The 57,671-nt window shown below is 72.5% G+C and carries 48 protein-coding genes, 1 tRNA gene and 1 other RNA gene (2 of these 50 cut by a window edge); 37 read left to right on the top strand and 13 right to left on the bottom strand.

The window, feature by feature from the left end:
• Both AB0C59_RS22515 and AB0C59_RS22520 read right to left on the bottom strand, forming a co-directional pair.
• Positions 1 to 1,255: the 5' portion of an extracellular solute-binding protein gene (locus AB0C59_RS22515; protein WP_363007233.1), read on the bottom strand. Its footprint begins 155 nt before the window's first position; the window shows 1,255 of its 1,410 coding nt (coding positions 1-1,255); its start codon is at positions 1,253 to 1,255; its stop codon lies beyond the left edge, outside the window.
• 205 nt (positions 1,256 to 1,460) lie between these two features.
• Positions 1,461 to 2,009: a flavoprotein gene (locus tag AB0C59_RS22520; RefSeq protein ID WP_363007235.1), complete on the bottom strand. Its 549-nt coding sequence runs from the start codon at positions 2,007 to 2,009 to the stop codon at positions 1,461 to 1,463.
• 119 nt (positions 2,010 to 2,128) lie between these two features.
• Between AB0C59_RS22520 and AB0C59_RS22525 the strand changes: the two genes are divergently transcribed.
• From AB0C59_RS22525 to AB0C59_RS22535, 3 genes are all read left to right on the top strand, one after another.
• A complete protein-coding gene (locus AB0C59_RS22525) occupies positions 2,129 to 3,319 on the top strand; it encodes a helix-turn-helix transcriptional regulator (RefSeq protein ID WP_363007237.1) in 1,191 nt (396 codons plus the stop codon).
• 585 nt (positions 3,320 to 3,904) lie between these two features.
• Positions 3,905 to 4,171: a hypothetical protein gene (locus tag AB0C59_RS22530; protein ID WP_363007239.1), complete on the top strand. Its 267-nt coding sequence runs from the start codon at positions 3,905 to 3,907 to the stop codon at positions 4,169 to 4,171.
• Entirely contained in the window at positions 4,168 to 4,521 is a 354-nt protein-coding gene (locus AB0C59_RS22535) for a hypothetical protein (RefSeq protein WP_363007241.1), read from the top strand. The genes AB0C59_RS22530 and AB0C59_RS22535 overlap by 4 nt, the downstream gene beginning before the upstream one ends.
• 107 nt (positions 4,522 to 4,628) lie before the next feature.
• Here AB0C59_RS22535 and AB0C59_RS22540 read toward each other — a convergent pair whose 3' ends face one another.
• Complete coding sequence (locus AB0C59_RS22540; protein ID WP_363007243.1) at positions 4,629 to 8,198, bottom strand: FtsK/SpoIIIE domain-containing protein; 3,570 nt, start codon at positions 8,196 to 8,198, stop codon at positions 4,629 to 4,631.
• A gap of 546 nt (positions 8,199 to 8,744) precedes the next feature.
• Here AB0C59_RS22540 and AB0C59_RS22545 point away from each other — a divergent pair.
• The 4 genes from AB0C59_RS22545 (at position 8,745) to AB0C59_RS22560 (ending at position 13,920) form a co-directional block, all read left to right on the top strand.
• Positions 8,745 to 10,406 carry a protein kinase gene (locus AB0C59_RS22545; RefSeq protein WP_363007245.1) on the top strand — a complete coding sequence of 554 codons (1,662 nt, stop codon included), beginning with the start codon at positions 8,745 to 8,747 and terminating at the stop codon, positions 10,404 to 10,406.
• Positions 10,407 to 10,605: 199 nt separating this feature from the next.
• Positions 10,606 to 11,832, top strand: coding sequence for a serine/threonine-protein kinase (locus AB0C59_RS22550; RefSeq protein WP_363007247.1), 1,227 nt, complete (start codon positions 10,606 to 10,608; stop codon positions 11,830 to 11,832).
• Positions 11,833 to 11,902: 70 nt separating this feature from the next.
• Positions 11,903 to 13,009, top strand: coding sequence for a peptide chain release factor 2 (gene prfB / locus AB0C59_RS22555; protein ID WP_363007249.1), 1,107 nt, complete (start codon positions 11,903 to 11,905; stop codon positions 13,007 to 13,009).
• A gap of 296 nt (positions 13,010 to 13,305) precedes the next feature.
• Complete coding sequence (locus AB0C59_RS22560; protein WP_363007251.1) at positions 13,306 to 13,920, top strand: hypothetical protein; 615 nt, start codon at positions 13,306 to 13,308, stop codon at positions 13,918 to 13,920.
• 103 nt (positions 13,921 to 14,023) lie between these two features.
• On the opposite strand, the gene AB0C59_RS22565 is transcribed toward AB0C59_RS22560, so the two are convergent.
• A complete protein-coding gene (locus tag AB0C59_RS22565; protein WP_363007253.1) occupies positions 14,024 to 14,215 on the bottom strand; it encodes a hypothetical protein in 192 nt (63 codons plus the stop codon).
• Positions 14,216 to 14,558: 343 nt separating this feature from the next.
• Between AB0C59_RS22565 and ftsE the strand changes: the two genes are divergently transcribed.
• The 12 genes from ftsE (at position 14,559) to AB0C59_RS22625 (ending at position 27,358) form a co-directional block, all read left to right on the top strand.
• Positions 14,559 to 15,248, top strand: coding sequence for a cell division ATP-binding protein FtsE (ftsE, locus tag AB0C59_RS22570; RefSeq protein WP_363007255.1), 690 nt, complete (start codon positions 14,559 to 14,561; stop codon positions 15,246 to 15,248).
• Between the two features lie 27 nt (positions 15,249 to 15,275).
• Positions 15,276 to 16,196 (top strand): permease-like cell division protein FtsX, encoded by a 921-nt coding sequence (gene ftsX / locus AB0C59_RS22575; RefSeq protein WP_363007257.1) that lies wholly within the window; start codon positions 15,276 to 15,278, stop codon positions 16,194 to 16,196.
• Between the two features lie 68 nt (positions 16,197 to 16,264).
• On the top strand, positions 16,265 to 17,437 hold the full coding sequence (locus AB0C59_RS22580) for a S41 family peptidase (protein WP_363007259.1): 1,173 nt from the start codon (positions 16,265 to 16,267) through the stop codon (positions 17,435 to 17,437).
• A gap of 86 nt (positions 17,438 to 17,523) precedes the next feature.
• The gene (smpB, locus tag AB0C59_RS22585; protein ID WP_363007261.1) at positions 17,524 to 18,003 is read left to right on the top strand and encodes an SsrA-binding protein SmpB; all 480 of its coding nucleotides are present in this window, start codon (positions 17,524 to 17,526) and stop codon (positions 18,001 to 18,003) included.
• A 133-nt stretch (positions 18,004 to 18,136) separates the two neighbouring features.
• Positions 18,137 to 18,505, top strand: a transfer-messenger RNA (tmRNA) gene (gene ssrA / locus AB0C59_RS22590).
• 197 nt (positions 18,506 to 18,702) lie between these two features.
• A complete protein-coding gene (locus tag AB0C59_RS22595) occupies positions 18,703 to 19,878 on the top strand; it encodes a uroporphyrinogen-III synthase (RefSeq protein WP_363007263.1) in 1,176 nt (391 codons plus the stop codon).
• Between the two features lie 146 nt (positions 19,879 to 20,024).
• Complete coding sequence (locus tag AB0C59_RS22600) at positions 20,025 to 20,624, top strand: CGNR zinc finger domain-containing protein (protein ID WP_363007265.1); 600 nt, start codon at positions 20,025 to 20,027, stop codon at positions 20,622 to 20,624.
• A gap of 439 nt (positions 20,625 to 21,063) precedes the next feature.
• Entirely contained in the window at positions 21,064 to 21,597 is a 534-nt protein-coding gene (locus AB0C59_RS22605; RefSeq protein ID WP_363007267.1) for a sigma-70 family RNA polymerase sigma factor, read from the top strand.
• Positions 21,594 to 22,415 carry a zf-HC2 domain-containing protein gene (locus AB0C59_RS22610; RefSeq protein ID WP_363007269.1) on the top strand — a complete coding sequence of 274 codons (822 nt, stop codon included), beginning with the start codon at positions 21,594 to 21,596 and terminating at the stop codon, positions 22,413 to 22,415. Before AB0C59_RS22605 ends, AB0C59_RS22610 begins: the two co-directional genes overlap by 4 nt.
• Positions 22,416 to 22,577: 162 nt before the next feature.
• On the top strand, positions 22,578 to 24,887 hold the full coding sequence (locus AB0C59_RS22615) for a UvrD-helicase domain-containing protein (RefSeq protein WP_363007271.1): 2,310 nt from the start codon (positions 22,578 to 22,580) through the stop codon (positions 24,885 to 24,887).
• Positions 24,888 to 25,216: 329 nt separating this feature from the next.
• Positions 25,217 to 26,635 (top strand): NAD-dependent malic enzyme, encoded by a 1,419-nt coding sequence (locus AB0C59_RS22620; RefSeq protein ID WP_363007273.1) that lies wholly within the window; start codon positions 25,217 to 25,219, stop codon positions 26,633 to 26,635.
• Between the two features lie 441 nt (positions 26,636 to 27,076).
• Positions 27,077 to 27,358 (top strand): HU family DNA-binding protein, encoded by a 282-nt coding sequence (locus AB0C59_RS22625; RefSeq protein ID WP_007382399.1) that lies wholly within the window; start codon positions 27,077 to 27,079, stop codon positions 27,356 to 27,358.
• A 105-nt stretch (positions 27,359 to 27,463) separates the two neighbouring features.
• Here AB0C59_RS22625 and murA read toward each other — a convergent pair whose 3' ends face one another.
• A complete protein-coding gene (murA, locus tag AB0C59_RS22630) occupies positions 27,464 to 28,804 on the bottom strand; it encodes a UDP-N-acetylglucosamine 1-carboxyvinyltransferase (RefSeq protein ID WP_363007275.1) in 1,341 nt (446 codons plus the stop codon).
• Positions 28,805 to 29,060: 256 nt separating this feature from the next.
• On the opposite strand from murA, the gene AB0C59_RS22635 reads away from it, so the two are divergent.
• From AB0C59_RS22635 to AB0C59_RS22655, 5 genes are all read left to right on the top strand, one after another.
• On the top strand, positions 29,061 to 29,630 hold the full coding sequence (locus AB0C59_RS22635; RefSeq protein ID WP_363007277.1) for a YqgE/AlgH family protein: 570 nt from the start codon (positions 29,061 to 29,063) through the stop codon (positions 29,628 to 29,630).
• Between the two features lie 31 nt (positions 29,631 to 29,661).
• A complete protein-coding gene (locus AB0C59_RS22640; protein WP_363007279.1) occupies positions 29,662 to 29,952 on the top strand; it encodes a DUF3039 domain-containing protein in 291 nt (96 codons plus the stop codon).
• A 480-nt stretch (positions 29,953 to 30,432) separates the two neighbouring features.
• Entirely contained in the window at positions 30,433 to 31,326 is an 894-nt protein-coding gene (locus tag AB0C59_RS22645; RefSeq protein WP_363007281.1) for an FAD binding domain-containing protein, read from the top strand.
• Positions 31,327 to 31,430: 104 nt separating this feature from the next.
• Positions 31,431 to 33,011: a 2Fe-2S iron-sulfur cluster-binding protein gene (locus AB0C59_RS22650; protein WP_363007380.1), complete on the top strand. Its 1,581-nt coding sequence runs from the start codon at positions 31,431 to 31,433 to the stop codon at positions 33,009 to 33,011.
• Positions 33,008 to 35,314, top strand: a complete 2,307-nt coding sequence (locus AB0C59_RS22655; protein WP_363007283.1) for a molybdopterin cofactor-binding domain-containing protein — start codon at positions 33,008 to 33,010, stop codon at positions 35,312 to 35,314. Before AB0C59_RS22650 ends, AB0C59_RS22655 begins: the two co-directional genes overlap by 4 nt.
• Before the next feature lie 130 nt (positions 35,315 to 35,444).
• Here AB0C59_RS22655 and AB0C59_RS22660 read toward each other — a convergent pair.
• Positions 35,445 to 35,519 (bottom strand) — tRNA-Cys (locus tag AB0C59_RS22660).
• 221 nt (positions 35,520 to 35,740) lie between these two features.
• On the opposite strand from AB0C59_RS22660, the gene AB0C59_RS22665 reads away from it, so the two are divergent.
• The 4 genes from AB0C59_RS22665 (at position 35,741) to AB0C59_RS22680 (ending at position 40,929) form a co-directional block, all read left to right on the top strand.
• The gene (locus tag AB0C59_RS22665; RefSeq protein ID WP_363007285.1) at positions 35,741 to 37,237 is read left to right on the top strand and encodes an MFS transporter; all 1,497 of its coding nucleotides are present in this window, start codon (positions 35,741 to 35,743) and stop codon (positions 37,235 to 37,237) included.
• Between the two features lie 117 nt (positions 37,238 to 37,354).
• Entirely contained in the window at positions 37,355 to 39,157 is a 1,803-nt protein-coding gene (locus AB0C59_RS22670) for a DEAD/DEAH box helicase (protein ID WP_363007287.1), read from the top strand.
• Between the two features lie 273 nt (positions 39,158 to 39,430).
• Positions 39,431 to 40,072 carry a helix-turn-helix domain-containing protein gene (locus AB0C59_RS22675; RefSeq protein ID WP_363007289.1) on the top strand — a complete coding sequence of 214 codons (642 nt, stop codon included), beginning with the start codon at positions 39,431 to 39,433 and terminating at the stop codon, positions 40,070 to 40,072.
• 65 nt (positions 40,073 to 40,137) lie between these two features.
• Positions 40,138 to 40,929 (top strand): S16 family serine protease, encoded by a 792-nt coding sequence (locus AB0C59_RS22680; protein ID WP_363007291.1) that lies wholly within the window; start codon positions 40,138 to 40,140, stop codon positions 40,927 to 40,929.
• Positions 40,930 to 41,005: 76 nt separating this feature from the next.
• On the opposite strand, the gene AB0C59_RS22685 is transcribed toward AB0C59_RS22680, so the two are convergent.
• The 3 genes from AB0C59_RS22685 to AB0C59_RS22695 are packed head-to-tail and all read right to left on the bottom strand — an operon-like array spanning position 41,006 to position 43,128.
• Complete coding sequence (locus AB0C59_RS22685; protein ID WP_363007293.1) at positions 41,006 to 41,848, bottom strand: ABC transporter permease; 843 nt, start codon at positions 41,846 to 41,848, stop codon at positions 41,006 to 41,008.
• Positions 41,845 to 42,630, bottom strand: a complete 786-nt coding sequence (locus AB0C59_RS22690; protein ID WP_363007295.1) for an ABC transporter permease — start codon at positions 42,628 to 42,630, stop codon at positions 41,845 to 41,847. The genes AB0C59_RS22685 and AB0C59_RS22690 overlap by 4 nt, the downstream gene beginning before the upstream one ends.
• A gap of 18 nt (positions 42,631 to 42,648) precedes the next feature.
• Entirely contained in the window at positions 42,649 to 43,128 is a 480-nt protein-coding gene (locus AB0C59_RS22695; protein WP_363007297.1) for an Lrp/AsnC family transcriptional regulator, read from the bottom strand.
• Positions 43,129 to 43,254: 126 nt separating this feature from the next.
• Here AB0C59_RS22695 and hppD point away from each other — a divergent pair, with 126 nt between their 5' ends.
• Positions 43,255 to 44,400: a 4-hydroxyphenylpyruvate dioxygenase gene (gene hppD / locus AB0C59_RS22700; RefSeq protein ID WP_363007299.1), complete on the top strand. Its 1,146-nt coding sequence runs from the start codon at positions 43,255 to 43,257 to the stop codon at positions 44,398 to 44,400.
• 104 nt (positions 44,401 to 44,504) lie between these two features.
• Positions 44,505 to 45,911 carry an FAD-linked oxidase C-terminal domain-containing protein gene (locus AB0C59_RS22705; RefSeq protein ID WP_363007301.1) on the top strand — a complete coding sequence of 469 codons (1,407 nt, stop codon included), beginning with the start codon at positions 44,505 to 44,507 and terminating at the stop codon, positions 45,909 to 45,911.
• A gap of 32 nt (positions 45,912 to 45,943) precedes the next feature.
• Here the strand turns inward: AB0C59_RS22705 and AB0C59_RS22710 are convergent, their stop codons facing one another.
• Positions 45,944 to 46,387, bottom strand: coding sequence for an SsgA family sporulation/cell division regulator (locus AB0C59_RS22710; RefSeq protein WP_363007303.1), 444 nt, complete (start codon positions 46,385 to 46,387; stop codon positions 45,944 to 45,946).
• A 272-nt stretch (positions 46,388 to 46,659) separates the two neighbouring features.
• Here AB0C59_RS22710 and AB0C59_RS22715 point away from each other — a divergent pair, with 272 nt between their 5' ends.
• Both AB0C59_RS22715 and AB0C59_RS22720 read left to right on the top strand, forming a co-directional pair.
• Positions 46,660 to 48,192, top strand: coding sequence for an RDD family protein (locus tag AB0C59_RS22715; protein WP_363007305.1), 1,533 nt, complete (start codon positions 46,660 to 46,662; stop codon positions 48,190 to 48,192).
• A 54-nt stretch (positions 48,193 to 48,246) separates the two neighbouring features.
• Complete coding sequence (locus AB0C59_RS22720) at positions 48,247 to 49,101, top strand: RDD family protein (protein WP_363007307.1); 855 nt, start codon at positions 48,247 to 48,249, stop codon at positions 49,099 to 49,101.
• A 33-nt stretch (positions 49,102 to 49,134) separates the two neighbouring features.
• Here AB0C59_RS22720 and AB0C59_RS22725 read toward each other — a convergent pair whose 3' ends face one another.
• Positions 49,135 to 49,473, bottom strand: a complete 339-nt coding sequence (locus AB0C59_RS22725; RefSeq protein WP_363007309.1) for a hypothetical protein — start codon at positions 49,471 to 49,473, stop codon at positions 49,135 to 49,137.
• Positions 49,474 to 49,877: 404 nt separating this feature from the next.
• On the opposite strand from AB0C59_RS22725, the gene AB0C59_RS22730 reads away from it, so the two are divergent.
• Positions 49,878 to 52,208 (top strand): immune inhibitor A domain-containing protein, encoded by a 2,331-nt coding sequence (locus AB0C59_RS22730; RefSeq protein ID WP_363007311.1) that lies wholly within the window; start codon positions 49,878 to 49,880, stop codon positions 52,206 to 52,208.
• Positions 52,209 to 52,378: 170 nt separating this feature from the next.
• Positions 52,379 to 52,717: a hypothetical protein gene (locus AB0C59_RS22735; protein WP_363007313.1), complete on the top strand. Its 339-nt coding sequence runs from the start codon at positions 52,379 to 52,381 to the stop codon at positions 52,715 to 52,717.
• A gap of 20 nt (positions 52,718 to 52,737) precedes the next feature.
• Here AB0C59_RS22735 and AB0C59_RS22740 read toward each other — a convergent pair whose 3' ends face one another.
• Both AB0C59_RS22740 and AB0C59_RS22745 read right to left on the bottom strand, forming a co-directional pair.
• Positions 52,738 to 53,325: an isochorismatase family protein gene (locus AB0C59_RS22740; RefSeq protein WP_363007315.1), complete on the bottom strand. Its 588-nt coding sequence runs from the start codon at positions 53,323 to 53,325 to the stop codon at positions 52,738 to 52,740.
• A 283-nt stretch (positions 53,326 to 53,608) separates the two neighbouring features.
• Positions 53,609 to 54,937 (bottom strand): nicotinate phosphoribosyltransferase, encoded by a 1,329-nt coding sequence (locus AB0C59_RS22745; RefSeq protein WP_363007317.1) that lies wholly within the window; start codon positions 54,935 to 54,937, stop codon positions 53,609 to 53,611.
• A gap of 119 nt (positions 54,938 to 55,056) precedes the next feature.
• Between AB0C59_RS22745 and clpS the strand changes: the two genes are divergently transcribed.
• From clpS to AB0C59_RS22760, 3 genes are all read left to right on the top strand, one after another.
• A complete protein-coding gene (clpS, locus tag AB0C59_RS22750; protein ID WP_363007319.1) occupies positions 55,057 to 55,374 on the top strand; it encodes an ATP-dependent Clp protease adapter ClpS in 318 nt (105 codons plus the stop codon).
• Positions 55,375 to 55,385: 11 nt separating this feature from the next.
• On the top strand, positions 55,386 to 56,021 hold the full coding sequence (locus AB0C59_RS22755; RefSeq protein ID WP_363007321.1) for a DUF2017 domain-containing protein: 636 nt from the start codon (positions 55,386 to 55,388) through the stop codon (positions 56,019 to 56,021).
• 410 nt (positions 56,022 to 56,431) lie between these two features.
• Positions 56,432 to 57,671: the 5' portion of an amino acid permease gene (locus AB0C59_RS22760; RefSeq protein ID WP_363007323.1), read on the top strand. 209 nt of this gene lie beyond the right edge of the window; 1,240 of the gene's 1,449 nt are visible here — the first part of the coding sequence; the start codon lies at positions 56,432 to 56,434; its stop codon lies beyond the right edge, outside the window.

Genomic DNA, 57,671 nt, shown 5'->3' on the forward strand with positions numbered 1-57,671 from the left:
CGAAGCGGAAGTCGTCGCCCGCCGCGATCAGAGCCTTGGCCATCTTCTGCTGCACCGGGTTCGGGTACGCCGACAGCGGGACCGCCTTGTTCGGCGAGAGGTAGCCGCCGAGCCTGGCCTGGATGGCCGCCGCGTCCGGTGAGGCCAGGAAGGTGACCAGGGCCTGCGCCGCCTTGGAGTCCTTGAAGACGACCGCCGCGTCGCCGCCGGTCACCACGGGCGGGCGGCTGCCCACGGCCGGGAACGGGAACACCTTCGCGTCCGTGCCGACCTTCGCCTTGGTGTCACCGATGTTGACCTGCGCGAAGTCGCCCTCGAAGACCATGCCGGCCTTCGGCTGGTCGCCGCCGGTGAAGGTCTGGGTGACGGAGGCGGGGAACTCGGTCTGGAGCGCCCCGTCCGCGCCGCCCGCGACATAGTCCTTCCTGCCCCAGATCTGGGCGAGCGTGGTCAGCGCCTCCTTGACGGAAGGATCCGTCCACTTGATCGTGTGCCGGGCGAGCTGGTCGTACTTCTGCGGACCTGCCTGCGAGAGGTACACGTTCTCGAACCAGTCGGTGAGGGTCCAGCCGTCCGCGCCGCCGACCGAGAACGGGGTGACCCCGGAGTCGTAGACGGCCTGGGCCGCCGTCATCAGCTCCGGCCAGGTCCCCGGCTCCTTGGCCCCCGCGTTCTCGAGAACCTTCGCGTTGTACCAGATCAGGGACTTGTTGGCGGACTTGTAGTAGACGCCGTACGGTGTGCCGTCGACCTTGCCGATGTCCTGCCAACCGGTCGAGTAGTTCCTGGCCAGCTCGGCCTGGGCCTCCGAGCCCAGCGGCTTGGCCCACTTCTTGTCCACGGCCTGCTTGATGGCGCCCGGCTGGGGGAGCATCGCGACGTCCGGCGGCTGGCCGCCCGCGATCTTCGAACCGAGGAAGTTGACGATCGGGTCCTGGGCGGGCACGAAGGTGACCTTGGCACCGGTGCGCTTCTCGAACTCGGTGAGCACCTTCTTGAAGTTGGCCTGTTCGGTCCCGGTCCAGACGGCGGCGACCTCCAGGCTCTGGCCGTTCAGCTTGGGGAGCGTGAGGGTGCTGCCGCTCTCCTTGCCACCGCCGTCCGCGTCCTTGCCGCCGCTGCCGCCACCGCCGCAGCCGGCGAGCGCGAGCGCGCCCACGACGACGAGGGCGGCGACGGGCCGGCCGGATCCGCGAGTTGCTCGAGTGGGGGTGGGGGTTGTGGGGGTGGGGTGCCTTCGAAGGGTGCTGTGCATGACTGCCCCGTTCTTCGTTCCTTGGCATGGCCGAACGTGCGAGCGCTGTCCCGTGCGCTCTGGTCTACGCAAGGTCGTTCGGGGCGGCAAGACCGCGTGTGGCCTGAACGGGGTGATCGTGACCACGTCGTGATACAAGACGGGGCGGCCGCGTGAACGAGGGCGAGCGGGCGCCGAGAGCCCTTCGCGTGTGCGGGGCAGCCGATCAGGCGTCTCCCGCCTCCTCCACGGCGTCCAGGACAAGATGCCATGGGTACTCCTTCGGCTTGCCCTGGCCCGGCTGGTTCGGAACGAAGCCACCCTCGCCGTACAGCACACGTACGCCCATGGCGCGCAGTTCGGAGACACTGCGCTCGAACTGGTGGTGCCGCACATAGGCCGCGTTCACGCACGGCATCGTCACCAGGGGGATTCCCTTGCCGATGCCCTCGGCGACGACACCCACCACGAAGTCGTGCGTGAGACCGAGCGCCCACTCGTTGAACGTGTTGAACGTGGCGGGTGCCAGCGCGATCACGTCCGCCTTCGGCCACACGTCCGGCTCGCCCGGCATCTTGTACTCGCTGCGCACCGGGTGCCCGGTCAGCCGTCGAAGGTCCTCCAGCTGAGGGGTCAGCCAGCGCGCGGCGGTCGGGGTCAGCCCGAGGCACACGTCGAATCCACGGGCCTGCGCGTCCCGGACCACACTCGCGACATCGAAAACCGGTGGGGCCGCCGAGCCGAACAGGTACAGCACACGGTCAGTCGTCGTCATGGAGCCATCGGAACACATGCAACCGGCCCTGATCGCGGCGGTGTCAGGGAGGGGAAGGGGCGTCTTCGCGGGCCTCGCGCGAGTACTGTCGCACGTGGGTGCTCAGAACGGAGACCAGCATGCCCACACTGGACGACGACCATACGGGCGCGCGCATCAAGGAACAGCGCAGACTGGGCAGGCTCACGCAGCGCCAGATGGCTGATCGGCTCCCCTACTCGTACAGCTACCTGAATCAGGTGGAGTGCGGTGCGCGCCCGGCGACCGCGGCGTTCGTGGCTGCGTGCGCCAAGGCTCTGAGCATCGACGTGACCGTACTGACCGGGCAGCCCTATGTGACCGAGTTGCAGCGCGATCGACTCGCCGAACTGGTGCGGCCGATCCGCGAGTCCCTCGACCTGTACGACCTCGGCCCGAACCCGGACTTGACCGCCCGAGCGGCGCACCAGCTCATCGCGGGGGCGAACCAGGTGTGTGAAGAGGTCCGCGCCACCCATCTGCGCGACGCGGCACGCTGTCTGCCCAGCCTCATCACCGAACTCACTCACACCGCTTGGTCCACCCCCTCGACCGAACTGTGGCAGGCGCTCGCCTCGACCTACCGCACCGCACACGACATCAGCGTGAAGCTTGGCTATTACGACCTGTCCGCAGTGGCGCTCGACCGGATGGACTGGGCGGCGCAGCGTGCCTCGGATCCGTGCCTGGCAGCCGTACGCCAGTACATGAGGGCGCTCGTGTACTTCCGCGAGGGGGAGTACCGGATCGGAAAGCGGCTCGTGGATGCCGGGCAGAACGTAATCGGCCAGACCGATGACAGCCGCGAGGCTCTGGCCGTCACCGGGCAGCTCCACCTGGGTGCCTCGGTCATCTCGGCACGCGCTGAGGACGGGTCCGCCGTGGCGACACACATCGCCGAGGCCCGCCGTATCGCGAAGCGGATCGGTGACGCTTCGGACGTGCACTGGCTCAGCTTCGGCCCGGCCAACGTCGATCTGCATGAGATGTCCGCTTCCGTCGAGATGCGCCGGTACGACGACGCGCTGAAGCAAGCCCGCAAGATCGGCAAGCGGCTGCCGCCGAAGCTTGCGACATCGCGGCGCGCCCACTTCCTTGTCGATCAAGCCCGCACGGAGATGGAGGTCGGGCGCACCGAGGACGCGCTCAAGTCACTGGTCCAGGCGCGGCGGATGGCCCCCGAGCAGACCCGATATCACCCGACCGCCCGAGAGACGATCACCGGTCTCATCCATCTGTCACGGCGGACTCCGGACACCCTGAACCACATGGCTGCCTGGATCGGCCGGTAGATCACTCTCGCTACGCTCACAAGACTGTGAGCGTTGAGCTCTTCACCGAGCGTCACGCTGTTGTTGCGCCTGGTCGACGACAGCGTGGGGGCAAGGTGAAGTGGCAGACGTCCGATTCGTAGCAGGACGACGTCGGCAACGACCGCTTCCAGCCACGCGTAGTCATCGACAGGCGCGCCTCGGCCGTCGCGTCAACGACGCCGAGGTCGGCCAACGCTGACGAGGAGCGTCGACATCATGGAAGAGTCCGTGGAAGAGGGGGCGGGGGGACTGCCGCCCGTTGAGTCTCAGCCGGGTGTGCGCGTGCACTCTGCTTCTGACCGGAGGCTGGCCGTTGAGCACTGGCTCTCGGCGACTCATCCCGAGCCGGACCGGGCTCGGCTGGAGTGGCGGGAGCGGAGGGTGGCGCTTCTGCCGTTGGGGACGTTGTTCTCAGCCGTGCGGATTCCCGGACGCCTGGTCCAAGCGGTCTGCGGCTCCGACGAGTTCGAGGCGGCGGATGCCTGCCTGGCTGATGTCTTCCGGGGCGGTCCGGTGATCTGTGACCCTCGGGGACTTCGGTACTACGCCCTGGTGCCCGCGAGCATGTCCGTCACGTGGAGGCAGGCGGCCGACGAGTGGCGGGCTCGGCTGGACGCTGACGTGCTGGGCCGTGGCACCCACCTGGGTGTGCCGGCGCCGGGTGCCGACGAGTGCGCACCCGGCTCCCTTGCCACGTACTGGTCGGTTCCGATGGAGTCCCCGGGCGAGCTGTGCGCGCCGCTGACCGTGGCGCGGCTCGTCGCGGCCGGGAGGCATGCTGTCGCCGGAGTCGGTGAGGATGCGTTGTACGAGGAGTGGACGACCAAGTGACCACTCAGCCGAGTAGCGGTCCGACCGTCCATCCGCGCGAGGTGCTGCGTCTCCTTCGACTTCCCGGGATTGCCTCCGGCCTGTCCGCGGACCAGATCCGCGGCGCTGACTGCGTGTGGTGCGCCACCAAGCTCAGCGCGGAGAGCGCCGTCGACTTCGGGCTCTGCTCCGGTGCGCTCGCGGGCGTGGTGTCCGCCTGGTTTCCGCGGGCATGCGAGGAGTGCGTCTGCCGCGTTCTCCGCGACACGTACGACCGGCATCCGCAGTCATGCGCATCGTGCGCGAGCGACCCGAACCTGTGCGACGCCCGCCGGGCGCTGCGCCGTGCGATTCCGGAGGAACACCGTTGACCTCGACGGCTTCGGGGCTCCTTCGCGACGTGGAGGCCGAGCGGGTCTGATGTCGTGAGGCCGTCGGCGTCACGTGCCGCCGGGCTGTGGCCGGGGGGTTCGGCTGCTCACAGCAGGGAAGGGACCTCCGTCGCCGACACCGAGCGGGCCGCCCTCTCCAGGGCGCTGGCGAGCAGGGCCAGGTCGGTCGGGCCGTTGCCCAGTTCGCGGACGGGGCGTCTGGCCGGGGGGTCGCCCATGCGGTGCCACTCCAGGGGTATGACCGTGGGGCGCAGGGTGGCGGTGCGCGGGATGCGGCCCGTGATCCGGCCGCCCTGGAACGGTGTCGACCTGCCGTCCGGCCGCGTCAACCGCCCTCGTCCGGGGGCCGGTTCGTCCGCGCCCGGCGTCACCTCGTCGAGGGTGACGCGCAGGGTGGCGCTCCGGGCGGGCTCCCACTGGGCCGTACGCCCCTGGGGGCTCGCGGCGGCGACGAGATGCACCCCGAGCCGCTCGCCGTCCCGGGCCACCGCCTCCAGTGCCCGTATGACCGAGCCGGCCGCCGGGCGGCCCGGTGAGCCGAGCGCGGGCGCGAGCAGGGCGTCCAGGTCGTCGACCAGGACGACCAGGCGGGCCGGTGAGGGGCCCTCGTCCTGGGCCCGGGCCGACCGGGCCGCCCCGGGGCGCAGCCGCAGCGTCGTGCTCGGCGGGCTGTCCAGGTCGCCGGAGGACGTGCCGCCCGGCCGCTGCGGCACGCCCCGGCCGCCCGCCGCCCGCTGCGCGTGCCACTCGTCGAAGCCGATCCGTCCCAGCAGCTCGTCGCGCCGCTTCAGCTCGGCGCTCAGCGACTGCGCGAACTCCCGCATGCGCACCGGGTCGTTCGCCGCCAGATGGGTCGTGACATGCGGAAGGTCCGTACAGACCCGCAGATCCTCCCCGCCGGCGCCGCCGCTCGCCGCGCAGTCGCGGGCGTCGACCAGGACCATGCCCAGCCGGTCCGGGCGTTCGGCCGAGGCGAGGGACGCGGCGACCGAACGCAGCAGCTCCGTGCGCCCGCTGCCGGGCGGTCCCTCGATCAGCAGATGCGGCCCCTCGGCGGCCAGGTCCAGGCACACGGGGCCGCGCGGACCGGCGCCGAGCACCGCCCAGGCGCGGCCGCCGAGGGACCTGGTGTCGTCCGCCGCGTCCGCCCAACGCGCCATCAGCGACGCGGGGGTGGCTCGCTGAAGCCCCAACTCGTCCAGCAGCCGGGCCGCTTGCGGCAGGGGCGCCGACACCCGCGGGTGCCGGTCCGTGCCGTGGTCCGCGCGCAGAGGGGCCAGCGCCCGCGCGAACCGCTCCGCCCACGCCGGGGACACCGCGTCCACGGCGGCCACCGTCCCGTGCCCCACCGGGGCGCGGCGCCCGGGCGCCGAGTCGCCGGCCTCACCGGGCGCGACCCTCAGCAGCCTGAGCGCGGTGGCCACGTCGCCGCTGAGCAGGGCCACGGTCCCGCACTCGCGGAACACCGGGGAGACCGCGCACGCCGCCTCGTAGGTCTCCGTCACGGGGGAGGCGGGAGAGGCGGCCGGCGCCTCGGCCAGGCTGATCACATGGATACCCGCCCGCGCCCCCTGCCGGGCCAGCCGCACCACGGCCTCGCGCACCTCGGGGCCCGCGGGGTCGCCGTCCACGACCACCACGGTGTACGGCCCCGGGTGGGCGCCGTCGGCCTCGTCGTCCCTGGCCCAGGAGGGGCGGCGGCCGGCACCGCGCGGCGTGGCGCCGTCCGGCCGGGCGGTCGCGGGCGCGGCGGGGGGCGGGGTGGTGAGCGGACCGTCGGTCGGGGCGGGGTCCTGGGCCGTGCGGCGGACCTGGGCGGGCAGGTGGATCCGGCCGGGCACGCCGCGCGGATCGGTGCGCGCGTCCGCGTCGGCCAGATGGTCCTGCAGCCGGCGCACCAGCTCGTTCGCGCGGGCCGCCGCCTGCTCGCGGTCGTACGCCAGCAGCAGCCGGCAGTCCTGGCCGTGGGCCGGGCGCAGATGCGGGAGCCAGCCGAGCCAGGACCAGTCGGCGACGCGCTGCGTCAGGGGGCGCGAGCGGTCGGCGCTGATGAGGACCAGCTCCAGCGTCTCCGGGGAGTGCAGCGCGGCCAGCTGCGCGAGGACCGCGCGGGCCAGCCCGGTCAGCCGCTCCCGGGGCCCGGCCAGGCCCAGGGCGCCGGCCTCGCGCAGCCCGGCGGTCACCGGGACGGCGGGCAGCAGGCCCGCGCCGTCGGGCAGGGCCCGGTCGGCCGTGCCCAGCCGCACGGTCAGCGCCTCCGGGTGCCCGGGGCCGCGCTCCCACAGGCGCGGTCCGGGGCCGAGCGCGGTCAGCAGCAGGGACGCCGGGTCGGGCCACTTCTCCGGGGCACCGTACGCCGGGCCGGCGGCCACCGGTGCGTTCGCCCCGCCCGTGTCCGGAACCTGGCCGGGGTCGCCCAGGTCGCCCCGGCCGCCGGCCAGGCGGCGCGCCCAGGCGGTGAAGCCGCGTCTGCGCAGCCCCGCGGCCGCGTCCGTCCCGCGCGTCGGCGTGCCCGCGCGGGCGTCCTCGGAGCCTTCACCGGCGCTCGCCTCCCGGTGCACCGTCAGCGCGGCGTCGCCCCGTCCCGAGACGACGGGTCCCGCCGGGGCGCCGCCGGGTCCGGAGGAGCCCGCCGGGCCCGTGGGCTCGGCCGGCAGGTGCTCCCGGGCGTGCGGGCCGGCTCCGTCCGAGGCGCCCCAGCCGGTGTCGCCGAAGCCGTGACGGGTGTCGCCGGACAGGCCGTGGTGGGTGTCCTTCGAGCCGGGGCCGGTCGCGGCGGGGCGTCCGACGGGGGGACGCGTCCAGGTGCTCGCCGCCCCAGCGGGAGCGGCGTGCTCCCGGGCCTCCGCTCCGGGACGCGCCGCGCCCCCCGCCACTCCGCGCTCGTCCGCGCCCGCCCGCGGGTGCGGCCCGGTCACCGCGCGCCCCGCCGTGCGGTCCGCGCGGTCCGGGCCGCCCGCCGCGTCCTCGCCGAGGACCCGTACCTGCCCCTCGCCGTCCGGGGCGGTGCCCAGGCGTCCCGCCCCGCTGGGCGGGACCAGCCGCAGGGCCGATTCGCCGAGGCGCAGCAGGGCTCCGGGGGCGAAGCGGGCCGGGCGGTCGGTCACCGGGGCGCCGTCGAGCGCCGTGCCGTTCGTGGATCCCAGGTCGGCGACCGAGACGCGGCCGTCGGCGGCGACCGTCACCGCGCAGTGCAGCCGGGAGACGTCGGGGTCGTCGAGCGGGACGTCCGCGCTCGCCGAACGTCCGACGCGGATCACCCCGCCGTGCAGCAGATGGACACCGCCCGCGTCGGGGCCCGCCACCACGTGCAGCTGGGCCGTGTTCTCGTCCGGCTCGGGGCCCGGCTCGGCCGGGGCTCCCAGGGTCAGCACCGCGCCGTCCAGCAGGGGCGGCTCGCCCAGGGTGCACCGCTGGGTGTCCAGCCGCTCGGGGCCCGCGTAGAGCACCACGGGGCCCGAGCCGGTCTCACGGCCCCGCTCGGCCGGGGCGCCGCCGGTGCCCGGACCGGCGCCGACGGCCGCGGCCAGCGCCGACGCCACCGCGGCCAGGGCCGTGCCCGCGGGCGCGGTGACCAGGACGTCGCAGCCGGGGGCGCGCTCCCCGGGCTCCGGGGGCGTGCCCAGCGGGTCTACGACGGTCAGCCGGATCTGCATCGCCGTCAGCGGTCCCTTCCGCGCGGGCACCCGAGGGCGGGGACGGAGCCGCGTCACGGTCCCCCACCGCGACTTCCCCCACCGCACGCGAGCACATAGGCCAGTACGGGATGCATCCTCGCACCTGCCACCGACAGCGCGCCCGTCCCTCGGCGCCAGATGATCTTGATTGGTCGGCTCTGCCCGCAAAAGTGCCGGACAAGTGCGCGACGGGCGTCCGCTTGAGATCGGTCACGCCCGGCCCTGGCAACCAAGTGAACCGAAGAGGGCGTCTTCTCATCGAACGCGCACGGCAGCGTCCTGCGTAAGTACGTACATCACACGTACGGAGTAAAGGGAACGACGTGGGCGTCCGCGGATCGCGGCACACGGGAGCGCGCCCGGCACGGAACGCGACCGTGCCCTGTCGCGTCCTCGACCATGGGGCGGGTGCCCTCGCGCGAGGCCCGCTCACCCCCGGTGCCGCGAACCCCGGCACTACAGTGGGTCGGAACACCGTCTTCACGGTGGACGGACCGGACAAGCAAGCAGCAGGGAGCGCATGACGTGCGGCCGGTAGGCAGCAAGTACCTCCTGGAGGAGCCGCTCGGACGCGGCGCCACGGGCACCGTCTGGCGGGCCCGCCAGCGCGAGACCGCGGGCGCCGAGGCGGCCGTGGCCGGCCAGCCGGGCGAGACCGTGGCGATCAAGGTCCTCAAGGAGGAGCTGGCCGGCGACGCCGACGTCGTGATGCGGTTCCTGCGCGAGCGGTCCGTCCTGCTGCGCCTGACCCACCCGAACATCGTGCGGGTGCGCGACCTCGTGGTCGAGGGCGATCTGCTGGCCCTGGTCATGGACCTCGTGGACGGCCCCGACCTGCACCGCTACCTCCGTGAGAACGGCCCCTTCACCCCCGTGGGCGCGGCCCTGCTCACCGCGCAGATCGCCGACGCGCTCGCCGTCAGCCACGCGGACGGCGTGGTGCACCGCGACCTGAAGCCCGCCAACGTCCTGCTGCGGCAGGACGACGGCCGGATGCACCCGATGCTGACCGACTTCGGCATCGCGCGCCTGGCCGATTCCCCGGGCCTCACCCGCACCCACGAGTTCGTGGGCACACCCGCGTACGTCGCCCCCGAGTCGGCCGAGGGCCGCCCCCAGACGTCGGCCGTGGACATCTACGGCGCCGGCATCCTGATGTACGAGCTGGTCACCGGGCGCCCGCCGTTCAGCGGCGGATCGGCACTCGAGGTGCTCCACCAGCACCTGAGCGCCGAACCGCGCCGCCCCTCCACCGTGCCGGACCCGCTGTGGACCGTCATGGAGCGCTGCCTGCGCAAGAACCCGGACGAGCGGCCCAGCGCCGAGAACCTCGCGCGGGCGCTGCGGGTCGTCGCCGAGGGAGTCGGGGTGCACGCGAACACCACGCAGATCGCCGCCGCGGACGCCGTGGCCGCGCTGCTCGCGCCCGACCCGGACCCGGCGACCGTGCCCGGCTCCGCCGACCCCACCCAGGTGCTGCCGCAGGGCGCGGGCTCCTACGACCCGAACGCGGCGACCAGCGTCCTGCCGCACACCTCCGGCCCCACGGGCGCGGCGGACCCCACCGCCGTCCTGCCCAGCACCGGCACGGCCGACCCCACCGCCGTGCTGCCGCCGGTCCCGCAGCACCAGCCCGGCGGGCAGGACCCGCACCCCTGGCAGAACCAGCTGCGCGCGGCCCGCGACCGCAACGAGCAGACCCAGGTCCAGTCCTACCTCGACCCCGGCGAGGACCCGCTGCGCCGCCGCCCCCAGCGGCAGGTCTCCCGGCCGCAGCAGCCGCCGGCGCAGGGCTACGGCCACCCGCCCCAGCAGCCCCAGCAGTACGCGCCCCAGCAGCCCCAGCGGCAGCAGCCCCGACGGCAGCGGCCCCAGCAGTACGAGCCCGCCCCCCAGCGGCAGCCCCAGCGGTACGCCCCCGCACCGCAGCAGCCCCGGCAGCCGGCGCCGCGCCCCGAGCCCGAGCCGCGGGCGCCGCGCCAGCGCAGCGCCAACCCGATGAAGATCCCGGGCCTCGGCTGTCTGAAGGGCTGCCTGTTCACGATCCTCATCCTGTTCGTCGCCGGCTGGCTGATCTGGGAGTTCAGCCCCCTGCAGGACTGGATCGGCACCACGAAGTCGTACTGGCAGCAGCTGTCCGACTGGTACCACTCGGTGGCCGACGCGGTCGGCAAACTGGGCAATTGACGCGCGGCGGCCGGGTGTGTCCGTGCCGGCCTGGGGATTTGTCGACATCTGACGGGTGATTTCCGTCTCGGCGGCGGTGGTTGCCGCTCCGGGCGCGTAGTTTTGTCGACCGGGGTCCGGGGGGTCGCGGTGCGAGCCGCCGACGCCGGGGCCCGCGACGGCGCAGCGTCGGCACCACGCGTCCCCAGTAGGAGCAGCCTTGGCACGGAAGATCGGCAGCAGGTACACCGCGCACCAGATCCTGGGGCGCGGAAGCGCCGGCACGGTGTGGCTGGGCGAGGGGCCGGACGGGCCCGTCGCCATCAAGCTGCTGCGGGAGGACCTCGCGTCCGACCAGGAGCTCGTGGGCCGCTTCGTCCAGGAGCGCACCGCGCTGCTGGCGCTCGACCATCCCGGCGTCGTGTCGGTACGGGACCTCGTCGTGGACGGCAGCGATCTGGCGCTGGTCATGGACCTGGTCCGGGGCACCGACCTGCGGACCCGCCTGGACCGCGAGCGCCGGCTCGCCCCGGAGGCGGCCGTAGCGATCGTGGCCGACGTGGCGGACGGGCTGGCGGCGGCGCACGCGGCGGGGATCGTGCACCGGGACGTGAAGCCGGAGAACGTCCTGCTGGACATGCAGGGCCCGCTGGGGCCCGGCGGGGCGCATCCGGCGCTGCTGACCGACTTCGGCGTCGCCAAGCTGATCGACTCCCCGCGCCGCACCAAGGCGACGAAGATCATCGGAACGCCGGACTACCTGGCACCGGAGATAGTCGAGGGGCTGCCGCCCCGAGCCGCGGTGGACATCTACGCCCTGGCGACGGTCCTGTACGAGCTGCTGGCGGGCTTCACCCCGTTCGGCGGCGGGCACCCCGGGGCGGTGCTGCGCCGCCATGTCACCGAGACGGTGGTCCCGCTGCCCGGGATCCCGGACGAGCTGTGGCTGCTGGTCGTGCAGTGCCTGGCGAAGGCACCGGCCTCGCGGCTGCGGGCCTCGGAGCTGGCGGCCCGGCTGCGGGAGCAGCTGCCGCTGCTGGCCGGGATGCCGCCGCTGGACGTGGACGAGCCGGACGCGGGGGCGGCCGAGGAGCCGTACGAGGCGGTGGCGCCCGGTCGTGCGGAGGCCGCGCGGGAGCGGCGCGGGGCGGTGCCGCTGGTGTCGGGCCCCAAGCCGGACTCCAACCGGGACACCCACACGTCCATGCGGGTGCCGGCACCGGACGAGCTGGCCGGGGGTGCGCGGGGGACGGCACGGGCGCCCCGGGCGGCGGGCGCGCCGCGCCCCGGGTCCGCGCGGCATCGCGCGCAGGCACGGCGTCGGCGGCTGGTGCTGGGAGCGGGGGCGCTGGTGCTGGCGGCCGCGGTGGGGGTGGGGGCGTGGTGGGCGGCGTCCCCCGGCCCTCAGGCACCGTCCCGGGAACCGGGCCACTCGGCTCCCCCGTGACCACCTGGTCCCGGGGGTGACCCGGGGTCGTGGGGCGTTCACTGGTTGGCGGAGCCGTTACGCTGGATGCGTGGCAGTCGTCGATGTATCCGAAGAGCTCAAGTCCCTCTCCTCGACCATGGAGTCGATCGAGGCCGTTCTGGACCTCGACAGGCTGAGGGCAGACATCGCCGTGCTCGAGGAGCAGGCGGCCGCGCCGTCCCTCTGGGACAACCCGGACGAGGCGCAGAAGATCACCAGCAAGCTCTCCCACCTCCAGGCCGAGGTGCGGAAGGCCGAGACCCTGCGCGGCCGGATCGACGACCTCGGGGTGCTCTTCGAGCTCGCCGAGGCCGAGGACGACCCGGACACCCGCACCGAGGCCGAGGCCGAGCTGACCGCGGTCAGGAAGGCGCTGGACGAGATGGAGGTCCGGACGCTGCTCTCGGGTGAGTACGACGCCCGCGAGGCGCTCGTGAACATCCGCGCCGAGGCCGGCGGCGTCGACGCCGCGGACTTCGCCGAGAAGCTCCAGCGCATGTACCTGCGCTGGGCCGAGCAGCACGGCTACAAGACCGAGGTCTACGACACGTCGTACGCCGAAGAGGCCGGCATCAAGTCCACGACCTTCGCCGTCCAGGCGCCGTACGCCTACGGCACGCTCTCCGTCGAGCAGGGCACGCACCGGCTCGTCCGCATCTCCCCGTACGACAACCAGGGGCGGCGCCAGACCTCGTTCGCCGGTGTGGAGATCCTGCCCGTCGTCGAGCAGACCGACCACGTCGAGATCGACGAGAACGACCTGCGGGTGGACGTGTTCCGGTCCTCCGGTCCCGGCGGCCAGGGCGTCAACACGACCGACTCCGCCGTGCGGCTCACCCACCTGCCCACCGGCATCGTCGTGACCTGCCAGAACGAGCGGTCCCAGATCCAGAACCGCGCCAGCGCCATGAACGTGCTGCAGGCCAAGCTCCTCGAGCGGCGCCGGCAGGAGGAGCAGGCCAAGATGGACGCCCTCAAGGGCGACGGCGGCAACTCCTGGGGCAACCAGATGCGTTCCTACGTCCTGCACCCGTACCAGATGGTCAAGGACCTGCGCACCGAGTTCGAGGTCGGCAACCCCGAGTCCGTGTTCAACGGCGAGATCGACGGGTTCATCGAGGCGGGAATTCGCTGGCGCAAGCAGCAGGAGAAGTAGCCACTCGCTTTGTCGACAAGGCAACCGCCCCTCATCGAGGGGCGGTTGCCTTTTTGTGTCCCGCGGTGTCGGGGTTTTACATCACACTCACACCCGACCGCGGCCGCAAACGATCACCTAACGGACATCGCGCGCGCAACGACCTTGACGGCCTTTCGAAAACTCGGAAAGGTGACACGCGGCAGGCGTATGTCCGGGGTGCATGTGAACCGGGGGGCTCGAGAATTCAGCCGTCCCCGACGCCGTGCCCCCGTGCGCTGCTCCATCGACGATCAGCTACTGGGGGTAGCAACCAGATGACCAAGAAGACGCGGATCCGTGTGGCGCGGATAGCCGCCGGTGTGGTGATAGCCGCCGGTGCCACGCTGACCACCGCGGGTGCCGCCTCGGCGCTCGGGATCACCGTCGGCGCGGGCGCGGACGGCACCAAGGTCGAGGTCGGCGTCGACGTCGGCACCGACCCGGCGCCCACCGAGACCGTCCCGACGGACATCCCGTCCACCCCGGACACCCCTCCGGCCACGGACATTCCGACCTCGGACGCTCCGACCTCGGACGCTCCGAGCACGCAGCCGCCCACCTCGCAGGCGCCGAGCACCCCGAGTCAGCCCACCGACGGGCCGACCGAGCCGACGGCCGCGCCGTCCGACAGCACGGGCGGGGACAACACCCTCCCCGACGGCGGCAACAGCCCGGTCCAGCAGGGCAAGGGCTCCTCGGGTCTGACCGACACCGGCACGGACACCGGCAGCGGCACCTCGGCCCAGGGCCGTGACGGCAAGCAGCTCGCCGAGACCGGCGCGGGCCAGACCACGTTCCTGCTGGTCGGCGCCGCCACGATGATCGCCGGCGGTATCGGCTTCCGGGTGCTGCCGCGCCTGGCGGGCGGCCGCGGCGGAGCCTCCGCCTGACCTTCGGGTCCGGGCGCGGCTCGTAGAGCGCAGGAGAAGGGCCCCGGGGCGGTCATCCGCCCCGGGGCCCTTCCTGCGCGTCCTTCGGGGCCTCAGGCGCTCTCTAGGCGGTCTGGTGGGCCAGCAGGGCCACGGCGGCGATCAGGACCGCCACGAGCACGATCAGCGTCGTCGGGTTCAAGCCCGACCAGGGGTTCTCCTGCTGGAGCCGCTCGCGGCTGGCACGGCAGACGGGGCAGCGACCCTCGGTGACGGGCGCCGCACAGTTCGCGCACACCAATCGGTCGTACGTCATGTGCCTCACCCTCCTTGTGCCGCTCTCACGAACACAACGCTCAAAGGGACGCGACCGTTCCCCACTGCTCCAGTGTGCTCCCCACTCCACTGTGCCAGGTTCCACCCGTTTCGGCGCGGGGCCTGGGCGGACCGGCGGCGGCACGGGCTCCCACCGGGGACGATTCCCCGCGATTCGCGCGATCCGGGCAGGCGTGCTGTGCCTGACCTCACGCCGTGGCCGTGCCGCCGGAAACGGTCGACAAAACCGCACAACTCCCGCGCAAACACCACCGGTGACTGCGCTCGCACACCCGCTTCGCGTAAGGTCACGCTGACCTACTCCGACGGCCCGTGGTGCACCCGTGATCCGATTCGACAACGTCTCCAAGGTCTACCCCAAGCAGAGCCGCCCAGCCCTCAGGGATGTCTCCCTGGAGGTCGAGAAGGGCGAGTTCGTCTTTCTCGTGGGGTCGTCCGGCTCCGGGAAGTCCACCTTTCTGCGGCTGATCCTGCGCGAGGAGCGCGCCAGTCACGGCCAGGTGCACGTCCTGGGCAAGGACCTCGCCCGCCTGTCCAACTGGAAGGTGCCGCACATGCGCCGCCAGCTGGGAACCGTGTTCCAGGACTTCCGGCTCCTGCCCAACAAGACGGTCGCCGAGAACGTGGCCTTCGCGCAGGAGGTGATCGGCAAGTCGCGCGGCGAGACCCGCAAGTCCGTGCCGCAGGTGCTCGACCTCGTCGGGCTCGGCGGCAAGGAGGACCGTATGCCCGGCGAGTTGTCCGGTGGTGAGCAGCAGCGCGTCGCCATCGCGCGGGCCTTCGTCAACCGGCCCAAGCTGCTGATCGCCGACGAGCCCACCGGCAACCTCGACCCGCAGACCTCCGTCGGCATCATGAAGCTGCTCGACCGGATCAACCGGACGGGCACCACCGTGGTGATGGCGACCCACGACCAGAACATCGTGGACCAGATGCGCAAGCGCGTCATCGAGCTGGAGAAGGGCCGTCTCGTCCGCGACCAGGCGCGCGGCGTCTACGGCTACCAGCACTGAGTCCACGGAAAGGCTTGAGCAGACGCCATGCGCGCCCAGTTCGTTCTGTCGGAGATCGGTGTCGGTCTCCGCCGCAATCTGACGATGACCTTCGCGGTGATCGTCTCGGTGGCCCTCTCCCTCGCCCTGTTCGGCGGGTCGCTCCTCATGAGCGACCAGGTGAACCAGATGAAGGGCTACTGGTACGACAAGGTCAACGTCTCGATCTTCCTCTGCAACAAGAGCGACGCGGAGTCCGACCCCAACTGCTCCAAGGGCGCGGTCACCGAGGAGCAGAAGAAGCAGATCCTGGACGACCTGAACAAGATGACGTCCACGGTCCAGAAGGTCACCTACGAGTCGCAGGACGAGGCGTACAAGCACTACAAGGAGCAGTTCGGCGACTCCCCGCTGGCCAGTTCGCTCACCCCGGACCAGATGCAGGAGTCGTACCGCATCAAGCTGAAGAACCCGGAGCAGTACCAGGTCATCGCGAGCGCCTTCAACGGCCGCGACGGGGTCCAGTCGGTGCAGGACCAGAAGGGCATCCTCGACAACCTCTTCGGGCTCCTCAACGGCATGAACTGGGCCGCCCGCATGGTCATGGCGATGATGCTGGTCGTCGCGCTGATGCTGATCGTCAACACGGTGCGCGTCTCCGCGTTCAGCCGTCGTCGTGAGACCGGGATCATGCGCCTCGTCGGTGCCTCGGGCTTCTACATCCAGGCGCCGTTCATCGCGGAGGCCGCCGTCGCGGGCCTCATCGGCGGCACGGTCGCCTGCGGATTCCTCCTGGTCGCCCGGTACTTCATCATCGACCACGGCCTCGACCTGTCGCACAAGCTCAACCTGATCAACTTCATCGGCTGGGACGCCGTCCTGACCAAACTGCCGTTGATACTGGCCACGAGCCTGCTGATGCCCTCGCTTGCCGCGTTCTTCGCGTTGCGCAAGTACCTGAAGGTGTGACGCATGCCAAGGGGGGCGTGCGGGCAACTGCCCGTGCGCCCCTTATGCGTTGTCCTAGACTCACCGGCATGTCAGGCCGTGAATCGTTCGGTCAGCCTCGTCGCCTCCGCCACGGGGCGGTGCTGACGTTGCTCTTCACGAGCGTCCTCGTCGCCGGTGCCGCGACCGGCTCCTTCGACGGGGCCGCCCCCGTCTCCCCGGCCGCGACGCCGACGACACGTCCGAAGCCGCCGGGCGAGGAGGTCACGGAGGCCGCGGCCAAGGCGATGGCGGACGGCAAGTCCCCCATGGAGGCCGCCGAACGGGCGGTCAGCCGCAGCGGGGACCGCTGGAGCGCGGTCTACTCCCAGGGCGAGTTCGAGGAGTTCGAGGAGGCCCTGGACGGCCGGTACACCGGGGTCGGACTGTCCGCCCGGCGCGAGAGCGACGGCCGGATCGAGGTGACCCGGGTGCAGCCCGGCTCGCCCGCCGCGGCGGCGGGGGTGCGCACCGGCGACCGCCTGCGCAGCGTCGACGGCGAGGACGTCGACGGAAGGCCGGTCACCGAGGTCGTCTCCTTACTGCGCGGCGACGCCGACGACGCACCGGCCGGCACCGCGGTCCGGCTCGGCCTCCAGCGCGGTGCGCGCACCTGGAGCCGGGTGGTGCACCGGGCCCGGCTGTCCACCGACTCGGTCACCGTGCGACGGCTCACCGGCCGCGCCGTCGTGATCAGGGTCGCCGCCTTCACCAAGGGCTCCGGCGACGCCGTACGCCGTGCCGTGGACGCCGCGCCCCGGGGCGCGGGGATCGTCCTCGATCTGCGCGACAACTCCGGCGGGCTGGTCACCGAGGCGGTCACGGCCGCGTCGGCCTTCCTCGACGGCGGCCTCGTGGCGACCTACGACGTCCGGGGGGACCAGCGCGTGCTGCGCGCCGAACCCGGCGGTGACACCACCCGGCCCCTGGTCGCCCTGGTGGACGGCGGGACGATGAGCGCGGCCGAACTGCTCACCGGAGCCCTCCAGGACCGGGGCCGGGCCGTCGTGGCCGGCACCCGCACCTTCGGCAAGGGCTCGGTCCAGATGCCGAGCCGGCTGCCCGACGGCTCCGTGGCGGAGCTGACCGTCGGGCACTACCGCACCCCGTCGGGCCGCGGCGTCGACGGCCGCGGCATCAGCCCCGACCTGGAGGTCGGCGACGGCGACCACGCGCTGGAGCGGGCCGAGACGGTGCTCAGCGGCCTGGGCGACGCCCAGTGACTCCCGGGCACCGTGGGTGACACGCCCGGACTCCCGGTAATCCACTTCCCTCGACGCCGTCCCGTAGTGCGAAAATGGGCCGCACTATGGCTAAGGAAACTGGGCGCAAGCTGATCGCGCAGAACAAGAAGGCGCGGCACGACTACCACATCCTCGACACCTACGAGGCCGGTCTCGTCCTCATGGGGACCGAGGTGAAGTCCCTGCGCCTGGGGCGGGCCTCGCTGGTCGACGGCTTCGTGCAGCTGGACGGCCACGAGGCGTGGCTGCACAACGTGCATGTGCCGGAGTACGTGCAGGGCACCTGGACCAACCACAGCGCCCGCCGCAAGCGGAAGCTGCTCCTGCACCGCACGGAGATCGACAAGCTGGAGTCGAAGTCGCAGGAGACCGGCCACACGATCGTGCCCCTCGCCCTGTACTTCAAGGACGGCCGGGCCAAGGTCGAGATCGCGCTGGCGAAGGGCAAGAAGGAGTACGACAAGCGGCAGACGCTGCGTGAGAAGCAGGACCGCCGCGAGACGGACCGGGCGATCTCCGCGGTGCGCCGCAAGCAGCGCGCCTGACCGCGCCGCGGGCGCGGCGGCCGTACGGCGGAATACGCTGGCACCCGCCCGCGTCGGTCACGTAGGATGGCATCGCACCTCATCGAGGGTGCGGGTCCCTCCCCGGAGGGGCCGGGCATTGAAAACACCACATGGGGATGATCGGTTTCGACAGCGGATGTCGAAGCAGGGGAAGCGTGTCGAGGAAGCGGCCATGATCTCGTAAACCACAGGCCGAAACCAATAATCGCCAACACCAAGCGCGATTCCTTCGCCCTCGCTGCCTAAGTAGCGACTTGCGAAGTGTCAGCCCGGGGCTGTTCCCGACCCGGATCCTGGCATCAGCTAGGGGACTAAACCTTGATCCCGGTCACGGGGTGAAGAGGGAAACCAAACAGTGACTGAGCCCGTCGGAGACTTGTTCGCGTGATCTCCGGGGCTGAGAAAAGCGCAGCGAACTGCACACGGAGAAGCCCTGATTCCGCACCGTTGGACGCGGGTTCGATTCCCGCCATCTCCACGACGACGAAGGCGACGTACGCCCGCGAACCGCGGGGGCACGTCGCCTTCGTCGTTTCGTGCGCGGATCGGTAACACCGGTGACATGGCACCGAACCGGTCCCGTCACGCGCCGTCGGCAGGATCGACGGGCACGGAGCCGCGGCGCCGCGTGTGCCGCGGGCGATCGACGCGGGTCGAACCGAGTGCGGGACGAGAGCCATGGACGACGACCGGCAGCGACCACCGCACGAACCCCTCGCCGGGTTCACCGTGGGCGTGACGGCCGCGGAGCGGGCCGATGAGCTGTGCGCCCCGCTGCGGCGGCACGGAGTGGTGGTGCTGCACGCCCCCGCCCCGCCGATCGTGCCGCCCGCCGACGACGCCGCACTGCGCGCCACCACCGAGCAGCTGATCGCCCAGGCCCCCGACATCGTCGTCACGACCGCGGCGACCGGATTCCGTGACTGGGTCGAGGCCGCCGAGGGCTGGGGGAGCGGAGCCGAACTGCTCGGCCGGCTGCGGCAGGCGCGGTTGCTGGCGTGCGGACCCGAGGCCGAGGACGCGGTGCGGGACGCCGGGCTGCGGGAGGACGGGGCGACCGGGGCGAAGCCGCCCGCCGAGTCCCTGGCCGACGTCCTGGCACGACTGCCGGCCGAGGACGTCCGAGGGCGCCGCGTCGCCGTCCAGTCGTACGGCGAGCCGCAGCCCGACCTGGTGGAGGCCCTACGGGAACGGGGCGCCCGGGTGATCGGGGTGCCGGTGCACCGGTGGACGCCGCCGCGGGACACCCGGCCGCTGGACCGGCTCGTCGACGCCGCCCTCACCCAGGGCCTGGACGCGCTCGCCTTCGCCGGCGCGCCCGCCGCCGCTTCCGTGCTCTCCCGCGCCCGGGAGCGCGGGCTGCTGCCCGACCTGCTGGCCGCCCTGCGCCACGGCGTGCTCGCCGCCTGCGCCGACCCGGTGACGGCGGCGCCGCTGCGGACCCAGGGCGTCGACACCGTCCACCCCGAGCACGTGCGGCCCGGAGGGCGGGGGCCGCACCAGGCGGCGTCCGCGGCGCTGGCCGACCTGCTGTGCCGCGAACTGCCCGGCCGGGCGACCGCGTTGACCGTGGCCGGGCACGACGTGGAGATCCGCGGCCACGCCGTGCTGGTGGACGGGGTGCTGCGCCCGGTGCCGCCCGCGGGGATGGCCCTGCTGCGCGCGCTGTCCCGGCACCCCGGACGGGTGGTCGCCCGCGCCGAACTGCTGCGGGCGCTGCCGGGCGCCGGACGGGACGAGCACGCGGTGGAGACGGCCGTGGCCCGGCTGCGCACCGCGCTGGGCTCGCCCCGGCTGATCCGGACGGTGGTCAAACGCGGATACCGCCTCGCCCTGGACCCGGCCCACCGGTGACGGGCGCGCCCGGGGGCTTCCCGTGGCGGGCGCGGATGTGCAGGGTAGGGCGAACGGGGGTACGAACCCCTGCGAGCCCCAGAGCACCCTTGCGCGGATCCACCGGCCGCCCGCCGAGGCGGCGACTCCAAGGCGGTGACAGGCAGATGGCGACCGACGCGGCCACGGCCTCCTGCGAGCTGCGGTTCGACTCCGGGCGGATCTGCCTGGACCTGCTGGCGACGACGCACCCCGAGGAACGGCTCGACTCGGTGGAGCGGCTGCGCACCTGGATCACCGGCGCCGCCCTGGTGCCCCCGGGCACCCCGCTCGCGGGGGTGGACGCGGCCTGGCTCGAGGAGTTCAGGGAACTGCGCCTGGATCTGGGGACGTTGATACGCGGCGTGCTGGACGGCCGGCCCGCCGACGGGGCGGCGCCCGCGGCGTTGGCGCGGCTCAACGCCGCGGCCGGGCAGGCCCCGCCGGCGCCGTGCGCGGTCCCCGCGGAGGACGGCCTCCTCGTGCGGCGGCTGCGGGCGTTTCCGGAGCGCGGGGAACTGCTGTCCGTGGTGGCCCGTGAGGCGATCGAGCTGCTCACGGATCCCGGGACGCGGGCCCGTCTGCGGCGGTGCGAGGGCGACAACTGCCCGCTCGTGTACCTGGACACGTCCCGGGGGCGGCGTCGGCGGTGGTGCTCCAGCGAGGTGTGCGGCAACCGGGAGCGGGTGGCGCGGCACCGGCGCCGGGCCGCACTGCCCCGGGCGTAGTGCCGCTCCCACCAGGGCTTTTGTGAAGGTCCGGCGGGTGATCAGATCTTGCGGGAAAAGGGTCGACTCCTGACGAGTCGTGTCAAAGAGTGGCCGAAACTGAACGGTAACTTCCCTTGCCTTAACGGCTTCTCCATCGAAGTGCGGACAGATTTTCACACAGCGATCAACCTGATTCCAGAAGTGAAGGATCGAGCGACTGTGACCTGGGTCTCCGCGCCTCGACCCTCGAATGTCCCGTTGGGGCAGATATGAGTGCCCGGCGGCGGGCCGTTCCACACCTTTCCCGAGAAAATCGTGGCTCCGCTTTGAACACTTGGGCGTTCGCACGCGTACCCGGATACGAGCGACCGACTGGGGGAACCCCCGGACACCGGAGGTAGGCGTGCGCAAGGATTCCGCCGTGGCTGATGAACGAAGGCCAAGGGCCCGACATCGCATGACCTCGTCCCCGTCCTCCTCGACGGAGCCCGACGAGGAGCTGATGCGCGCCCTGTACCGGGAACACGCGGGACCCCTGCTCGCCTATGTGCTGCGCCTGGTCGCCGGAGACCGGCAGCGCGCCGAGGACGTCGTGCAGGAAACACTCATCCGTGCCTGGAAGAACGCCGGCCAGCTCAATCGAGCGACCGGTTCGGTACGCCCCTGGCTGGTGACGGTCGCCCGGCGCATCGTCATCGACGGTCACCGCAGCCGGCAGGCCCGGCCGCAGGAGGTGGACCCGTCGCCGCTGGAGGTCATCCCCGCGGAGGACGAGATCGACAAGGCGTTGTGGCTGATGACACTGTCGGACGCGTTGGACGACCTGACCCCGGCACACAGGGAGGTCCTGGTCGAAACGTACTTCAAAGGGCGTACCGTCAACGAGGCGGCCGAAACGCTCGGCATCCCCAGCGGAACGGTGCGCTCCAGGGTGTTCTACGCCCTGCGGTCCATGAAGCTGGCACTGGAGGAGCGGGGGGTGACGGCATGAGCGATCTGTACGGGGGATTCGGCAATGGCGGTCCCGGGGCCGTGAGAGGTGCCCAGGGCCCCGAGGGGCAGGGCGACATCCACGAGACCGTGGGCGCCTACGCCCTCGGCATCCTGGACGACGCCGAGGCGACGGCCTTCGAGGCCCACCTCGCCACCTGCGACTGGTGCGCCCAGCAACTGGACGAGCTGGCGGGCATGGAACCGATGCTGGCCGCGCTCGCGGACCTGCCGGGCAACCAGGGCAGCCAGGCCATCGGCGAATCCCTGTCCGCGAAACCCAGCCCACGGCTGGTCGAACGACTGGTCGACGAGGTGTCCGAGCGGCGCGCCCAGAAGCGCCGGCGCGGCTTCTACCTCGTCGCCGCGGCGGCCGCGCTGATCATCGGCGGCCCGCTCACCGTCATGGCGGTGAACGGCGGCGGCGACAGCGGCCCGGTGGACCCGATGGCCATGGGCCCCGCCCAGCAGGCGTTCCAGGTGATGACCGACAAGCACGCGGCGACCGACCCGACCACCAAGGTCAACGCCGTGGTCGCGATGGAACCCAGGGACTGGGGCACCCACGCCGTCGTCCAGGTCAAGAACGTCATGGGCCCGCTGAAGTGCTCCCTGATCGCCGTCGGCAAGAACGGCGAGCGCGAGACGGTCACCTCCTGGGCCGTCCCGAAGTGGGGCTACGGCATCCCGAACGCCAAGACGGAGGAGGCCAAGAACCCGCTGTACGTGCACGGCGGAGCCGCCTTCACCCCGAACGAGATCGACCACTTCGAGGTCATGACGTTCGACGGCAAGCGGCTGGTGGAGGTGGACGTGTAGGCGCGCCCGCGCCCCCGACCGGCAGCCGGCCGAGCACCACCCGCGACGTACCAGGCGGCACGTCGCGGGCCGACGCGTGTGACGGCACGGAGCGGGCCGTAGCCTCCCGGGGCTCTGTTCGCGTACGGTAGACGGCTGCCCAGCACGTCAGAAGGGGGCCCGGTGGCCGCTCAGGTTCAACAGGATTCCGCGCTCGGCCCGGCCGGTGAGTCCGCGCACGACACGGTCCGCGATCGGGAGATCGGTGTCGAACAGGAACACCTGGACCGGGTCTACCTCCGGCTCGAGGAGAAGATCCACGAGGCGGAGTTCCTGATGAACGACGCCGCCCAGCGAGGCCACGTCGGCACCCCCGGCGCCCTGGCCGAGCGGGACGCCCAGGTCTACCGGGCCGGCGTCCACCTCAACCGGCTCAACAACGAGTACGAGGACTTCCTCTTCGGCCGTATCGACCTGCTGCCGGGCAAGGACGGCAAGAAGGGCCCGGACGGCGCCTACACCGCGATCGAGCCGGCGGAGGGCGCGGTGCGGCCCGACAACACGGCCGACATCGCCGAGACCCTGCACATCGGCCGGATGGGAGTCCTCGACGCGGACTTCGCGCCGCTGGTCATCGACTGGCGGGCCCCGGCCGCCGCCCCCTTCTACCGCTCCACGCCGGTCGACCCCGGGCGGGTGGTACGCCGCCGGGTCATCCGCTCCAAGGGCCGCAGGGTGCTCGGCGTCGAGGACGACCTGATGCGCCCCGAACTGCGCGCCACCCTGGGCGGCCGTGAACTGCCCGTGATCGGCGACGGCGCCCTGATGGCCGCCCTCAGCCAGGCCCGCACCCACTCGATGCGCGACATCGTGGCCTCGATCCAGGCCGAGCAGGACATGGTCATCCGCGCTCCCGCCGCCTCGGTGACCTATGTGGAGGGCGGCCCCGGCACGGGCAAGACGGCCGTGGCCCTGCACCGCGCCGCCTATCTGCTCTACCAGGACCGGCGCCGCTACGCGGGCGGCATCCTGATCGTGTCGCCCACCCCGCTGCTCGTCGCGTACACCGAGGGCGTCCTTCCGTCCCTCGGCGAGGAGGGCCAGGTCGCCATCCGCGCCATCGGCTCCCTGGTCGACGGCGCCGAGGCCACCCTGTACGACTCCCCGGCCACGGCCCGTGTCAAGGGGTCGTACCGCATGCTCAAGGTGCTCCGGAAGGCCGCGCGCGGGGCGCTGGAGTCCAACGGCGCTCCGGCCCAGCTGCGCGTCGTCGCCTTCGGCCGGCGCGTCGAACTGGAGGCCGGTGAACTGGAGCGCATCCGGCAGACCGCGCTCGGCGGCACCGCCCCGGTGAACCTGCTGCGCCCGCGCGCCCGCAAGCTGCTCCTCGACGCCCTCTGGGCGCGTTCGGGCGCGGCGGGCAGACACTCCGACCCCGAGCTGGCCGCCGAACTGCGCTCCTCCTTCGACGAGGACGTCTCCACCGAGGACCCCTTCATCGCCTTCCTGGACGCCTGGTGGCCCGAGCTCACCCCGGCCGGCGTGCTGGAGCAGATGGCCGACGAGCGGCGGCTCGGCCGCTGGGCGCGCCGGGTCCTCAACCCCGGCGAGGTGCGCAAGGTCGCGCGCTCGCTCAAGCGGGCCGGGCTGAGCGTGCACGACGTGGCGATGCTGGACGAGCTCCAGGCCGTCCTCGGCGCTCCCCCCCGCCCGCGGAAGAAGCGCGAGGCGGACCCGCTGGACCAGCTGACCGGGCTGGAGGAACTCATGCCCGTGCGCGAGGAGTCGCAGTGGGAGCGGGCCGAGCGGCTCGCCCAGGAGCGCACCGAGTACGCGCACGTGATCGTGGACGAGGCGCAGGACCTCACCCCCATGCAGTGGCGGATGGTCGGGCGGCGCGGCCGGCACGCGACCTGGACGGTGGTCGGCGACCCCGCCCAGTCCTCGTGGTCCGATCCGGACGAGGCGGCCGGGGCGCGGGACGAGGCCCTCGGCACCCGTCCGCGCCGCCGGTTCACCCTGACCGTCAACTACCGCAACCCCTCGGAGATCGCGGACCTGGCCGCGAAGGTGCTCGCCCTCGCGATGCCCGGCTCGACGGCGCCCTCGGCCGTCCGGTCCACGGGTGTCGAGCCGCGGTTCGCCGTCGTGGGCACCTCGCAGGCCGAGACGGTGCGCGCGGAGGCGGAGCGGCTGCTCGGCATGGTCGACGGCACGGTGGGCGTCGTCGTCGCGATGAACCGGCGCGAGGAGGCGGCCCGCTGGGTCGACGGGCTCGGTGACCGGGTGGTCGCGCTCGGCAGCCTGGAGGCCAAGGGGCTGGAGTACGACGCGACGGTGGTCGTCTCGCCCGCGGAGATCGCCGACGAGAGCCCCGCCGGTCTGCGGGTGCTGTACGTGGCCCTCACCCGGGCGACGCAGCAGCTCACGGTGGTCTCGGGCGGGCGGGACGAACCGGACGCCGCCGGGGTGCCGGATCTGCTGCGCGACTGACGGGACGAACTTCGCGCCGCGGGAATGGCCTTAGGCGCTCCGTTTGTTAGCCTGTACGTGACACCGGCTCGATCCAAGCCCCCGGGCCCAACCTTCGTCGCTACGAGCGACCACTTGCCGCGAGGCGAGCATGGCGGGTCGGTGTCACTGAACGGAGAAGGGGCCCGCGTCCACACGGACGCGGGCCCCTTTTTTCGTGCCGGCGGCGCGCACGAGGCCGGGCCCCTCTTTTTCGTGTACTCGCCAGTAGGTGCGACGATCAGACAGCAGATTCGCGACAGATGGACGCGACTGAGACAAGTGACACGGAAAAGCAGAGGAAGTCGGCCATGGCAACGGCGCCCAGCGTCTCCTACTCGATGACGGTCCGGCTGGAGGTGCCCGCGAGCGGAACCGCGGTCTCCCAGCTCACCACGGCGGTCGAGTCCTCCGGAGGCTCGGTGACCGGCCTCGACGTCACGGCGTCCGGCCACGAGAAGCTCCGTATCGACGTCACCATCGCCGCCACCTCCACCTCCCACGCGCAGGAGATCGTGGAGAAGCTGCGCGGCATCGAGGGCGTGACCCTGGGCAAGGTCTCCGACCGTACGTTCCTCATGCACCTCGGCGGCAAGATCGAGATGGCGTCGAAGCACCCCATCCGCAACCGTGACGACCTCTCCATGATCTACACGCCGGGCGTGGCCCGCGTGTGCATGGCCATCGCGGAGAACCCGGAGGACGCGCGCCGCCTCACCATCAAGCGCAACTCCGTTGCGGTTGTGACGGACGGTTCGGCGGTGCTGGGCCTCGGCAACATCGGGCCGAAGGCCGCGCTGCCCGTCATGGAGGGCAAGGCGGCCCTCTTCAAGCGGTTCGCCGGCATCGACGCCTGGCCGCTCTGCCTCGACACCCAGGACCCGGACGCGATCGTCGAGATCGTCAAGGCCATCGCCCCCGGGTTCGCGGGCATCAACCTGGAGGACATCTCCGCGCCCCGCTGCTTCGAGATCGAGGCCCGGCTGCGCGAGGCCCTGGACATCCCCGTCTTCCACGACGACCAGCACGGCACCGCGATCGTCGTCCTGGCCGCCCTCACCAACGCGTTGCGCGTGGTCGGCAAGGCGATCGAGGACGTGCGCGTCGTGATGTCGGGCGCCGGCGCCGCGGGCACCGCGATCCTCAAGCTGCTGCTCGCGGCGGGCGTCAAGAACGCCGTCGTCGCCGACATCCACGGCGTCGTGCACGCCGGGCGCGAGGACCTGGTGGACGCCGCCGCGGACTCCCCGCTGCGCTGGATCGCCGACAACACCAACCCCGAGGGCCTCACAGGAACCCTCAAGGAGGCCGTCCACGGCGCCGACGTGTTCATCGGCGTCTCCGCTCCGAACGTGCTCGACGGGAACGACGTGGCGGCCATGGCCGACGGCGCGATCGTGTTCGCACTCGCGAATCCCGACCCCGAGGTCGAGCCCGGGATCGCCCGCCAGACGGCCGCCGTGGTGGCCACCGGGCGCTCCGACTTCCCGAACCAGATCAACAACGTCCTGGTGTTCCCCGGCGTGTTCCGCGGCCTGCTGGACGCGCAGTCCCGCACGGTCAACACCGACATGATGCTGGCCGCCGCGACCGCCCTCGCGGACGTGGTCACCGAGGGTGAGCTGAACCCGAACTACATCATCCCGAGCGTGTTCAACGAGAAGGTCGCGGGCGCGGTCGCCGACGCCGTGCGCGAGGCGGCCAGGCCGACGCCGGCCGAGAACCGGTAGCCCCCGGCGCCGTACGGGCCGTCAGGGCCCGGTTGTGTACGGCTTGTGACCATTGCCACGGTGGCCGTCAAACCGGCGCGTCGTGGAACCCGGGCCCCCTGCTCGCCCTCTAGGGTGGCGGCCAGGCTCAGGCTCTTGGGGACCTGCGACACCCGCGATCCGTCGTGGGAGCGGCCCGGGACCCGCCGTGGGGCGTCACCGCGGCGGGGCGGTGGCGCTCTTCGTGTGACTCCCACGGGTGTTCTCACGACTCCTACGGGTGCCGGATTGGCTTTCCCGCCGCAGGTGGGGGCAGGATGCGTCTTCGGGCGCGAGGGTCTGACGACGGACCCGGGTCCGGGGACTCACAGAAGGCCCTGGCAGCATCGGCTTCGACGTGCCCATCATGCGGCCCCGCCGCGTGGCACGCCTCAACGGCAAGAAGAACACGGGAGTAACAACATGAACCGCAGTGAGCTGGTGGCCGCGCTGGCCGACCGCGCCGAGGTGACCCGCAAGGACGCCGACGCCGTGCTGGCCGCGTTCGCCGAGACGGTCGGCGAGATCGTCGCCAAGGGCGACGAGAAGGTCACCATCCCCGGCTTCCTGACCTTCGAGCGCACCCACCGTGCCGCTCGCACCGCCCGCAACCCGCAGACCGGCGACCCGATCCAGATCCCGGCCGGCTACAGCGTGAAGGTCTCCGCGGGCTCCAAGCTCAAGGAAGCCGCAAAGGGCAAGTGACGTTGCCGTAAGGCCCGAGAAGGGGCGGTCACCCGACACCGGGTGACCGCCCCTTCTTCCATGTCCGGACGCCGCCGGGCCGCTCGGCCGGCGGCGCGCCCGCCGTCAGCTCAGCGACTTGCCCGGCAGTTCCACCTTCGCGCCCAGCTCCATGAGCTTGTCCATGAAGTTCTCGTAGCCGCGGTTGATCAGGTCGATGCCGTGCACCCGGGAGGTGCCCTGGGCGGCGAGGGCCGCGATCAGGTACGAGAAGCCGCCGCGCAGGTCGGGGATGACCAGATCGGCGCCCTGGAGCTTGGTCGGGCCCGAAACCACCGCCGAGTGCAGGAAGTTGCGCGCTCCGAAGCGGCAGTCGGAGCTGCCGAGGCACTCGCGGTAGAGCTGGATGTGCGCGCCCATCTGGTTCAGCGCGGAGGTGAAGCCCAGCCGGGACTCGTAGACCGTCTCGTGGACGATCGACAGGCCCGTGGCCTGCGTCAGCGCGACCACCAGCGGCTGCTGCCAGTCCGTCTGGAAGCCGGGGTGCACGTCCGTCTCCAGCGCGATGGACTTCAGCTGGCCGCCCGGGTGCCAGAAGCGGATGCCCTCGTCGTCGATCTCGAAGGCACCGCCCACCTTCCGGTAGGTGTTCAGGAACGTCATCATCGAGCGCTGCTGCGCGCCGCGGACGTAGACGTCGCCCTCGGTCGCCAGCGCCGCCGACGCCCAGGACGCCGCCTCCAGACGGTCCGACAGGGCGCGGTGGGTGTAGCCGCCGAGGCTCTCCACGCCCGTGATGCGGATCGTGCGGTCGGTGTCCATCGCGATGATCGCGCCCATCTTCTGCAGCACGCAGATGAGGTCCTCGATCTCGGGTTCGACCGCCGCGTTGGACAGCTCGGTGACGCCCTCGGCGAGCACCGCGGTCAGCAGCACCTGCTCGGTCGCGCCGACGGACGGGTACGGCAGTCGGATCTTCGTACCACGCAGGCCCTTGGGTGCCTCCAGGTACTGGCCGTCCGCGCGCTTCTCGATGACCGCGCCGAACTGGCGCAGCACGTCGAAGTGGAAGTCGATGGGACGGCCGCCGATGTCGCAGCCGCCCAGCCCCGGGATGAACGCGTGGCCCAGGCGGTGCAGCAGCGGCCCGCAGAACAGGATCGGGATGCGCGACGAGCCCGCGTGGGCATCGATGTCGGCGACGTTCGCGCTCTCGACATAGGTCGGGTCGAGCACCAGCTCGCCCGGCTCCTCACCCGGACGGACCGTCACTCCGTGCAGCTGGAGCAGCCCGCGCACCACGCGCACGTCGCGGATGTCGGGCACGTTGCGCAGTCTGCTGGGCGCACTGCCCAGCAGGGCGGCGACCATGGCCTTCGGCACGAGGTTCTTCGCACCGCGGACACGGATCTCGCCCTGCAGCGGGGTTCCGCCGTGGACAAGGAGGACATCGTCGTTGACGGTCATGAATCTCGCGTTCCGTGGAGTTGGGCTAGGGCCGAAGACGTAAGCGTAATGGCCGTGCACCCCCCTTCAGGAAGCCCGAGCGGTTCTCGGACAGGTCATGGATCGGCCACAACACGAACCGTGCATACCCGGACGCAAGGGGTTACGGATCATGGCCCCGCGCGCGCCCGCCCCGCACCGGTGAGCCGCGCCGTGCGTTCACCCGCGTACCCGCATCGCCTCCCGCCGAGGGGCGCGATGCGGGATCATGTCTGCCATGACCGAGGTGTCCTCGCTCACAGGACGGCTGCTCGTGGCCACTCCCGCCCTGGCGGACCCGAACTTCGACCGTGCCGTGGTGCTCCTCCTCGACCACGACGAGGAGGGCTCGCTCGGTGTGGTCCTCAACCGCCCCACCCCCGTGGGCGTGGGCGACATCCTGGAGGGCTGGGCGGAACTCGCGGGGGAGCCCGGGGTCGTCTTCCAGGGCGGCCCGGTCTCCTTGGACTCGGCGCTGGGTGTCGCGGTGATCCCCGGCGGCTCCGGGGAGCGCGCCCCGCTCGGCTGGCGGCGGGTGCACGGGGCGATCGGCCTGGTCGACCTGGAGGCACCGCCGGAACTGCTGGCGCAGGCCCTCGGCTCGCTGCGCATCTTCGCCGGATACGCCGGCTGGGGGCCGGGTCAGCTGGAGGACGAGCTGGTGGACGGCGCGTGGTACGTCGTCGAGTCGGAGCCCGGCGACGTCTCGTCCCCGGAACCGGAGCGGCTGTGGCGCGAGGTGCTGCGGCGCCAGCGCAGCGAGCTGGCCATGGTGGCCACCTACCCGGACGATCCCACGCTCAACTGAGGCGCCTGGGGCTTTCAGTACCCTTGACCGTATGAGCACTCTTGAGCCCGAGCGCGGAACTGGTACGGGGACCCTCGTGGAGCCGACACCGCAGGTGTCGCACGGCGATGGTGACCACGAGCGCTTCTCGCACTACGTCCAGAAGGACAAGATCATGGCGAGCGCCCTGGACGGCACGCCCGTCGTGGCGCTGTGCGGCAAGGTGTGGGTGCCGGGCCGTGACCCGAAGAAGTACCCCGTCTGCCCCATGTGCAAGGAGATCTACGAGTCCATGGAGAGCGGCGGCGACGGCAAGGGCGGCAAGGACGGCGGCGGCAAGTAGCCCGCAGGGCCCCGCGCCCACCGCGGCCTTCGACCGCAGGGCCCCCGGGAGACGCCGTGCCGGCTCCCGGGGGCTTCCGCGTTCCCCGGGTGTGACCGAAGTCGCATCGCACCGGCGCGCGCGTGGGGCCGGTCCGCGCGCCGGGGTGACGGGAGGTCACGCGGGCCCGGACCGACTCGGACGTCCGATCGAAGAGGCGCCCCCGAACGTGTGAGTCCGCCGCGCGGACAGAAGCAGGGCGCCCCGCATCTGAGAGCGTGCTCCGGCACGGTGCGCGAGGGGCGGAAGGGAAATTCGTCCTCACCGGTCGTCCGGTGGCAAAACAGGCCATCTCCCTGGTGAAGGGGCGAACAACCCTTGGCGGACCCTTGAGTCGGGGGCCGGGAAAGATGTGCCAGAGTTGCCACGTCCGCCCTGTCAGCACGTACCGTACGGCAACACAGGTAGGACCCGGTGGGGCAGCGGGAAGGGGCAGCCGGTTTGACCACGCACGCACCACAGGCGGCGCAGGCCGTGACGCTGCCCGCCTCGCTGGACGAGGCGGTGGCGGCGCTGGCCGCCATGCCGGCCGCCGTCCCCGTGGCGGGTGGCACCGACCTCATGGCCGCGGTCAACTCCGGACAGCTGCGGCCCGCGGCGCTGGTCGGCCTCGGCCGCATCAGCGAGATCCGCGGCTGGCAGTACCAGGACGGCCACGCGCTGCTCGGCGCGGGGCTCACCCACGCCCGCATGGGCCGCCCCGACTTCGCCGCGCTCATCCCCGCCCTCGCGGCGGCGGCCCGCGCGGCCGGACCCCCGCACATCCGCAACGCGGGCACCCTGGGCGGCAACATCGCCTCCGCCGCCCCCACCGGGGACGCGCTGCCGGTGCTCGCCGCCCTGGAGGCCACGCTGATCATCGCGGGCCAGGGCGGTGCCCGCCGCGAGATCCCGGTCTCGCATCTGCTCGCGGGCATGGAGATGCTGCGCGGGGGCGAACTCATCGGCTACGTGCGCGTGCCGCTGCTGCACGCCCCGCAGGTCTTCCTGAAGGCGACCGGACGCACCGGACCGGGGCGCGCCGTCGCCTCCGTGGCCCTCGTCCTCGACCCGGCCCGGCGCGGTGTGCGCTGCGCCGTCGGCGCCATCGCGCCGATGCCGCTGCGCCCCCTGGAGGCCGAGCAGTGGGTCGCCCAGCTCATCGACTGGGACAACAGCCGCGCGATCGTCCCCGAGGCGCTCACCGCCTTCGGCGAGTACGTCGCCGCGGCCTGCATCCCCGACGCGGAGCCCGCCGCGGACGGCACCGCGCAGCAGCTGCCACCCGCCGTACTGCACCTGCGGCGCACCGTCGCCGCGCTGGCCCGACGAGCACTGGGGAGGGCACTGTCGTGACCGACGACCAGCACCGGGAACACCCCGGGCACCCTGAGCACCGGGAGCGCCGGCAGGGGGCCCCGCAGGCTCCGCAGGGCGGCACCCAGGGCTCGTGGGAGCGGCTGCCGGGGGAGTACGACGACGGCGCGACCGCCTTCGTGCAGCTCCCCGAGGGCGGCATCGACGCCCTTCTGGCCGCGCACAGCCCGCTGGCCGCACCCGGGCACGGGTACGTGCCCCCCTCGTTCACCCCGGCCGACGCGCCCACGGGCCCGATGGGCGACGACACCTGGGGCGCGCCCGCCGAGGGCGCCCGGTGGGGCGACCAGGAGCCCGAAGCCCAGGAGGGCGCGGGCCAGGGGTTCGCCTACGACCCCGGGCCGACCGGGCAGTGGCACTTCGAGGAGGCCGCGCCGGCGCACGGGACGGCGGCGCACGAGGCGCCGCCCGCGCCGGGCCACGAGGTCACCGGTCAGTGGTCGATCCCGGTGGCGGGCGGTGATCTGCCGGACGAGTCGGGAGAGTTCACCCCGTCGTCGCTCGTCGAGCAGTGGGGCACCGGCGCGCCCGCGACACTCCCGGGCGGCGCGCCCGCGCCCTGGGCGACGGAGGTGTCCGGGACCGCCTGGTCGGACGAGGCGCACGAGAGCGCCGTCCAGGACGTGGCCGAGGCGGCTCACGAGGAGCCGGCCGACCTCCCCGAGGCCGTTGGCGGGCCGCCCGCCGGGCCGTACGACCACGCGCGGGCCCACGGTGCCCCCGAGGACTCCGAGGCGGCCCAGGAGCCGCCGGAGCCGCACGGCGCGCCGGACCCGGCGGCGGGCACCGACTCGGGGGCGCCCGACGAACAGGCCCCCGCACCCGAGGAGTCGCCCGAGCCCGTGCACGGCGAGGAACCCCGCCGCGACGCCGGAGCCGCTCCCGCCCAGGAGGCCCAGGACGCCCAGGAGGCGGTCGTCGGGCAGGACCCCGCCGCCGACGAGCCGGAGCCCGGACCGGAGCACACGCCGGAGCCGGCCCCCCTGCACGACGACCACCCCCTGGTGTCCTACGTCCTGCGGGTGAACGGCTCCGACCGGCCCGTCACCGACGCCTGGATCGGCGAGTCGCTCCTGTACGTGCTGCGCGAGCGGCTCGGTCTCGCGGGCGCCAAGGACGGCTGCTCGCAGGGCGAGTGCGGCGCCTGCAACGTCCAGGTCGACGGCCGGCTCGTCGCGTCCTGCCTGGTGCCCGCCGTCACGGCGGCGGGCAGCGAGGTGCGCACCGTGGAGGGACTCGCCGTCGACGGAAGGCCCTCGGACGTGCAGCGGGCGCTCGCCCGGTGCGGCGCGGTGCAGTGCGGCTTCTGCGTGCCCGGCATGGCGATGACCGTGCACGACCTGCTGGCCGGCAACCCCGCGCCCACCGAGCTGGAGACACGCCAGGCGCTGTGCGGCAACCTGTGCCGCTGCACCGGCTACCGGGGTGTCGTGGAGGCGGTCAAGGAGGTCGTGGCCGAGCGCCAGGCGCACGCGGAGACGGAACCCGAGCCGGGCGCCGACACCGCGCACGCCCGCATCCCGCACCAGGCGGGCCCCGGCGCGGGAGGTGTCCACTCCTCCGTGTTCGGTGAACCCGCCGCAGGCGACACGGCGTTCGGCGACGGGTTCGGCGCCACGGCCCCGGACGGACACCCGTACGGCCAGGACGGAGGCCAGGCGTGAGCAACGACACCGCCGCCGCGACCACCGCGGCGGCAGGACCCGCCCCCGAGCCGCCGCCGCACGGCATCGGGGTGTCCCTGCCGTCCGTCGACGCCCCGGCCAAGGCCGAGGGAACCTTCCCCTACGCCGCCGACCTGTGGGCCGAGGGCCTGTTGTGGGCGGCCGTGCTGCGCTCCCCGCACCCGCACGCGCGCATCGTGTCGATCGACACCAGCCACGCGCGCGAGATGCCCGGCGTCCGCGCCGTCCTCACCCACGAGGACGTGCCCGGCGGCGCCCTGCACGGACGCGGCAGAGCCGACCGGCCCGTGTTCGCCTCCGACGTCGTACGCCACCACGGCGAGCCCATCGCCGCCGTCGCCGCCGACCACCCCGACACCGCCCGGCTGGCCGCCGCCGCCGTCATCGTCGAGTACGAGGTGCTCGACCCGGTCACCGACCCCGAACAGGCCTTCGAGGTCGAGCCGCTGCACCCGGACGGCAACCTGATCCGCCACATCCCGCTGCGGCACGGCGACCCGGACGCGACCGGCGAGATCGTCGTGGAGGGGCAGTACCGCATCGGTCGCCAGGACCCGGCGCCCATCGGCGCGGAGGCCGGCCTCGCGGTGCCCCGGCCGGACGGCGGGGTCGAGCTGTACCTCGCGTCCACCGACCCGCATGCCGACCGCGACCGCGCCGCCGCGGTCTACGGGCTCGAACCCGAACGGGTGAAGATCGTGGTCACCGGGGTGGCCGGTGCCACGGCCGACCGCGAGGACCCCGGCTTCCAGCTTCCGCTCGGCCTGCTCGCGCTGCGGACGGGCTGCCCGGTCAAGCTCACCGTGACGCGCGAGGAGTCCTTCCTCGGCCATGTCCACCGCCACCCCACCCTGCTGCGCTACCGCCACCACGCGGACGCCGAGGGCAGGCTGGTCAAGGTCGAGGCGCAGATCCTGCTGGACGCGGGCGCGTACGCCGACACCTCGGGGGAGGCCCTGGCCGCCGCGGTCTCCTTCGCGTGCGGCCCCTACGTCGTCCCGAACGCGTTCATCGAGGGCTGGGCCGTCCGCACCAACAACCCGCCCTCCGGCCATGTGCGCGGCGAGGGCGCGATGCAGGTGTGCGCCGCGTACGAGGCCCAGATGGACAAGCTGGCCAGGAAGCTCGGCGTGGACCCGGCCGAGCTGCGGCTGCGCAACGTGCTGGAGACGGGCGACGACCTGCCCACCGGCCAGACGGTGACCTGCCCGGCGCCGGTCGCCGAACTGCTGGAGGCCGTGCGGGACCACCCCCTGCCCCCGCTGCCCAAGGACACCCCCGAGGAGGAGTGGCTGCTGCCGGGCGGACCCGAGGGCGCGGGCGAACCCGGCGCGGTGCGCAGGGGCGTCGGCTACGGCGTCGGCATGGTCCACATGCTCGGCACGGAGGGCGCGGACGAGGTCTCCACGGCCACGGTGAAGGTGCACGACGGGGTGGCGACGGTGCTGTGCGCGGCCGTCGAGACCGGCCAGGGCTTCAGCACCCTGGCCCGGCAGATCGTCCAGGAGACGCTCGGCATCGAAGAGGTGCACGTGGCGCCCGTCGACACCGACCAGCCGCCGGCGGGCGCGGGCTGCCGCGGCCGCCACACCTGGGTGTCGGGCGGCGCGGTGGAACGTGCCGCCAAGATGGTCCGCACCCAGCTCCTGCAGCCCCTCGCGCACAAGTTCGGCATGTCCACGGAGCTGCTCCAGATCACCGACGGCAAGATCACCTCGTACGACGGTGTCCTGTCGACCACGGTGACCGAGGCGATGGACGGCAAGGAGCTGTGGGCCACCGCGCAGTGCCGCCCACATCCCACGGAGCCGCTGGACGAGGCGGGCCAGGGTGACGCCTTCGTGGGCCTCGCGTTCTGCGCGATCCGCGCCGTGGTGGACGTGGACATCGAGATCGGCTCGGTCCGGGTCGTGGAGCTGGCGCTCGCCCAGGACGTCGGCCGGATCCTGAACCCGAGGCAGCTCGAGGCGCGCCTGGAGGCCGGGGTCACCCAGGGCGTGGGCATCGCCCTCACGGAGAACCTGCGCACGGCCCGCGGCCTGGTCCGCCACCCCGACCTGACGGGCTACGCCCTGCCGACGGCCCTGGACGCGCCCGACATCCGGATCGTCAAGCTGGTCGAGGAGCGGGACGTGGTCGCGCCGTTCGGCGCCAAGTCGGTCAGCGCGGTCCCCGTGGTGACCTCTCCGGCGGCCATCGCCTCGGCGGTGCGCGCGGCCACGGGCCGCCCGGTCAACCGCCTGCCGATCCGCCCGCAGGCGGCGGTGGTCGTACCGCAGTGAGCGAAGGCCCGCGCCGGGATCCGGCGCGGGCCTTCGCCGGCGGGTCCCGGCGGTGTCCTGCGGGTGGGAGCGGGGCGGCCCGACGGGGGCCCGCGCGCGGCGGGCCGTACGCCTGGGCGGCGGGCGCCGATGGAGACCGTGGCGGGATTCGAACCCGCGTTGCGCGCTTTGCAGGCGCGCCCCTGAGCCGCTCGGGTACACGGTCGTGGCGTCAGATGCGGCACGGCTCACTCGTCCCGACCTGACTTTCTCGACCGTACGGGCGGGCGACGAGGGGGCTCAAGGGGCTCGCGGGCGCCGCAACACGACTGCCACACGCCGTTCACGAACCCCCGGCCGAAAGCGTCGGACGTACGACCAAGGTCTCAGCGGACGACCGTCCACGGACAGCAGCCAGGTCCGGTCCGGGCTCCTACGCTGGTCGGCATGGCAGCCCTGGAACCCCGCGACAGCGACGTCGCCGAACCCGTGTCCCGCGTCCGGCCGGACGACACCGGCGGTGTGCTCAGCGCGCCGTACCGGGCGTTGAGCATCGGCACCGTCTCCGTCGTCCTGCTCATCGCCTTCGAGGCGACGGCGGTCGGCACGGCGATGCCGGTCGCCGCGCGGGAGCTGCACGGCCTGTCGGTGTACGCCTTCGCCTTCTCCGGCTACTTCACGACGAGTCTGTTCGGCATGGTCCTGGCCGGCCAGTGGTCGGACCGCAGCGGCCCGCTCGCCTCGCTGACCTGCGGCATCGCCGCCTTCGCCGGGGGCCTGCTGCTGTCCGGGACGGCCGGGGCGATGTGGGTGTTCATCCTGGGCCGGGCCGTGCAGGGACTCGGCGGCGGACTGGTGATCGTGGCCCTGTACGTGGTGGTGAGCCGCGCCTACCCGGAGCGGCTGCGGCCCGCCATGATGGCGGCGTTCGCCGCGGGCTGGGTCGTCCCCTCCGTCGTCGGGCCGCTCGCGGCGGGCACGGTGACCGAGCGGCTCGGCTGGCGCTGGGTCTTCCTCGGCATCCCCGTGCTGGTGGTGCTCCCGCTGGCCCTGGCCCTGCCTCGGATACGGCACCGGGCGGGCGGTCCCGTCGGGCAGGGTGCCGCGGCCCCGTTCGACCTGCGCCGCATCCGCCTCGCGCTCGGCATCTCGCTGGGCGCCGGACTGCTCCAGTACGCCGCCCAGCACGCGTCCGCCCCCGGCGGCACCCGGTGGACGGCCCTGGTGCCCGGCGTCGCGGGCGCCGCCCTGCTGGTCCCGGCCGCGCTCGGGCTGCTGCCCCGCGGCACCTACCGCGCGGCGCGCGGACTGCCGTCCGTGGTGCTGCTGCGCGGAATATCCGACGGCGCGTTCATCACGGCCGAGAGCTTCGTGCCCCTGATGCTCGTCACCGAGCGGGGCCTGTCGCCGACCATGGCCGGATTCAGCCTGGCGGCGGGCGGCGCCACCTGGGCCGTCGGCTCGTGGGTGCAGGCCAGGCCCCGCCTGGAGCCCTACCGGCAGCGGCTGGTGACGTGCGGCACGCTGCTCGTCGCGCTGTCCATCGCCGCCGTGCCGGCGGTGCTGGTCCACACGGTGCCCGTGTGGACCGTCGCCGTCGCCTACGGGATCGGCTGCTTCGGGATGGGCCTGGTCCTGTCCTCGGCCAGTGTGCTGCTCCTGCAGCTGTCCGCGCCGAAGGACGTGGGCACCAACTCGGCGGCGCTGCAGATCTCCGACGGCCTGTCCAACATCGTGCTGCTCTGCGTGGGCGGCGCCGCGTTCGCCGCGCTCGGCGGGGGCACCATCGCCCCCTCGGCCACCGGCGCCCACGCCACGGGCTCCCACCCGGCCGCCTTCGCCGTGGTGTTCGTGCTGATGGCGGTGGTGGCGCTGGCGGGCGTGGGGGTGGCGACCCGGCTGGTGGAGCGCCGCCCCCACGGGGCCGCGCCCGCCGAGCTGTGACCCGTGTCGCACCCGGGGAGGATACGGAGCCGTCGGCCGGAAGGAGGGCCGGCCGCACCGGTAGGGTGGCCCGGTTGTCATACGTAGCCGAGCCGCCCGACCACCACCCCGGAGACCGTGACTACCACCGCCGCCAGCTCCAGTTCCTCGCACCACCTCTCCCCGGCCTTCCCCGGCCGCGCCCCCTGGGGCACCGCCGGCAAGCTGCGTGCCTGGCAGCAGGGCGCGATGGAGAAGTACCTCCAGGAGCAGCCGCGCGACTTCCTCGCCGTCGCCACGCCCGGCGCCGGCAAGACGACCTTCGCGCTGACGCTCGCCTCCTGGCTGCTGCACCACCACGTGGTGCAGCAGGTGACCGTGGTCGCCCCGACCGAGCACCTCAAGAAGCAGTGGGCGGAGGCCGCCGCGCGGATCGGCATCAAGCTCGACCCCGAGTACAGCGCCGGGCCGCTGGGCCGGGAGTACCACGGCGTCGCGGTCACCTACGCGGGCGTGGGGGTGCGGCCGATGCTGCACCGCAACCGTGTCGAGCAGCGCAAGACCCTCGTCATCCTCGACGAGATCCACCACGCCGGTGACTCGAAGTCCTGGGGCGAGGCCTGTCTGGAGGCGTTCGAACCGGCCACCCGCCGGCTGACGCTGACCGGTACGCCGTTCCGCTCCGACACCAATCCCATCCCCTTCGTGACGTACGAGGAGGGGCAGGACGGCATCCGCCGCTCCTCCGCCGACTACACGTACGGATACGGCTCCGCGCTCGGCGACGGCGTCGTGCGCCCGGTCATCTTCCTCTCCTACAGCGGCAACATGCGCTGGCGCACCAAGGCGGGCGACGAGATCGCCGCCCGGCTCGGCGAGCCGATGACCAAGGACGCCGTCAGCCAGGCCTGGCGCACGGCGCTCGATCCGCGCGGTGAGTGGATGCCCAGCGTGCTGCGCGCCGCCGACCAGCGGCTGACCGAGGTCCGCAAGGCCATCCCGGACGCGGGCGCCCTCGTCATCGCCTCCGACCAGGACTCTGCCCGCGCCTACGCCAAACTCATCCGCGAGATCACCGGGCACGGGGCGACGCTCGTGCTGTCCGACGACGCCGGGGCCTCCGACCGCATCGACGAGTTCAGCCACGGCGACGACCGCTGGATGGTCGCGGTGCGCATGGTGTCCGAGGGCGTCGACGTGCCCCGGCTGGCCGTCGGGGTCTACGCCACCACCATCTCCACCCCGCTGTTCTTCGCCCAGGCCGTCGGCCGTTTCGTACGGTCCCGTCGCCGCGGCGAAACCGCCTCCGTCTTCCTGCCGACCGTGCCCGACCTGCTGACCTTCGCCAACGAGATGGAGGTCGAACGGGACCACGTCCTCGACAAGCCCAAGAAGCAGGGCGAGGAGGAGGACCCGTACGCCGAGTCCGAGCAGGAGATGGACGAGGCCAACCGGGAGCAGGACGAGGACACCGGCGACCAGGACATGCTGCCCTTCGAGGCGCTGGAGTCCGACGCGGTGTTCGACCGGGTCATGTACAACGGCGCCGAGTTCGGTATGCAGGCCCACCCCGGCAGCGAGGAGGAGCAGGACTATCTGGGCATTCCCGGTCTGCTCGAACCCGACCAGGTGCAGATGCTGCTCCAGAAGCGCCAGGCCCGGCAGATCGCGCACAGCCGCAAGAAGCCGGACACCGAGGCCGACCTCCTCGAAGTGCCCGCCGAGCGGCGCCCCGTGGTCACCCACAAGGAGCTGCTGGAGCTGCGCAAGCAGCTCAACACGATGGTCGGCGCCTACGTCCACCAGAGCGGCAAGCCGCACGGCGTGATCCACAACGAACTGCGCAGGGTGTGCGGCGGCCCGCCGAGCGCCGAGTGCACGGGGGGCCAGCTCCGGCAGCGCATCGAGAAGGTCCAGGAGTGGGCGACGCGCATGCGCTGAGCCGCGCGGCGCAAAAGCAGGCAAACCCCGACGGTCCTCCCGCCCGGCCGCCCGGATTCTGGACAGAGACTTCCGCTGAGCGGACCTGCTCGCTACTGTCACGCTACGCATACGCCCCGTGGCAGCGTCGCCGCGGATCGCAGCCGTGAAGTGACCGGGTCCGGGGTCCCCCGGACCGCCGGCCGATCGGCGGCCTCTGACGCGCGTCACCGACGGGACCCGGTGACCTGGTGTCGCGGGGCTCGCCGACCTCACCACCAAGGAGGGGGCCTCGTGACCGCTGAGACCTCTCAGACGCTCGACCGGGGCCTCAGGGTGCTCAAGCTGCTCGCGGACACGGACCACGGGCTGACCGTGACGGAGCTGTCCGCCCGACTCGGCGTCAACCGGACGGTGGTGTACCGGTTGCTGGCCACCCTGGAGCAGCACTCCCTCGTACGCCGTGACCTGGGCGGCCGCGCCCGGGTCGGCCTCGGGGTGCTGGGGCTGAGCCGCCAGGTGCACCCGCTGGTGCGGGAGGCCGCGCTGCCCGCGCTGCGCGCGCTCGCAGAGGACATAGGGGCCACCGCGCACCTCACCCTGGTCGACGGCACGGAGGCGCTGGCCGTCGCCGTGGTCGAGCCGACGTGGACCGACTACCACGTGGCGTACCGGGCCGGGTTCAGACATCCCCTCGACATGGGCGCGGCCGGCCGGGCGATACTCGGCGCGCGGCGGCAACCGCCCGTCGAGCCCGGCTACACCCTGACCCATGGCGAGCTGGAGACCGGGGCGAGCGGTGCCGCGGCCCCGCTGCTCGGGGTGACCGGGATAGAGGGCAGCGTCGGGGTCGTCATGCTGTCGGACGCGGTACCCGAACGGGTGGGACCCCGGGTGGTGGACGCCGCGCGCGAGGTGGCCGAGGCGCTCCGCTGACCGCCGGCGGCACCGGCCCCGATCCGGCACCCGGCCGAAAGCCCTCGTCACGTTAGATTGATCCCGTGTTCTCTCGTCTCTCGCGCCCCCAGGCCGTCGCCGTCTGCGCCCTGCCCGTCGTGGCCCTGATCGCCACGGCGGTGTGCGCGCCGCTGCCGTTCGCCGTGGCGCAGCCCGGCATCACGGCCGACGTCCTCGGCGCCAACCAGGGCGCCCCCGTGATCACGATCAGCGGGGCGCCGACCCGCACGACGCGCGGCCAGCTGCGGATGACGACGATCGAGGCGACGGGCCCCGACACGGACGTCTCCCTCGGGGACGTGATCGACGGATGGTTCCGTTCGGACCGCGCGGTGCTGCCCCGCGACGCGGTCTACCCGAGCGGCGACGACGTCAGGGAGATCGAGCGGCACAACACCGAGCAGATGAAGGAGTCCCAGGACGCGGCGACGCGGGCGGCCCTGTCGTATCTGGACCTCGGTGGCAAGGGCGTCAAGGTCACGCTGAAGCTCGCGGACGTGGGCGGCCCCAGCGCGGGCCTGCTGTTCACCCTCGGCATCATCGACAAGCTGCACGGCGACGGCAGCGGCGGCGACCTCACGGGAGGCCGCGTCGTGGCGGGCACGGGCACGATCGACGACGCCGGGCGGGTCGGGGCGGTCGGCGGGGTGTCCCTCAAGACGCGGGCCGCGCGCCGTGACGGGGCGACGGTGTTCCTGGTGCCGAAGGCCGAGTGCGCCGACGCGAAGGCCGAACTGCCGGGCGGGCTGCGGCTGGTGCCGGTGACCACGCTGAAGGGCGCCGTCGACGCGCTGAAGGCGCTGGAGCGGGGGAAGGGACCGGTGCCCAGCTGCTGAGCGGCGACCGAGGGCCGACGCCTTCACCCGCCCTCACCGGTCTTCACGGCCTGGTCGGGCGACGGCCCGGCGCCGCTCACGACGCCCTCGGGTCGCCCTTCGCGAACCAGGGCCGCGCCAGCAGTTCCGCCACCGACGCCATCCAGTCGACGAGCAGCGCCAGCGCCACCGTGAGGATCGAGCCGAGCAGCAGGACCGGCATGTGGTGCCGGGCGATCCCGGTGGTGATCAGCACGCCGAGACCGCCGCCCCCGCCGAACGCGGCCAGGGTCGTCGTGCCGACGTTGAGGACCAGGGCCGTACGCACCCCCGCGAGGATCGTCGGGGCGGCCAAGGGCAGTTCCACCCGGGTCAGCACGCGCAGCGGCGACATGCCGATGCCGCGCGCGGCCTCCAGCAGCCGTGGATCGCCGGCCCTCAGCCCGGTGACCGTCTGCGACAGCACGGGCAGGACCGCGCACACCACGATCCCGGCCAGGGCCGCCGTCCGCCCGGCGCCGAACCAGAGCACCAGCAGCGCCAGCAGGCCGATCGCCGGCGTTCCGCGGCCCAGGGCGGCGATCGCCGACGCCGCGGGCAGGACGCGCGAGCAGGTCCGGCGGCACGCGTCGCGGGTCAGCAGGACGCCCAGCGGAAGCGCGATCAGCAGCACCAGCGCCGTGGCGGCCGTCGTCAGTTCCACGTGCTGCCACAGGGCCCTGAGCACCTGTCCCCGCGACAGCGCGTCCTGGGAGCCCAGGTCGAGGTGGGCCTGGCGGAAGCCCGCCAGTGTCGCCAGCAGCACGACCACCAGCGCCGTCGGCAGTACGGTCAGCTTCCGCCAGGTGAGCGGCGGCCCCGCGGCACCCGCCCCGGCGGGCGCGCCGTCCGCCGCCCGGCCCTCCCGCTCCTCCTGCTCCCTGACCTCGGGTGTGGTCACGTCGGCTTCTCCTCCGGTCGTGCGGGTGCCGCGGGCGCGGGGCGTCGGGGAAGCGTCAGCCGCCCGAGGCAGAGGTACGCCGCGTCGGACAGCAGCGACAGGACGACGATCCCGAGCGTGCCCGCCAGCACCTCGTTGAGCGCGTTCTCGCTGCCCGGGGCGCCGAGGCCGCGGAAGATCTCGTTGCCGAGCCCCGGTCCGGAGACGTAGGCGGTGAGGGCGGCCACGCCCATCAGCAGCCGGGTGGAGGTCCGCATCCCGGTCAGGATCGACGGCCAGGCACCCGCCACCCCCACCCGGGCCGGCCGCGCCCGACCCGCCCGACCGAGGCGCCACGCCCGGCCCGCCGCGCCCGCGCCGGTCGTACCCGCGCCGGTCGTGTCCTCAGCGCCCGTCGCCGCGTCCGCGACGGCGTCCGCGGCCGGTGCGTCCGCCGCGTCCGGTGCAGTGGTGCGCGGCGGCCCGGCCGTGCGCAGGCCCGCCAGGGAGCTCCGCAGGACCGGCAGCAGCCCGCACAGCGTCAGTACGGTGAGCGTCGGCGCCACGCCCGGGCCCACGACCGGCACCAGCAGGCCGATCATCGCCAGGGCGGGAACGGTCGGCAGCGCACCGGTGGTGGCCGCGGCCAGCCGGCCCGCCCGCTCGCTGCGGCGGGCGGCGACGGCGATCAGCACACCGAGCACCGCCGCGCAGGCGGCGCACGGCAGGACGATCCCGGCATGCCGGAAGGCGTCCACGAGCAACCGATGGTGGTGGCCGGCCAGGTACTCCCAGAAGCTCACGCGCGCTCACCCCGTCCGCTACGTCCTGTCCCGGTCCCGCGCCGCCTGCTCCACCAGCGGGATGATCCGCAGCGGGACGGCGTTCTCCATGACGATCGCCGTGGAGGCCCGGACGATGCCATCAAAACCGACAACCCGGTCGATCACACGTTGGAGATCGGCGTTCGAGCGGGCCACCAGCCGGCAGAGCATGTCCCCGCTGCCGGTGGTGGTGTGCAGCTCCAGCACCTCCGGAACGGTCGCCAAGTGGGCCCGCACGTCCGCTCCTTGGCCCTGCCGGATCTCCAGGGTCGCGAACGCGGTGACCGGGTAGCCGAGCGCGGCCGGGTCGACCTCGGGGCCGAACCCCCGGATCACTCCATTGGACTGAAGGCGGTCCAGCCGCGCCTGCGCCGTGCCGCGTGCCACGCCCAGGCGCCGGGACATCTCCAGCACCCCGATGCGCGGCTCCCGCGCCAGCAGCACGATGAGCTGGGCGTCCAGATGATCGATCGCCATGTCGTATGCACTCCCGGATGGTCATCATGTACAGAACGTCCGACGGGTCCGCCGTTCCGCTGAACATATTGCCCAGCCAAAACACGAACTATTGCGCACCCTGCGAGTAGGGGTGAGGCTGCGTCTATGACCCAGACCACACACCACACCCCCGACACCGCGCGTGAGGCCGACCCCTTCCCGGTCAAGGGAATGGACGCGGTCGTCTTCGCCGTGGGCAACGCCAAGCAGGCCGCGCACTACTACTCCACCGCCTTCGGCATGCGGCTCGTGGCGTACTCGGGACCCGAGAACGGCAGCCGCGAGACCGCGTCGTACGTCCTGGAGAACGGCTCGGCGCGGTTCGTCCTCACCTCCGTCATCAAGGCCGACACCGACTGGGGCCGCTTCCTGGAGCGGCACGTGGCCGAGCACGGCGACGGCGTGGTCGACCTCGCCATCGAGGTGCCGGACGCGCGGGCCGCGTACGCGTACGCCATCGAGCACGGCGCCACCTCGGTCGCCGAGCCGTACGAGCTCAAGGACGAGCACGGCGTCGTCGTGATGGCCGCCATCGCCACCTACGGCGAGACCCGCCACACGCTGGTCGAGCGCACCGGCTACGACGGCCCCTACCTGCCCGGGTTCGCCGCCGCCGACCCGATGGTGGCGCCGCCCGAGCACCGCACCTTCCAGGCCATCGACCACTGCGTGGGCAACGTCGAACTCGGCCGTATGAACGAGTGGGTGCAGTTCTACAACAAGGTCATGGGCTTCACGAACATGAAGGAGTTCGTGGGCGACGACATCGCGACCGAGTACAGCGCGCTGATGTCCAAGGTCGTGGCCGACGGCACGCTCAAGGTCAAGTTCCCGATCAACGAGCCCGCCGTCGCCCAGAAGAAGTCGCAGATCGACGAGTACCTGGAGTTCTACGGCGGTCCCGGCGTCCAGCACATCGCGCTGAACACGAACGACATCGTGCGCACGGTGCGGACCATGCGGGCGGCCGGAGTGCAGTTCCTGGACACCCCGGACTCGTACTACGACACGCTCGGCGAGTGGGTCGGCGACACCCGGGTCCCCGTCGAGACCCTGCGGGAGCAGAAGATCCTCGCCGACCGCGACGAGGACGGCTATCTGCTGCAGATCTTCACCAAGCCGGTCCAGGACCGCCCGACGGTCTTCTTCGAGATCATCGAGCGCCACGGCTCCATGGGCTTCGGCAAGGGCAACTTCAAGGCCCTGTTCGAGGCCATCGAGCGCGAGCAGGCCAAGCGCGGCAACCTCTGAGGGCTGACTCCCCGTGTTCCGCGAGCTCCACGGGGGGCTCGCGGACCACGGGGAACGGGGGCGGTGCGGGCGGGGTTCCCCCCGCCGCCCGGGAGTGCGACGCTGTGATCATGAGCCGTATCGAAGCCCGCAGCGACGAGGACACCGGCAGCCTGCTCGACCGCCTGCGGGCCGGACTGCCCGCCGAGGCCGTGCTCAGCGATCCCGGCGTCACCGCCTCGTACGCGAACGACATGGCGAGCTTCTGCGCGGCCGGCGCGCCCGCCGTGGTCGTGCTGCCGCGCACCGTCGAGCAGGTCCAGCACGTCCTGCGGACCGCGACCGCGCTGCGTGTCCCGGTCGTACCGCAGGGGGCCCGCACCGGCCTGTCGGGAGCGGCCAACACCACCGACGGCTGCATCGCGCTGTCCCTGACCAAGATGGACCGCATCCTGGAGATCGACCCGGTCGACCGGGTCGCCGTGGTCGAACCGGGCGTCGTCAACGCCGCGCTCTCCCGCGCCGTCGCGGAGCACGGCCTGCACTACCCTCCCGACCCCTCCAGCTGGGAGACGTGCACCATCGGCGGCAACATCGGCACGGCCTCGGGCGGACTGTGCTGTGTGAAGTACGGCGTCACCTCCGAGTACGTCCTCGGCCTGGACGTCGTCCTCGCCGACGGACGCCTGATGTCCACCGGCCGCCGCACCGCCAAGGGCGTGGCGGGCTACGACCTCACGCGGCTCTTCGTCGGCTCCGAGGGCTCGCTCGGTGTCGTCGTCCGGGCGACCCTCGCCCTGAAGCCGAAGCCGCCCCGGCAACTCGTGCTCGCGGCCGAGTTCGCGTCCGCGGCCGACGCCTGCGACGCGGTGTGCCGCATCATGACGGGCGGCCATGCGCCCTCCCTGCTCGAACTGATGGACCGTACGACCCTCAAGGCCGTCAACGCCCTGGCCCGCATGGGGCTGCCGGAGTCGACCGAGGCCCTGCTCCTGGCCGCCTTCGACACCCCGGACCCGGCCGCCGACCTCGCCGCGGTGGGAGCGCTCTGCGAGGCGGCGGGCGCCACCCAGGTCGTCCCGGCCGAGGACGCCGCCGAGTCCGAACTGCTCCTGAAGGCGCGGCGCCTGTCGCTCACGGCGCTGGAGGCGGTCAAGGGCACCACGATGATCGACGACGTGTGCGTGCCCCGCTCCCGGCTCGGCGAGATGCTCGAAGGGGTCGAGCGGATCGCCGAGAAGCACCGGCTCACCATCGGCGTCTGCGCCCACGCCGGGGACGGCAACACCCACCCGACCGTCTGCTTCGACGCCCGGGACCCGGACGAGTCCCGGCGCGCCCGCGAGTCCTTCGACGAGATCATGGCCCTGGGCCTGGAACTGGGCGGCACGATCACCGGCGAACACGGGGTGGGCATCCTGAAGAAGGAGTGGCTGGCCCGCGAACTGGGGCCGGTGGGAGTGGAGATGCAGCAGGCGGTCAAGCACGCCTTCGACCCCCTGAACATCCTCAACCCGGGCAAGGTGTTCTGACGGGGCCAGGGAGGCGGCGCCCCCCTGCGCGCTCACTCCTCGTCCGCGGCCGGGGCGCCCTCCTGGGAGCGGCTGAGGAGTTCGGTGACGGCCCTGTCCATGCCGAGCAGCGCCGTCTCCGTGCCCGGGGGCACCACGCGGAGCGTGCGCTCCAGCCACAGCGCCACCGGGAGCGCGGGCGCCTCCAGCAGGGCGTCGCCGTCCGGTGAACTCAGGGCCATCAGGACCACGTCCCGGCCCCCGACCTTCGTCGGCCACACCCGCACGTCACCCTCGCCGCACGGCCGGAACACCCCTTCCACCAGCAGGTCCCGGGCGAAGGCCCACCCCACCGCGTGGCCGGGGGCGATGTGGAAGGTGACGTGCACCGCGTACGGGTCGTCGGCGCGGTAGGCCAGCCTGGCCCGGACAGGGACGCTGCACTCGGGCGACACGATGAGTTCGAGCTCCAGCTCGCATTCCACCACGGTGTTCACGGGACGCCGCTCCTCTCGGGTACCAGGGCCGCCGACGGGCTGGCCCATACGAGTGAGAGCGGGCCGGCGGGGAGGCATTACGCGAGTCCCGCCGAGTTCCTCCGAGAGAGCGTTTCCTTTTGGGTGAGGTCCGAATCCTTCCGAGTCTGCGAAGGACCTGCACGTCGCCGCCCGGAACGGGATGGCTCCGGGCGGAGCGGCGGTACTGTCACCCTGGTTCTGATAGATGTGGATGTCCACATGACTCCCCGAGCAGATACGGGACGACGGACATGAGCGCCCCCACCCCGGCATCCGGTGACGACAGGCCCCGCGAGGGCTACTACCCGGATCCTTCCATTCCTGGATATGTCCGGTACTGGAACGGTGTGGCCTGGGTGCCGGGCACCAGCCGCCCGGCACCCAGCGACGGCCTGCCGCTGTCCCCGCCGCCGGGTGCCCAGCCCGTCGCGCACGCCGCCGCGCCCGTTCCGCTTCCGCAGCAGGGGGCGCCCGCGGCACGGCCCGCCGTGGAGGAGACCGGCCCGCACTTCTTCGACGAGGACCCGGCGGAGGGCCCGGCCGCCCCGGGCCCCGCCGCGTCGCAGCACGGCAGCCGCCCCGAGCCCGCCTCTGCCTGGGGCGCCGACCGCTCCCGGCAGACGGGCTTCGGCCGCGAACAGGACCGGGTCTCCTGGGGCGCGGCGGGGGACCCCCGCTCCGCGCTCGCCGGACGCCCCGACGGCACGGTGACCCGGATGGACGGGACCGCGATGATCCCGCCCGCCGAGCCCGAGGCCGCCACCGACTCCGGTGCCTCCCCGGGGCCGGAGGGCACGGTGGTCTTCCGGCGGCAGGCCCGCGAGGAGGCCCCCGGAGCCAGGGACGCCGCCGAGGGCACCATGGCCTTCCGCGCGCTCACCCCGCGCGCGGGCGAGCGGAGCGGGGGTGCGGCGGCGCCCGGGCCCGCTCAGGGGCAGCGCGACCCGAGCGCTCAGACCGCCGCCGCCCGCCAGGCCCTGGGCCTGGACCCGCAGCTCCCGAAGCCGCAGCTCCCGAACCCGAACCCGAGTCCCGCCCCGCAGCGGTCCGCTCCGCAGCACTCCGCGCAGCCGCGGCAGGCGAAGCAACCCCAGCAGCCGCAGCCGCAACAGGCCGCCGTCCCGCAGCAGTCCGCCTCCCCGGCCGCCGCGCCCCTGACCGCGGGCCCCGGCGGCGGCCAGCCCTCCTGGGCCCAGCAGGTGCACCGGCTCGCCGACCCGGAAGCCCAGGGCGAGGGGCCCGTCGCCCCCTGGAAGCCGCCGGTGGACGACCCGTTCCAGGCGGCCGCCAGAGCCCAGGCCGCGGTCCGTCCGGCGGGGCTCGGCAAGCGGCTGGCCGCCCGGCTCCTGGACACCCTGGTGCTCGCGGCCGTCACGGGCGTCGCCGCGGTGCCGCTGGGCACCAAGGCCATCGACCACATCAACGACAAGATCGACGCGGCGAAGCTGTCCGGCCAGACCGTCACCGTCTGGCTGCTCGACGGGACCACCTCCGTGTACCTCGGCGTCGTGCTCGCGGTCCTCCTCGGTTTCGGCGTCCTCTACGAGGTGCTGCCCACCGCCCGATGGGGCCGCACGCTCGGCAAGAGGCTGTGCGGCATCGAGGTGCGCGACATCGAGGCCCACGAGCCACCGTCCTTCGGCCCGGCCCTGCGCCGCTGGCTCGTCTACAGCGTCCCCGGCCTCGTCGCCGTCGGCGTCGTCGGCGTCCTGTGGTGCCTGTTCGACCGCCCCTGGCACCAGTGCTGGCACGACAAGGCGGCCCACACCTTCGTGGCGGGCTGACCCGGACGGCCCTGTACGGATGCGGAGACGGGGGGTTCGCGGTCGACTCGGGCCATGAGCACCGAACCGCCGCCCCCCGGCTCAGGAGACTCCCCGGACGACGACCCGTTCCGGAAGCCGCCCCCGCCCCCGCCGTCCCGGGGCGGTGGCGCGGAGCCGCACTGGGGCACGCCGGCCGGCGGCGAGCCCCCGGCCCCCGGAGGGCCTCCCCACGGCACGCCCGGGCCGCCACCGGGGCAGCCTCCCCACGGCACGCCCCCGCCCGGCTCCGGCGACCCCTACGGCACGCCCCCTCCGTACGGTGCCCCCGGCGGCCCTCCGCCGCCGGGAGGGGCACCGGGATCAGGCCCCTACGGCGGCGCCTCGGGTCCCTACGGCGGCGCCTCGGGTCCCTACGGCGGCGGCGCGGGGCCCCACGGCCCGTACGGCGGCGGTGACGCGGACCCGCTCGCCGGAATGCCCCCGCTCGCGGACGGCGGCAAGCGTGTGCTCGCGCGGATCATCGACATGATCATCGTCGGGATCGTCGTCCTGCTGCTGTCGCTGGCGTTCCACACCGCCGAGTACGACATCAACGCCGACAACGTGGACACGGGCCGGTCGCTGGGCCAGTCGATCATCGCCGCCGTGCTCTACGTCGCCTACGACACGATCCTGATCGCCCGGTCGGGACAGACGCTCGGCAAGAAGCTGCTGAACATGCGCGTCGCCAACCTCAAGGACGGCTCCACCCCGTCCGTCCAGGCCTCGTTGATCCGCGCGGCGGTGCTGTGGCTGCCCTTCGCGTTCTGCTGCGCCTGCGTGTGGACCGCGATCTGCGGCGGCTGGAGCTTCTTCGACAAGCCCTACAAGCAGGGGCTGCACGACAAGGCGGCCAGGACGGTGGAGGTCAGCACCGGGCCGTCGTAGCGGACACCGGGGCGTCCACGAAGGCCCCACCGCTCAGGAGTTCGCCGGTTCGTGCACGGACTCGGACGCGTGCACGGACTCATGGGCCTTCGCGCGCGGGGACCCCACCGGCGCCGGCGTCGTCGTGGACGCCGGCGCCGACGCGCGCCCGCCCGCACGCCGGCCGCCCCCGCGCCGCCGCACCGCCCCGGCCGACGCGGACTTCGGCAGCGGGACCGTCAGGGCGACCAGAAGCCCGAGCGCGAGCGCCGCGAGGGCGATCACGGTGATGCCGAGGACCGAACTCGTCCGTGACAGCAGCAGCATGGCGAGCGTCGAGAGGATCACGGTGCAGCAACCGTAGGCGAGCTGTGCGGCGTTGGGACGAGGCATGGCCATTCCTCGGGGTGGGGGCCTCCCCTCGTGCCTCCTGCGACGTGTGTCTCCTGCGGTGGGGGAGGGGCGGACAACGTCGGACTCTATTCGCCTGCATGCCCGAGGGGAACGGCCGGTAAGCGTGACCCGACGCACGGTGCCGGTGCACAGGGGGCGCACAGGGTCATACCCCCCTGCCACCTCGCCGGATGTGCGCGCCGGGCGTCGCGCTGCCACACGGTGCGCATAGCGAACGCCTCGATCCATTAATGCACTTGGTATGTCCAAGTCAAGATCTGTCTTTTCTCTTAAACCTCCGGTCAAATGTCGTCACTTGACACACGTGCACACCGGGCGCGCACCCTCCATGACCAGGACTCCTCCGTCGCGCGCCCAGGTCGGCGCGTCGGGGAGGATTCCAAGTGACAGGCAGATCCTGGACGTTCAGAGCGGGCGCGACCCTCGTCGCGATCGCGGCGGCCACCGCCGGTTTGTCCGCGTCCGCCGTGGCCGCGGGTGGGCAGAGCGGCCCGCGGACCGCCGCCGCGAACCGGCACGATCCGCAGCCGGTGAACAGCCGGAAGCACGACTTCGACGGCCCGTTGAGCAAGACCCAGGACGCTCAGCGCGAGGAGGCGCTGAACCGGGTCATCACCGGCAAGGCCGCCGTCGCGAACCGGGGCTCCTCGAAGGTGGTGAAGCTCGCGAACGGCAAGTACGTCGAACTGGCCCGCGAGCGGACCGACAAGATCTTCACCATCCTCGCGGAGTTCGGGGACAAGACGATGCCGCAGTACGGCGGCACCGCCGGCCCGGCGCACAACCAGATCGCCAAGCCCGACCGCTCCAAGGACAACAGCACGGCCTGGCAGGCGGACTACAACCGCGCGCACTACCAGGACCTGTACTTCTCCAAGGACAAGCGCAAGACGTCCCTCAAGCAGTTCTACGAGAAGGCCTCCTCCGGCCGGTACTCGGTCGACGGCACGGTCCAGGACTGGGTCAAGGTCGACTACAACGAGGCCCGCTACGGCTCCAACAAGTGCTCCACCTGCGCCTGGAACCTGGTCACCGACGCCCTGAACAAGTGGGTCGCCGACCGCAAGGCCGAGGGCGAGAGCGACGCCCAGGTCAAGGCCGAGATATCCCAGTACGACAAGTGGGACCGGTACGACCACGACGGCGACGGCAACTTCAACGAGCCCGACGGCTACATCGACCACTTCCAGATCGTGCACGCCGGTGAGGACGAGTCCGCGGGCGGCGGCGCGCAGGGCGAGGACGCCATCTGGGCCCACCGCTGGTACGCGTACGGCACGGACGCGGGCAAGACCGGCCCCGAGGGCAACAAGCTCGGCGGCACCCCGATCGGCGGCACCGGCGTCTGGGTCGGCGACTACACCATCCAGCCGGAGAACGGCGGACTCGGCGTCTTCGCCCACGAGTACGGCCACGACCTCGGCCTGCCGGACAACTACGACACCACCGGTGCCGCCGACAACTCCACCGGCTTCTGGGACCTGATGTCCTCCGGTTCCTGGCTCGGCACGGGCAAGAACAGCATCGGCGACACCCCCGGCGACTTCACCGCCTGGGACAAGCTCCAGCTGGGCTGGCTGAACTACAAGACCGCGACCGCCGGCGCCAAGTCCACGGCGAGGATCGGGTACTCGGAGTACAACACCAAGAACCCGCAGGCCCTGGTCGTCACCCTGCCGAAGAAGACCGTCACCACGCAGCTGATCCCCCCGGCGAGCGGCTCGTACCAGTGGTGGAGCGGCAGCGGCAACGGGCTCAACAACACCCTGACCCGTGACGTCGACCTGACGGGCAGGACGTCGGCCTCGCTGTCCCTCAAGGGCTACTACGACATCGAGAAGGACTACGACTTCCTCTACACGGAGGTCTCCAGCGACGGCGGCGCCACCTGGAAGGCGCTGGACGGCACGGTCAACGGCGCCGCGATCCCGCGCGACGCCAGCGGCGCGCCGGTCCTGACCGGCACCCTCGACAAGTACGCCGACCTGGTCTACCCGCTCGACGCCTACGCCGGTAAGAAGGTCAAGCTGCGCTTCCGTTACACCACCGACACCGGTGTCGCGCAGAAGGGCTTCACGGCCGACGACATCACCATCACCGCCGACGGCGCGGCCCTCTTCACCGACGGCGCCGAGAACGGCACCGGCACCTGGACGCCGAGCGGCTTCTCGATCAAGGGCGCGTCCTTCAGCGGCGAGTTCCCGCAGTACTACATCGCCGAGAACCGCCAGTACGTGTCGTACGACAAGACCCTCAAGGTCGGCCCGTACAACTTCGGCTTCCGGAACACCAAGGCGAACTGGGTCGAGCACTACGCGTACCAGAACGGTCTGCTGATCTGGCTGTGGGACACCTCGCAGTCCGACAACAACGTCAGCGCCCACCCGGGCGAGGGCCTGATCCTGCCGGTCGACGCGAACGCGAAGCCGCTGAAGTGGGCGGACGGCACGTACATGCCCGTCCGCGTCCAGAGCTTCGACTCCCCGTTCAGCCTCAGCCGCACGGACGCGCTCACGCTCCACAACAACGGCGTGGCCGTGAAGATCAAGAGCCGGCCCGGCGTCCCGGTCTTCGACGACCACAGGGGCACGTACTACTCCACCGAGACCCCGTACGCGGGCGTCAAGGTGCCGGACACCCACACCAGGATCCGGCTGACGCACCAGACGCGGGACGGCTCCGTACTGACGGTCGCGGTCACCCCGTCGAAGTAGCGAACCCCCGGACGATCATGTCCGGCGTGGTGATGCTCACAAACTGAACCTTGTTTTCGCAGGTCAGAGCATGATCGGCCGTGGCCCTCTAGCGGGTCGCGGCCGATCGTGTTTAGGTGCGTCCTGTAGCCGACTTATTGACACCAGGTCTCACGGGGGTGTGACACACGATGGCCGCAGGAGGTTTCTGCAAGCTGCCGAACGGCAGCGTGGTGGTCGCTCTGAACCTGCCCAGCACGGGCTCGGGCAGCGGATTCGTCCGCGTGCTCGTGCTCGCCCAGAACCGCGCCAGGGCGCTGACCCGGCTGCGCAACCTGGGCATGCGGGCGGTGTACCTGCGCGGCAACGCGGCCCCGCCGACGCCCGACGAGGTGACGGCCGTCCTGCACCATCCCGACGGCCTGATATGGCGCACGGCCCCCGGCGGGGCGGGCCAGGAGCCGCCCCAGGAGCTGTGGCACCCGATCAGGGCGCTGCGCAGGCGGGAGACGGCCGCGCGGGCGTCGTAGCGCCCCGTGGAGCGGCGGGGTCAGGAGACGACGGGCTTGCCCGACAGCTCCACCCCGGCCTGCCGCAGCTCCTCCAGCGCCCGGTCCGTGCTCTCCTGGGCCACCCCGGCCGTCAGGTCGAGCAGCACATGGGTGCGCAGGCCCAGCCGCGCGGCGTCCAGCGCGGTGGCGCGCACGCAGTGGTCCGTGGCGATCCCCACGACATCGACCTCGTCGACCCGGCGCGACCGCAGCCAGTCCCCGAGCGTCTCCCCGTTCTCGTCGACGCCCTCGAAGCCGCTGTACGCCGCCGAGTACGCCCCCTTGTCGAACACGGCGTCGACGGCGCCCGAGGCGACCACGGGGGCGAAGTTGGGATGGAAGCCCACGCCCTCCGTGCCCGCCACGCAGTGCGCGGGCCAGGAGTGGGCGTAGTCCGGGTTGTCGGCGAAGTGGCCGCCGGGTGCGATGTGGTGGTCCCGGGTGGCGACGACATGGCGGTAGCCGGCCGGGGCCTGCCCGATCAGCTCGGTGATCGCGGCGGCCACGTCCGCACCTCCCGCCACCGCGAGGCTGCCGCCTTCACAGAAGTCGTTCTGCACGTCTACGACGATCAGGGCGCGGCGCATGATCGGTGTCCTTCGGCTCGGCGCGGTCGGGGGAGTCCTGTCGACCCATCGAGCGTAGAGACTCCGGGGGCCGGACGGGAGGGGGCGTGACGGGGGCGGCGGGGGTCCGTGCGGGGGCGTGACGGGGTTCCGCGCAGTTCCCCGCGCCCCTGGGGGGGGGTGGTGCGGTGGGGTGTTCCGTGCGGGTCGGTCGGGGGGTTTGCGCGGTTCCCCGCGCCCCTGGGAGGTGCGGGTTGATCGGGGGACTCGTGCCGTTCCCCGCGTCCCCATCGGGCGTGGGGTGTCAGATGTAGTCGGTCGGTAGGACCGGCTCGCCGCGGGAGAGCTGGGTGGCCGACAGGGGCAGGCCGGAGCGCGCGGTCCTGTGGCGGCCCCGTGCGGTGTCCAGTGGCTCGCGGGCCACCACCTGGCCGCCCTTGACCAGCTGGACCAGCAGCTGCCGGTCCACGAGGTCCGCCGGGACCGGCCCGGTGCCGATCACCTCGGCCTGCGCCACCCCGTGCTCGTCCAGCCGCCGCGCCGCCCACTTGCGTCCACCGACGGACGACTTCCCGCCCACCGACTTCTTCGCCACCGGCACCAGCGGTGCCGCGGGGTCCGACGACTCGGCGCGGGCGACGAGCTTGTACACCATCGAGCACGTCGGATGCCCCGACCCCGTCACCAGCTGGGTGCCCACCCCGTACGCGTCCACCGGCGCGGCGCGCAGCGACGCGATGGCGTACTCGTCCAGATCGGAGGTGACGACGATCTTCGTCCCGGTCGCGCCCAGCTCGTCCAGCTGCCGCCGCACCCGGTGCGCGACCAGCAGCAGATCACCGGAGTCGATGCGCACCGCGCCCAGTTCGGGCCCGGCGACCTCCACGGCGATCCGTACCGCCTCGGTGACGTCGTAGGTGTCCACGAGCAGGGTGGTGCCCCGGCCCAGCGACTCGACCTGGGCCCGGAAGGCGCCCCGCTCGGTGTCGTGCAGCAGGGTGAAGGCGTGCGCGGACGTCCCGACCGTCGGGATGCCGTACCGGAAGCCCGCGGCCAGGTCCGAGGTGGTGGTGAAGCCGCCGACGTACGCGGCCCGCGCGGCGGCCACCGCGGCGAGCTCGTGGGTGCGCCGGGCGCCCATCTCGATCAGCGGCCGGCCGTCGGCGGCGGACGACATGCGGGAGGCGGCGGCTGCCACGGCGGAGTCGTGGTTGAGGATGGACAGGACGACGGTCTCCAGCAGCACGCACTCCGCGAAGGAGCCCTCCACGCGCAGGACCGGCGAGCCCGGGAAGTACACCTCGCCCTCCGGGTAGCCCCAGATGTCACCGGTGAAGCGGTAGCCGGCGAGCCACTGCAGGGTCCTGTCGTCCACGACGCCGCGCTCCCGCAGGAAGGCCAGCACGCCCCCGTCGAAGCGGAAGTTCTCGACCGCGTCCAGGACGCGCCCCGTCCCGGCCACGACACCGTAGCGGCGGCCCTCGGGCAGCCGCCGGGTGAAGACCTCGAAGACGGAGCGCCGCTCGGCGCTGCCCGCCTCCAGGGCGGCCCGCAGCATCGTCAGCTCGTAGTGGTCGGTGAAGAGCGCAGTGGAGGGCACGTCCACCGGCAGCCCAAGGTCCGCAGTGTTCATGACCGTCGATCGTACTCCCATTTCGTCAGACTGACGATTTCGATCCGCGGAGTGTCCGGACGGGGCCGGCGGGGCCGCGACGGTGCCCATGTGTGCGCGCCCTGCCGTGTGATGGCAGCATGGGCCGTGTGACGGCTCCCGCACCCCTAGAGATCGAAAAGACAGAGTCGGCGGAGGAAGAGTTCGCCGTACCCGAACCCGATGTCCCGTGGGTGACGATCGTCCACAACGACCCGGTCAACCTGATGAGCTACGTGACGTATGTCTTCCAGGCGTACTTCGGCTACTCGAAGGACAAGGCCACCAAGCTCATGCTCGACGTCCACCACAAGGGCCGGGCGGTCGTCTCCAGCGGCAGTCGCGAGGAGATGGAACGCGATGTGCAGGCGCTGCACGGATACGGTTTGTGGGCCACCCTCCAGCAGGACCGGAAGTAGCGAACTCCCCGATGTCAGGACACTTCGAAGCGCTCCCCGGCGGCGGCGCCTCCGTCGCACTCGACGACGTCGAGATCTCCATCATCCGCTCGCTCGCCGTGCAGCTGCTGGAACTTGTCGGCCCCGGCACCGCGCCCGAGGGCGGCGAGGACCCGCTCGCCGAGCTCTTCGCGGAGGGCCCCAGCGAACCGCCCTCCGACCCGGTGCTGCGCCGGCTGTTCCCCGACGCGTACGGCGGCCCGGACGCTGAGCGGGCCTCGCCCGGGGAGGCCGAGGAGCGGCGCGAGCACTCCGCCGAGTTCCGCCGCTTCACCGAGAACGACCTGCGCGCCCGCAAACGCGAGGACGCCCTCGCGGTGATCCGCTCCCTGGACTCGCTCGCCTCCTCGGAGCGGGGGGCGACCGGCGGGGGGAGCGGCGGCGAGAGCGGTGGCGTCCTCAAGCTGTCGCGCGAGGAGTCCGAGCGCTGGCTCGGCGCGCTGAACGACCTGCGCCTCGCGATCGGCTCCCGCCTCGAGGTCGCCGACGAGGACGACACGGAGCAGCTCTTCCGGCTGCCGGACGAGGACCCGCGCAAGCCGATGGTGATGGCCTATCTGTGGCTCGGCGGTCTCCAGGAGACCCTCGTGGCGACCCTCATGCCCTGAGCACGCCCCGAGCGCCCCCACCCCGTCCTGGGGGTGCGGGGCGACATGCGGCGGCATGTGGATATGTGCGCGGCATGGGTGAGTGCCGGACCGTGACCTGCCGTTCGCTCAGCGGACGCTCAAATCCGGATAACGATCGCGTCACCGCTGTGGCCTGATATGGCCGTTCAGGTGGTTGTTGTCCGGTTCTTCCTGTGTCGTGCGCCACAACGCCTCCGGCCGATCAATGGTGCGGCCGTGATACATCTTCACGACCGCCCGACAGGACACCACCCAGGTCCGGTCGGGTGCGCCACCGAGCCGGCGGACCGCCGGCCAGGCACAGCTCCATCACATCCGGGGGGTTCGGACAACGGGCCGACGCCAGGCGACTGACTGGCTCGGAACGGCGTGGAGAAAGGCGCACCAACATGACCTCATCGCAGGTCGGCAAGCAGTACGACGGCAGTGAGGCCGTGGGCGGCGCCCCCGAGGAGGGGTACGAGCGCGGGCTCGGCAGCCGTCAGGTCCAGATGATCGCGATCGGCGGCGCCATCGGCGTCGGACTCTTCCTGAAGGCCGGCGGCAACATCGCCAAGGCCGGTCCCAGTCTCATCTTCATGTACGCCCTCGCGGGCGTGATCATCTTCTTCATCATGCGGGCGCTCGGCGAGCTGCTCCTGTACCGCCCGGTCTCGGGCTCCTTCGCGGAGTACGCCCGGGAGTTCCTCGGCCCGTTCTTCGGCTACTTCACCGGCTGGACGTACTGGCTGATGTGGGTGGTCACCGGCATGGCCGAGCTGACGGCCGCCGCGATCTACGTGAACTACTGGTTCCCGTCCATCCCGCAATGGGTGACGGCCCTGGTCTTCCTGGTGGTGCTCTTCGGGGCCAACCTGATCTCGGTGAAGCTGTTCGGCGAGCTCGAGTTCTGGTTCTCGATGGTCAAGGTCACCGCGCTCATCGGCATGATCGTCATCGGTCTCGGCGTGCTGACCTTCGGCTTCAGCTCCGCCGGCGACACCGCCTCGGTCTCCAACCTCTGGCAGTTCGACGGCCTCTTCCCGCACGGCATCGGGTCCTCGCTGATGACCCTCCAGGGGGTCATGTTCGCCTACCTCGCCGTCGAGCTGGTCGGTGTGACGGCCGGCGAGTCGGAGAACCCGGAGAAGACCCTGCCCAAGGCGATCAACACCCTGCCCTGGCGCATCGCGATCTTCTACGTCGGCGCCCTCACCGTGATCCTGTGCGTGGTGAAGTGGACCGAGTTCTCCGAGGGGCAGAGCCCGTTCGTCAAGGCCTTCGCCGAGATCGGCATCCCGGCGGGCGCGGCCATCGTCAACTTCGTGGTACTGACGGCCGCCCTGTCCTCCTGCAACTCGGGCATGTACTCCACCGGTCGCATGCTGCGCACCCTCGCGGACAACAGCGAGGCCCCGAAGGCGGTCGGCAAGCTGTCGGCGTCCAAGACCCCGGCCCTCGGCATCACCATCTCGGTCGTCTTCATGGCCATCGGCGTGGTCCTCAACTACCTCGTCCCGGAGAAGGCCTTCGGCTACGTCACCTCGGTGGCCACCGCGGCCGGCATCTGGGCCTGGATGATGATCCTGATCAGCCATGTCATGTACCGCCGCGCGGTCCGCGCGGGCCGGCTGCCCGCCTCGCCCTTCC

Source organism: Streptomyces sp. NPDC048664 (genome assembly GCF_040650555.1).
Lineage (GTDB): Bacteria > Actinomycetota > Actinomycetes > Streptomycetales > Streptomycetaceae > Streptomyces.

Coding starts and splice junctions, on each gene's coding strand:
- AB0C59_RS22520 (WP_363007235.1), bottom strand. CDS start 2,009: ATGACGACGACTGACCGTGTGCTGTACCTGTTCGGCTCGGCGGCCCCA.
- AB0C59_RS22525 (WP_363007237.1), top strand. CDS start 2,129: ATGCCCACACTGGACGACGACCATACGGGCGCGCGCATCAAGGAACAG.
- AB0C59_RS22530 (WP_363007239.1), top strand. CDS start 3,905: ATGTCCGTCACGTGGAGGCAGGCGGCCGACGAGTGGCGGGCTCGGCTG.
- AB0C59_RS22540 (WP_363007243.1), bottom strand. CDS start 8,198: ATGCAGATCCGGCTGACCGTCGTAGACCCGCTGGGCACGCCCCCGGAG.
- AB0C59_RS22560 (WP_363007251.1), top strand. CDS start 13,306: ATGACCAAGAAGACGCGGATCCGTGTGGCGCGGATAGCCGCCGGTGTG.
- AB0C59_RS22565 (WP_363007253.1), bottom strand. CDS start 14,215: ATGACGTACGACCGATTGGTGTGCGCGAACTGTGCGGCGCCCGTCACC.
- ftsX (WP_363007257.1), top strand. CDS start 15,276: ATGCGCGCCCAGTTCGTTCTGTCGGAGATCGGTGTCGGTCTCCGCCGC.
- AB0C59_RS22580 (WP_363007259.1), top strand. CDS start 16,265: ATGTCAGGCCGTGAATCGTTCGGTCAGCCTCGTCGCCTCCGCCACGGG.
- smpB (WP_363007261.1), top strand. CDS start 17,524: ATGGCTAAGGAAACTGGGCGCAAGCTGATCGCGCAGAACAAGAAGGCG.
- AB0C59_RS22595 (WP_363007263.1), top strand. CDS start 18,703: ATGGACGACGACCGGCAGCGACCACCGCACGAACCCCTCGCCGGGTTC.
- AB0C59_RS22600 (WP_363007265.1), top strand. CDS start 20,025: ATGGCGACCGACGCGGCCACGGCCTCCTGCGAGCTGCGGTTCGACTCC.
- AB0C59_RS22605 (WP_363007267.1), top strand. CDS start 21,064: ATGACCTCGTCCCCGTCCTCCTCGACGGAGCCCGACGAGGAGCTGATG.
- AB0C59_RS22610 (WP_363007269.1), top strand. CDS start 21,594: ATGAGCGATCTGTACGGGGGATTCGGCAATGGCGGTCCCGGGGCCGTG.
- AB0C59_RS22620 (WP_363007273.1), top strand. CDS start 25,217: ATGGCAACGGCGCCCAGCGTCTCCTACTCGATGACGGTCCGGCTGGAG.
- AB0C59_RS22625 (WP_007382399.1), top strand. CDS start 27,077: ATGAACCGCAGTGAGCTGGTGGCCGCGCTGGCCGACCGCGCCGAGGTG.
- murA (WP_363007275.1), bottom strand. CDS start 28,804: ATGACCGTCAACGACGATGTCCTCCTTGTCCACGGCGGAACCCCGCTG.
- AB0C59_RS22635 (WP_363007277.1), top strand. CDS start 29,061: ATGACCGAGGTGTCCTCGCTCACAGGACGGCTGCTCGTGGCCACTCCC.
- AB0C59_RS22640 (WP_363007279.1), top strand. CDS start 29,662: ATGAGCACTCTTGAGCCCGAGCGCGGAACTGGTACGGGGACCCTCGTG.
- AB0C59_RS22665 (WP_363007285.1), top strand. CDS start 35,741: ATGGCAGCCCTGGAACCCCGCGACAGCGACGTCGCCGAACCCGTGTCC.
- AB0C59_RS22695 (WP_363007297.1), bottom strand. CDS start 43,128: ATGGCGATCGATCATCTGGACGCCCAGCTCATCGTGCTGCTGGCGCGG.
- hppD (WP_363007299.1), top strand. CDS start 43,255: ATGACCCAGACCACACACCACACCCCCGACACCGCGCGTGAGGCCGAC.
- AB0C59_RS22715 (WP_363007305.1), top strand. CDS start 46,660: ATGAGCGCCCCCACCCCGGCATCCGGTGACGACAGGCCCCGCGAGGGC.
- AB0C59_RS22720 (WP_363007307.1), top strand. CDS start 48,247: ATGAGCACCGAACCGCCGCCCCCCGGCTCAGGAGACTCCCCGGACGAC.
- AB0C59_RS22725 (WP_363007309.1), bottom strand. CDS start 49,473: ATGCCTCGTCCCAACGCCGCACAGCTCGCCTACGGTTGCTGCACCGTG.
- AB0C59_RS22735 (WP_363007313.1), top strand. CDS start 52,379: ATGGCCGCAGGAGGTTTCTGCAAGCTGCCGAACGGCAGCGTGGTGGTC.
- AB0C59_RS22740 (WP_363007315.1), bottom strand. CDS start 53,325: ATGCGCCGCGCCCTGATCGTCGTAGACGTGCAGAACGACTTCTGTGAA.
- AB0C59_RS22745 (WP_363007317.1), bottom strand. CDS start 54,937: ATGAACACTGCGGACCTTGGGCTGCCGGTGGACGTGCCCTCCACTGCG.
- clpS (WP_363007319.1), top strand. CDS start 55,057: ATGGGCCGTGTGACGGCTCCCGCACCCCTAGAGATCGAAAAGACAGAG.
- AB0C59_RS22755 (WP_363007321.1), top strand. CDS start 55,386: ATGTCAGGACACTTCGAAGCGCTCCCCGGCGGCGGCGCCTCCGTCGCA.